At 69.8% G+C, this 57,362-nt stretch carries 45 protein-coding genes and 1 pseudogene (1 of these 46 running past the window's edge); 32 read left to right on the top strand and 14 right to left on the bottom strand.

The annotated features are described in order from the left end of the window. The 5 genes in view from HLB44_RS33965 to HLB44_RS33945 are tightly spaced (at most 2 nt apart) and all read left to right on the top strand, a layout consistent with a single transcriptional unit that may run on beyond the window. On the top strand, positions 1-1,070 hold the 3' portion of the coding sequence (locus tag HLB44_RS33965; RefSeq protein WP_173134407.1) for an acyl-CoA dehydrogenase family protein. The gene continues 112 nt to the left of window position 1, outside the view; only the last 1,070 of its 1,182 coding nucleotides appear in the window; the start codon falls outside the window, past its left edge; it ends in the stop codon at positions 1,068-1,070. Between the two features lie 2 nt (positions 1,071-1,072). Then, entirely contained in the window at positions 1,073-2,161 is a 1,089-nt protein-coding gene (locus HLB44_RS33960) for an acyl-CoA dehydrogenase family protein (protein WP_173134406.1), read from the top strand. After that, on the top strand, positions 2,158-3,327 hold the full coding sequence (locus tag HLB44_RS33955; RefSeq protein ID WP_173134405.1) for an acyl-CoA dehydrogenase family protein: 1,170 nt from the start codon (positions 2,158-2,160) through the stop codon (positions 3,325-3,327). Before HLB44_RS33960 ends, HLB44_RS33955 begins: the two co-directional genes overlap by 4 nt. Before the next feature lies 1 nt (position 3,328). Further along, positions 3,329-4,456, top strand: coding sequence for an acyl-CoA dehydrogenase family protein (locus HLB44_RS33950; protein ID WP_173134404.1), 1,128 nt, complete (start codon positions 3,329-3,331; stop codon positions 4,454-4,456). Beyond that, positions 4,456-5,253: a DUF2889 domain-containing protein gene (locus HLB44_RS33945; protein ID WP_173134403.1), complete on the top strand. Its 798-nt coding sequence runs from the start codon at positions 4,456-4,458 to the stop codon at positions 5,251-5,253. Before HLB44_RS33950 ends, HLB44_RS33945 begins: the two co-directional genes overlap by 1 nt. On the opposite strand, the gene HLB44_RS33940 is transcribed toward HLB44_RS33945, so the two are convergent. Genes HLB44_RS33940 through HLB44_RS33925 form a run of 4 tightly spaced genes read right to left on the bottom strand, consistent with a single transcriptional unit; the run spans position 5,235 to position 11,878 of the window. Next, positions 5,235-7,724, bottom strand: coding sequence for an efflux RND transporter permease subunit (locus HLB44_RS33940; RefSeq protein ID WP_173134400.1), 2,490 nt, complete (start codon positions 7,722-7,724; stop codon positions 5,235-5,237). The two genes, HLB44_RS33945 and HLB44_RS33940, sit on opposite strands and share 19 nt — an antisense overlap. 18 nt (positions 7,725-7,742) lie before the next feature. Next, a complete protein-coding gene (locus HLB44_RS33935) occupies positions 7,743-8,834 on the bottom strand; it encodes a WD40/YVTN/BNR-like repeat-containing protein (protein WP_173134396.1) in 1,092 nt (363 codons plus the stop codon). Positions 8,835-8,850: 16 nt separating this feature from the next. Beyond that, positions 8,851-10,206 (bottom strand): DUF1329 domain-containing protein, encoded by a 1,356-nt coding sequence (locus HLB44_RS33930; protein WP_173134393.1) that lies wholly within the window; start codon positions 10,204-10,206, stop codon positions 8,851-8,853. Between the two features lie 13 nt (positions 10,207-10,219). Then, positions 10,220-11,878 carry a DUF1302 family protein gene (locus HLB44_RS33925; RefSeq protein WP_173134390.1) on the bottom strand — a complete coding sequence of 553 codons (1,659 nt, stop codon included), beginning with the start codon at positions 11,876-11,878 and terminating at the stop codon, positions 10,220-10,222. Positions 11,879-12,181: 303 nt separating this feature from the next. On the opposite strand from HLB44_RS33925, the gene HLB44_RS33920 reads away from it, so the two are divergent. The 11 genes from HLB44_RS33920 to HLB44_RS33870 all read left to right on the top strand — a co-directional run bounded on the left by HLB44_RS33920 (position 12,182) and on the right by HLB44_RS33870 (position 22,493). After that, a complete protein-coding gene (locus tag HLB44_RS33920; RefSeq protein WP_173134387.1) occupies positions 12,182-12,901 on the top strand; it encodes an SDR family oxidoreductase in 720 nt (239 codons plus the stop codon). Between the two features lie 58 nt (positions 12,902-12,959). Continuing rightward, complete coding sequence (locus HLB44_RS33915) at positions 12,960-13,742, top strand: SDR family NAD(P)-dependent oxidoreductase (RefSeq protein WP_173134384.1); 783 nt, start codon at positions 12,960-12,962, stop codon at positions 13,740-13,742. Positions 13,743-13,983: 241 nt separating this feature from the next. Further along, positions 13,984-14,760, top strand: a complete 777-nt coding sequence (locus HLB44_RS33910) for a GntR family transcriptional regulator (protein WP_246312624.1) — start codon at positions 13,984-13,986, stop codon at positions 14,758-14,760. Between the two features lie 97 nt (positions 14,761-14,857). Continuing rightward, positions 14,858-16,603 carry a fumarate reductase/succinate dehydrogenase flavoprotein subunit gene (locus tag HLB44_RS33905; RefSeq protein ID WP_173134378.1) on the top strand — a complete coding sequence of 582 codons (1,746 nt, stop codon included), beginning with the start codon at positions 14,858-14,860 and terminating at the stop codon, positions 16,601-16,603. A gap of 27 nt (positions 16,604-16,630) precedes the next feature. Beyond that, complete coding sequence (locus HLB44_RS33900; protein ID WP_173134375.1) at positions 16,631-16,864, top strand: 4Fe-4S dicluster domain-containing protein; 234 nt, start codon at positions 16,631-16,633, stop codon at positions 16,862-16,864. Between the two features lie 2 nt (positions 16,865-16,866). After that, the gene (locus HLB44_RS33895) at positions 16,867-17,814 is read left to right on the top strand and encodes a HEAT repeat domain-containing protein (RefSeq protein WP_173134372.1); all 948 of its coding nucleotides are present in this window, start codon (positions 16,867-16,869) and stop codon (positions 17,812-17,814) included. After that, the gene (locus HLB44_RS33890) at positions 17,811-19,253 is read left to right on the top strand and encodes an ABC transporter substrate-binding protein (protein ID WP_173134369.1); all 1,443 of its coding nucleotides are present in this window, start codon (positions 17,811-17,813) and stop codon (positions 19,251-19,253) included. Before HLB44_RS33895 ends, HLB44_RS33890 begins: the two co-directional genes overlap by 4 nt. Positions 19,254-19,255: 2 nt before the next feature. After that, positions 19,256-20,197, top strand: coding sequence for an ABC transporter permease (locus HLB44_RS33885; RefSeq protein WP_246312623.1), 942 nt, complete (start codon positions 19,256-19,258; stop codon positions 20,195-20,197). Positions 20,198-20,267: 70 nt separating this feature from the next. Further along, complete coding sequence (locus HLB44_RS33880) at positions 20,268-21,155, top strand: ABC transporter ATP-binding protein (RefSeq protein WP_246312622.1); 888 nt, start codon at positions 20,268-20,270, stop codon at positions 21,153-21,155. Beyond that, entirely contained in the window at positions 21,152-21,487 is a 336-nt protein-coding gene (locus tag HLB44_RS33875) for a DUF971 domain-containing protein (protein ID WP_343051730.1), read from the top strand. Before HLB44_RS33880 ends, HLB44_RS33875 begins: the two co-directional genes overlap by 4 nt. Next, entirely contained in the window at positions 21,456-22,493 is a 1,038-nt protein-coding gene (locus HLB44_RS33870) for a YeiH family protein (RefSeq protein ID WP_173134362.1), read from the top strand. Before HLB44_RS33875 ends, HLB44_RS33870 begins: the two co-directional genes overlap by 32 nt. 40 nt (positions 22,494-22,533) lie before the next feature. On the opposite strand, the gene HLB44_RS33865 is transcribed toward HLB44_RS33870, so the two are convergent. Continuing rightward, positions 22,534-24,267, bottom strand: coding sequence for a tannase/feruloyl esterase family alpha/beta hydrolase (locus HLB44_RS33865; protein WP_173134359.1), 1,734 nt, complete (start codon positions 24,265-24,267; stop codon positions 22,534-22,536). A 161-nt stretch (positions 24,268-24,428) separates the two neighbouring features. Between HLB44_RS33865 and HLB44_RS33860 the strand changes: the two genes are divergently transcribed. The 3 genes from HLB44_RS33860 to HLB44_RS33850 all read left to right on the top strand — a co-directional run bounded on the left by HLB44_RS33860 (position 24,429) and on the right by HLB44_RS33850 (position 26,871). Further along, complete coding sequence (locus HLB44_RS33860) at positions 24,429-25,397, top strand: LysR family transcriptional regulator (RefSeq protein ID WP_173134356.1); 969 nt, start codon at positions 24,429-24,431, stop codon at positions 25,395-25,397. A gap of 89 nt (positions 25,398-25,486) precedes the next feature. Continuing rightward, on the top strand, positions 25,487-26,053 hold the full coding sequence (locus HLB44_RS33855; protein ID WP_173134354.1) for a carboxymuconolactone decarboxylase family protein: 567 nt from the start codon (positions 25,487-25,489) through the stop codon (positions 26,051-26,053). Next, the gene (locus HLB44_RS33850; RefSeq protein WP_173134351.1) at positions 26,053-26,871 is read left to right on the top strand and encodes an amidohydrolase family protein; all 819 of its coding nucleotides are present in this window, start codon (positions 26,053-26,055) and stop codon (positions 26,869-26,871) included. Before HLB44_RS33855 ends, HLB44_RS33850 begins: the two co-directional genes overlap by 1 nt. Before the next feature lie 79 nt (positions 26,872-26,950). On the opposite strand, the gene HLB44_RS33845 is transcribed toward HLB44_RS33850, so the two are convergent. After that, positions 26,951-27,556: a glutathione S-transferase family protein gene (locus HLB44_RS33845; RefSeq protein WP_173134348.1), complete on the bottom strand. Its 606-nt coding sequence runs from the start codon at positions 27,554-27,556 to the stop codon at positions 26,951-26,953. Next, positions 27,556-28,785, bottom strand: coding sequence for a CaiB/BaiF CoA transferase family protein (locus tag HLB44_RS33840; protein ID WP_173134345.1), 1,230 nt, complete (start codon positions 28,783-28,785; stop codon positions 27,556-27,558). Before HLB44_RS33840 ends, HLB44_RS33845 begins: the two co-directional genes overlap by 1 nt. A gap of 225 nt (positions 28,786-29,010) precedes the next feature. On the opposite strand from HLB44_RS33840, the gene HLB44_RS33835 reads away from it, so the two are divergent. Genes HLB44_RS33835 through pcaF form a run of 5 tightly spaced genes read left to right on the top strand, consistent with a single transcriptional unit; the run spans position 29,011 to position 34,096 of the window. Further along, positions 29,011-29,982 (top strand): Bug family tripartite tricarboxylate transporter substrate binding protein, encoded by a 972-nt coding sequence (locus HLB44_RS33835; RefSeq protein WP_173134342.1) that lies wholly within the window; start codon positions 29,011-29,013, stop codon positions 29,980-29,982. A gap of 5 nt (positions 29,983-29,987) precedes the next feature. Beyond that, the gene (locus HLB44_RS33830; protein ID WP_173134339.1) at positions 29,988-31,088 is read left to right on the top strand and encodes a mandelate racemase/muconate lactonizing enzyme family protein; all 1,101 of its coding nucleotides are present in this window, start codon (positions 29,988-29,990) and stop codon (positions 31,086-31,088) included. After that, positions 31,085-32,047: a Bug family tripartite tricarboxylate transporter substrate binding protein gene (locus HLB44_RS33825; RefSeq protein WP_173134336.1), complete on the top strand. Its 963-nt coding sequence runs from the start codon at positions 31,085-31,087 to the stop codon at positions 32,045-32,047. The genes HLB44_RS33830 and HLB44_RS33825 overlap by 4 nt, the downstream gene beginning before the upstream one ends. Before the next feature lie 18 nt (positions 32,048-32,065). Continuing rightward, positions 32,066-32,860 (top strand): alpha/beta fold hydrolase, encoded by a 795-nt coding sequence (locus HLB44_RS33820; RefSeq protein WP_173134333.1) that lies wholly within the window; start codon positions 32,066-32,068, stop codon positions 32,858-32,860. Between the two features lie 18 nt (positions 32,861-32,878). Next, the gene (pcaF, locus tag HLB44_RS33815; protein WP_173134330.1) at positions 32,879-34,096 is read left to right on the top strand and encodes a 3-oxoadipyl-CoA thiolase; all 1,218 of its coding nucleotides are present in this window, start codon (positions 32,879-32,881) and stop codon (positions 34,094-34,096) included. Positions 34,097-34,156: 60 nt separating this feature from the next. Here the strand turns inward: pcaF and HLB44_RS33810 are convergent, their stop codons facing one another. Next, positions 34,157-34,933: an enoyl-CoA hydratase/isomerase family protein gene (locus tag HLB44_RS33810; RefSeq protein WP_173134327.1), complete on the bottom strand. Its 777-nt coding sequence runs from the start codon at positions 34,931-34,933 to the stop codon at positions 34,157-34,159. A gap of 218 nt (positions 34,934-35,151) precedes the next feature. On the opposite strand from HLB44_RS33810, the gene HLB44_RS33805 reads away from it, so the two are divergent. From HLB44_RS33805 to HLB44_RS33790, 4 genes are all read left to right on the top strand, one after another. Next, entirely contained in the window at positions 35,152-36,783 is a 1,632-nt protein-coding gene (locus HLB44_RS33805) for a DUF6351 family protein (RefSeq protein WP_173134324.1), read from the top strand. A 26-nt stretch (positions 36,784-36,809) separates the two neighbouring features. Then, positions 36,810-37,904: a porin gene (locus HLB44_RS33800; protein WP_173134321.1), complete on the top strand. Its 1,095-nt coding sequence runs from the start codon at positions 36,810-36,812 to the stop codon at positions 37,902-37,904. Positions 37,905-37,914: 10 nt separating this feature from the next. After that, positions 37,915-38,892, top strand: a complete 978-nt coding sequence (locus tag HLB44_RS33795; RefSeq protein ID WP_173134290.1) for a Bug family tripartite tricarboxylate transporter substrate binding protein — start codon at positions 37,915-37,917, stop codon at positions 38,890-38,892. 79 nt (positions 38,893-38,971) lie between these two features. After that, positions 38,972-40,549 carry a phospholipase D-like domain-containing protein gene (locus HLB44_RS33790; RefSeq protein WP_173134287.1) on the top strand — a complete coding sequence of 526 codons (1,578 nt, stop codon included), beginning with the start codon at positions 38,972-38,974 and terminating at the stop codon, positions 40,547-40,549. A gap of 20 nt (positions 40,550-40,569) precedes the next feature. Here HLB44_RS33790 and HLB44_RS33785 read toward each other — a convergent pair whose 3' ends face one another. After that, complete coding sequence (locus tag HLB44_RS33785) at positions 40,570-42,054, bottom strand: cyclic nucleotide-binding domain-containing protein (protein WP_173134284.1); 1,485 nt, start codon at positions 42,052-42,054, stop codon at positions 40,570-40,572. Positions 42,055-42,154: 100 nt separating this feature from the next. On the opposite strand from HLB44_RS33785, the gene HLB44_RS33780 reads away from it, so the two are divergent. Both HLB44_RS33780 and HLB44_RS33775 read left to right on the top strand, forming a co-directional pair. Continuing rightward, positions 42,155-45,295, top strand: a complete 3,141-nt coding sequence (locus tag HLB44_RS33780) for an adenylate/guanylate cyclase domain-containing protein (protein WP_217283921.1) — start codon at positions 42,155-42,157, stop codon at positions 45,293-45,295. 29 nt (positions 45,296-45,324) lie between these two features. Next, positions 45,325-45,990, top strand: a complete 666-nt coding sequence (locus tag HLB44_RS33775) for a redoxin domain-containing protein (protein ID WP_173134280.1) — start codon at positions 45,325-45,327, stop codon at positions 45,988-45,990. Between the two features lie 118 nt (positions 45,991-46,108). On the opposite strand, the gene HLB44_RS33770 is transcribed toward HLB44_RS33775, so the two are convergent. The 5 genes from HLB44_RS33770 to HLB44_RS33750 all read right to left on the bottom strand — a co-directional run bounded on the left by HLB44_RS33770 (position 46,109) and on the right by HLB44_RS33750 (position 52,846). Continuing rightward, positions 46,109-48,139, bottom strand: a complete 2,031-nt coding sequence (locus HLB44_RS33770) for an alpha/beta hydrolase domain-containing protein (RefSeq protein ID WP_173134277.1) — start codon at positions 48,137-48,139, stop codon at positions 46,109-46,111. Between the two features lie 149 nt (positions 48,140-48,288). Next, entirely contained in the window at positions 48,289-50,241 is a 1,953-nt protein-coding gene (locus HLB44_RS33765) for an amidohydrolase (protein ID WP_173134274.1), read from the bottom strand. Between the two features lie 82 nt (positions 50,242-50,323). Continuing rightward, on the bottom strand, positions 50,324-51,313 hold the full coding sequence (locus HLB44_RS33760; RefSeq protein WP_173134271.1) for a helix-turn-helix transcriptional regulator: 990 nt from the start codon (positions 51,311-51,313) through the stop codon (positions 50,324-50,326). 136 nt (positions 51,314-51,449) lie between these two features. Then, positions 51,450-52,469 (bottom strand): FAD:protein FMN transferase, encoded by a 1,020-nt coding sequence (locus tag HLB44_RS33755; protein ID WP_343051727.1) that lies wholly within the window; start codon positions 52,467-52,469, stop codon positions 51,450-51,452. After that, on the bottom strand, positions 52,466-52,846 hold the full coding sequence (locus tag HLB44_RS33750; protein WP_173134268.1) for a c-type cytochrome: 381 nt from the start codon (positions 52,844-52,846) through the stop codon (positions 52,466-52,468). Before HLB44_RS33750 ends, HLB44_RS33755 begins: the two co-directional genes overlap by 4 nt. Before the next feature lie 151 nt (positions 52,847-52,997). Between HLB44_RS33750 and nosZ the strand changes: the two genes are divergently transcribed. After that, entirely contained in the window at positions 52,998-54,908 is a 1,911-nt protein-coding gene (nosZ, locus tag HLB44_RS33745; RefSeq protein ID WP_173134264.1) for a TAT-dependent nitrous-oxide reductase, read from the top strand. Positions 54,909-54,932: 24 nt separating this feature from the next. Next, positions 54,933-57,080, top strand: a pseudogene (locus HLB44_RS33740) (4Fe-4S binding protein); the annotation flags it as partial. Positions 57,081-57,362: the final 282 nt, after the last annotated feature.

The raw sequence follows: 57,362 nt of genomic DNA, 5'->3' as shown, positions 1-57,362 counted from the left end.
TGACGAAAGCCGAGATCGTCGACTGGCAACGCCGGTTGAATACGCGCGGCTGGGCCACGCCGAGCTGGCCGGTCGAGCATGGCGGACCGGGGTGGAGCGCGGTGCAGCGCTACATCTTCCTCGACGAGCTGCACCAGGCACCGGCACCGGAGCCGCTGTCGTTCAACGTCAACATGATCGGGCCGGTGCTGATCCGCTTCGGCACGCCTGAGCAGCAGCAGCGCTTCCTGCCGCGCATCGCCAACCTCGACGACTGGTGGGCCCAGGGCTTCTCCGAGCCGGGCGCCGGCTCGGACCTGGCGGCGCTGAAGACGCGCGCGGTGCTGTCCGACGATGGCCAGCACTACGTCGTCAGCGGCCAGAAGATCTGGCAGGGCATGGCGCAGCATGCCGACTGGATGTTCACGCTGGTGCGGACAGATCCGGCGAGCAAGCCGCAGGCCGGCATCACGATGCTGCTGATTCCCATGCGCTCACCCGGTGTCACCGTGCGGCCGATCGTCACGCTGGACGGCCGGCACGAGGTGAACGAGGTGTTCCTCGACGAGGTGCGCGTGCCGGTGGACCTGCGCGTTGGCGATGAAAATCGCGGTTGGGACATAACGAAATACCTGCTCGGCCATGAGCGCACCGGCATCGCGCGCATCGGCATGACCAAGCGGCTGATCGCACGCGCGAAGGCGCTGGCCGCGTCGGTGCCCGCCGAGCACGGCACGCTTGCTGATCAAGCGCGCTTTCGCGAGCAGGCGGCGGCCATCGAGATCGAGCTGAAGGCGCTGGAGATCACGCAGCTGCGCCTGCTCGACGCGATGCGCGAGAACGGGCAGGGGCCCGACGTGCGCGCGTCGATCGTCAAGGTCAAGGGCACGGAGCTGCGCCAGGCCGCCAGCGAGCTGCTGCTGCAGGCCGCCGGGCCGCGCGCCTGGCGCTGCGCCGACGAGTTCGACGACGCGGCCGATGCCGACACGACCATCGCCGCCACCTACTTCACGCTGCGCGCGGCCTCGATCTACGGCGGCAGCAACGAGGTGCAGAAGAACATCCTCGCGAAGCACCTGCTGCAAGGCTGACCATGGACTTTTCGCTCGACGACGATCAACGCCTGCTGCAGGACACGGTGCAGCGGCTGGTGGCGAAGGACTACCGCTTCGAGCAGCGCCGCGCGTATGCCGCGGAGCCGGAGGGATTCAGCCGTGCGCTGTGGGCGCAGGCGGCGGACATCGGCCTGCTCGGGCTCGCCTACCCCGAGGCCGACGGCGGCTCGGGCCGCGGCGCGGTCGACGTGATGCTGGTGATGCAGGCCCTCGGCCGCGCGCTGCCGCTCGACCCCTTCCTGCCGACGATGGTGCTGGGCGCGGCGGCGCTGCGGCATGCAGATGCTGCGCAGCGCACGCGCCGGATCGCTGCCGTCGCCGCCGGCGATTGCGTGCTGGCCTGGGCCGGGTACGGCTGCCGTGCGCGGCCGCAGGGCGGCGGCTGGCGCCTGGACGGCAGCGCCGACGCGGTGCTGCACGGCGACAGCGCCGATGCGCTGCTGGTCGCCGCGCGAGTCGAGGCCGGCAGCGATGCGCTGTTCATCGTCGACGCCCGCAGCGTCGGCATCACGCGCGCAGCCTGGCGCACGCACGACGGCCGGCGGGCCGCGGACATCGGATTCGACGGCGTCGTGGTGCCGGACGATGCGCGGCTCGGCGCGTCGGAAGTGGTCGACGCGGTGCGGCAAGCCGGCATCGCCGCGCTGGCGGCCGAAGCCGTCGGCGCGATGGAGCTGGCGCTGGAGCTGACCGTGGAACACCTGAAGACGCGCGTGCAGTTCGGCGCCCCGCTGGCACGCCAGCAGGCGCTGCAGCACCGCGTGGCAGAGATGCTGATCAACCTCGAGCAGACCCGCAGCATGGCGATGTACGCGGCGCTGATGCTGGATGAGCCCGACGCCGCCGGGCGCGCGACCGCCCTGTCGGCCGTGAAGGTGCAGGTCGGGCGCGCCGCGCGTTTCGTCGGCCAGCAGGCGGTGCAGCTGCACGGCGGCATCGGCGTCACCGACGAGTGCGCGGTCGGCCACGTGCTCAAGCGCCTGACGCTGCTGGAGGCCGAGTTCGGCGGTAGCGACCAGCACCTCGCAGCGGTGGCGCGCGCCGGTGGATTCGTGGAGGCCGCATGAACTTCGCACCCGACACCGCGGCCGAAGCCTTCCGCGCCGAGGTGCGCGCCTTCCTGCGCGAGCACCTGCCCCCGGAGATGGCCGCGCGCACACTGCGCGGCTACCACGCCAGCCGGGACGACATGCTCGGCTGGACGCGCATCCTGCATGCGCGCGGCTGGTCGGCGCCGCACTGGCCGCGCGAGCATGGCGGCCCGGGCTGGTCGCCGCTGCAGCGCCACCTGTTCGAGGAAGAGTGTGCGCTCGCCGGCGCGCCGCCGACCTGCGCGTCGGCCTTGATGCTGGTGGCGCCGGTGATCTACAGCTTCGGCACGGCCGCGCAGATCGAACGTTATCTGCCACCGATCCTGCGCGGCGACACCTGGTGGGGCCAGGGCTTCTCGGAGCCGAACGCCGGGTCGGACCTGGCGTCGCTGAAGACACGTGCGGTGAGGGACGGCGACCACTACATCGTCAACGGCCAGAAGACCTGGACCACCGAAGGCCACTACGCCGACTGGCTGTTCTGCCTCGTGCGCACCGATACCGAGTCAAAGCCGCAGCGCGGCATCAGCTTCCTGCTGATCGACGCCCGCTCGCCCGGCGTCACGCTGCGGCCGATCATCTCGATCGACGGCGCGCACAGCCTCAACGAGGTGTTCTTCGACGACGTGTGGGTACCGGTGGACCAGCGCGTCGGCGACGAAGGGCAGGGCTGGCAGTGCGCCAAGTTCCTGCTCGACAACGAGCGCGCGTTCAGCGCCGAGGTGCCGCGCAACAAGCGCATGCTGGCGCGGTTGAAGGCGCTGGCCGCGACGCTGGCGCCCGACGCCGCCTTCGCGCGCCGCATCGCCGAGGTCGAGGCCGAGCTCGCCGCGCTGGAGATGCTGACGCTGCGCGCGCTGGCCGAGCAGGGCAACGAACGCGCCACCGCGTGGCCGGCCGGCTCGATCCTGCACGTGCTGGGCTCCGAGCTGCAGCAGAAGATCGGCGCGCTGCAGGTGCAGGCGCTGGCCGAGCGGGGGATCGTCGACTACCCGGAGGACGCGCCCGCCGGCACGCTGCCCGGTCCCGAGCAGGCGCCGGGCATCACCGCCGACTTCCTCTACCGGCGCGCCGTGACGATCTACGGCGGCAGCAACGAGATCCAGCGCAACCTGATCGCGCGCCATTGGCTCGGGGCCTGACATGCAGTTCGAACTGACCGAAGACCAGGCGCTGCTGCGCGACAGCGTCGAGCGCTGCCTGGACGAGACCTACACCTTCGAGGCGCGGCGAGGCATCGTTGCAGCCGGCGGCTTCGATGCGGCGCAGTGGCGCCGCTTCGGCGCGATGGGATGGCTCGGCACCGCGCTGCCCGATGCGCTGGGCGGCATCGATGGTGGCGCCGAGGAGCTGGCGCTGCTGCACGAGCGCCTGGGTCGCGCGCTGGTCGTGGAGCCGGTGGCGTCCATCGCCACGCTGGCCGCTCAGATCGTGCGTCATGCCGATCCCGCGCGCGCCCGCGAGCTGCTGCCCGCGCTGAGCGCCGGCGATCGTCTGCTGGTGGCAGCGCACCATGAGGCGGGCGCGGCAGGGCGGCTGGCGCGGGTGGCGACGCGCGCCGAGCGGGTGCCGGGCGGCGTGCGGCTGTCGGGCCACAAGGTCTTGCTGCCGGGCGGCCCGCAGGCCGAGAGCTTCGTCGTGACGGCCCGCGAAGGCGGCGGCCACGACGACGAGCGCGGCCTGTCGCTCTTCCTGGTGCCGGCGCAAGCGGCCGGCCTGCATCGTCACGACTACCGGCTGATCGACGGCAGCACGGCCTGCGATCTGCAGCTCGATGGTCTGCTGCTCGACACCACCGCTCGCCTCGGCGCGCCGAACGAGGCCTTCGCGGCGCTGGACGATGCGCACGCGCTGGCCACCGTGGCCGCGATCGCCGAGGCGCTCGGCGTGATGGACCGCGCGTTGCACACCACGCGTGACTACCTGCTCGAGCGGCGCCAGTTCGGCGTCGCGATCGCCAGCTTCCAGGCGCTGCGGCATCGCCTGGCGGACATGGCGATCGCGGTCGAGCAGTCGCACGCGATGCTGCAGCAGGCGCTGCATGCGCTGCACGAGCCCGACCGTGCGCAGCGCCGGCGCGCGCTGGCGCTGGCGAAGGCGCTGGCCGGACGCAACGGGCGCTTCGTCGGCGCGCAGGCGATCCAGCTGCACGGCGGCATCGGCATGACCGACGAATACCAGATCGGCCACTGCTTCAAGCGGCTGATGGTGCTGGACCAGTGGCTCGGCGATGCCGAGACGCTGTGGGGCGCTGCGGCAGGGGTCGCGTGATGACGCATCGGGCGATCGCCTACTTTCCGCTGGACCACTATCAGCGCCCCGGCACCTACCGGCGCCGCCTGCGCATCCGCACCGGTGCGGACTGGGCGCGCGCCGACCTGGAGGACGACCCGCATCGCTACGGCCTGACGCTGCGCCATGACGGCACGCGCATCAGCGCGATCGAGGGCCGCGCGCTGCGCACGCCGTGGAGCGCCTGCGGCGAGGCGGTGGCAGTGCTCGATCGGCTGATCGGCATGGAGCTGTCGCCGGACCCGCAGCAGGTCTACCGCCAGGTCAACGGCCGCGCACAGTGCACCCACCTGCTCGACCTGGCCGGGCTGGCGGCATCGCATGCGGCGCGCGGCATCGCGCAGCGCGACTACGACGCCGAGGCGCCTTGCCTCGATCCGGACGCGCGCCGCGATGCGGTTCTGCACACCGACGGCCGCGAGACGCTGCGCTGGACGCTCGAGCGCAACGCCATCATCGCGCCCGCGCCTTTTGCGGGTCAGGATCTGGCGGCGCTGATGCCGTGGGCCAAGGCCTGCATCGTCGATCGCGACCTGTTCGAGGCGGTGTGGGTGCTGCGGCGCGCGCTGTTCGTCTCGGGCAACCGCTTCCACGACCTGGATGCCATGGCGCGCGCCACCGACACCGGGCATGTGCTGGGCACCTGCCACGTGTACGCCGATGGCGTCGCCGGACGTGCGCTGCGCGCCTTCGGCTCGACGCGCGACTTCAGTGATCCGGGGGTGCCGATGCTGGCCGACCTGGAAGCCACGCCGGGTCAGGCCGCCGCGCGCTGATCGGCCGCGCGCGGCGGCGGATCGTCGTTTGCCGGCGTCGCCGGCGCCGAGGGGCCGGCGAGCGCGCCGTCGGCCGTCTCGACGCGGTGCTGCCGCGGGTTCAGCAGGAAGTGCGACAGGGCCGGGATCAGCACCAGCGCGCCGACCATGTTCCACAGGAACATGAAGGCCAGCAGGATGCCCATGTCGGCCTGGAACTTGATGGGCGAGAAGGCCCAGGTGATGACGCCGGCGGCCATCGTCAGCCCGACGAAGGCGACCACCTTGCCGGTGAAGGCCAGCGACGCGGCATAGGCCTCGGCCAGGCTGCGGCCCTGGCGCTGGCAGTGCAGCTGGATCGACAGCAGGTACAGCGCGTAGTCGACGCCGACGCCCACGCCCAGCGCCACCACCGGCAAGGTGGCCACCTTGATGCCGATGCCCAGCAGCACCATGATCGCCTCGCACAGCAGCGAGGTGATCAAGAGCGGAATCACCGCGACGACCACCGCGCGCCACGAGCGGAAGGTGACGAAGCACAGCGCCACCACCGCCAGGTACAGCAGCAGGTGCATGCGGTACAGCGATTCGCGCACGACGACGTTGGTCACCGCCTCGATGCCGGCCGAGCCGGCGGCCGGCAGGAAGGCGACGCCCGGGCGGTCGTGCGCCAGCGCGAAGGTCTCGGCCACTGTCAGCACGCGCGCCAGCGTGTCGGCCTTGTGGTCGGCCAGGTAGGCCACCACCGGGAACACCGCGCAACTGGGATTCATCGTGTCCGGGTTGTCCTGCAGCACCCGGGCCGAGGTGTAGCCGCGCGAGCCGTCGTCGCGGGCGACCGTTTCCCACTTGAAATAACCTTCACGCGTAGCGGCCTGCACGCGCTTGATCTGCTCGGCGAACGAGGCCACGGCCTTGACGCCGGGCACATGCTCGAGCTCCCAGCCCAGGCGGTCGGCATCCACCAGCACCGCGTGGCCGTCGCACTGCGACGGCGGCGTCTTCACCATCACCGCGAACTGGTCGCTCGACAGCCCGTAGTGACGCGTGATGTACGCGTTGTCGAGGTTGTAGCGCGAGTCGGGCCGCAGCTCGGGCGCGCCGGCGTCGAGGTCGCCGAACTTCAGCTGCGCGCGCAGCGCGAAGGCGCCCGTCACCAGCAGCAGCGATGCGGCGATCGCGCCGAGCGCGGCGCGCCGGCCGGTCAGCGCGACCAACGCTTGCCAGATCCGCGCCGTCGGGCGGCCGTCCGCGTCCTGCTGCAGCGTGCGCGCCGCCGCGCGCGCGCTGACGCCGGTGTACGACAGCAGCACCGGGATCAGCACGAGCTTGGTGAAGATCAGCCCGGTGACGCCGAGGCTGGTCATCAGTGCCAGATCGCGGATCACCGGGATGTCGATCAGCATCAGTACCAGGAAGCCGACGACGTTGGTCAGCAGCGCGGTCAGGCCGGCGACGAAGAGGCGCCGGAACGTGTAGCGCGCGGCGACGTACTTGTGCGTGCCGCGCGCGACGTCTTGCATGATGCCGTTCATCTTCTGCGCGCCGTGCGACAGACCGATCGCGAACAGCAGGAAGGGCACCAGCACCGAGTAGGGGTCGAGCGCGCGGCCGAGCAGGCGCATGCAGCCGAGCAGCCACACGACGCCCAGCAGCGCCACCGCCACCAGCACCGTGGTGCTGCGCCAGCAGCGCGTGTACAGGCCCATCAGCAGCGCCGCGATGGTCACGGACAAGACGAAATAGCCGAGCACCGCACGCAGGCCCTCGATCAGGTCGCCCATCAGCTTGCCGAAGCCGACGATGTAGATGCGGACCTTCGGATGGCCGGCCTCGCGCACCTTGGATTCCAGCGTGCGCGACAGCGCCAGGTAGTCGATCGGCTGCCCGCTGTCGGCATAGCGGTCGAGCAGCGGCACGACGATCAGGCTGCTCTTGAAGTCGGTGGCCACGATGCGGCCGACCGCACCGGACAGCGCGAGGTTGCGGCGGAGCTCCTCGATCTTGGGCGGCGAGCCGTCGAAGCGCTCGGGCATCACCGGACCGCCGCGCATGCCGTCCTCGGTGACCTCGCTCCAGCGCAGCAACGGTGTCCACAGCGACTTGATCCACGGCCGGTCGACGCCCGGCGTCAGGTAGATCGCATCGTTGACGGCCGCCAGCGTCTTGAGGTACTGGGTGTCGAAGATGTCGCCGTCGGTGTTCTCGACCACCACGCGCAGCTGGTTGCCCAGGCCGCGCAGGCCATCGCGGTTGTCGAGGAAGTTGCGGATGTAGGGGTGAGACGCCGGCAGCATGCGCTCGAAGCTGGCGCTGACCTCGAGCTTCGTGGCCTGCCAGCCGAACAGTGCCGAGACCAGCGCGAACAGCAGCAGCAGCAGGCCGCGGTGGTTGAAGATCAGGCGCTCGAAGGCATTGCCCGACGTGTCGTCGAAGGCCTCGCGGGTGGGCACGACCGGGAAGCGGTCGGTGTCGTCGGATGCTGGGGCCATGGAGGTTTCGAGGAGAGGTCAGGGGGCCGGTGTGGCCAGTTCGAGCGCGCGCACGCCCTCGCGCGTGCCCAGCGCCAGGCGGCGCGGGCCCAGCGGCAGCAGTGCGTAGCCGGCGGCCGGCGCATCGGCGCCGCGCGGCTGCCGCGCCAGCGCGCCGTCGCGGCTTCCTAACAGCAGAAGACCGCGGCCAGTGAGCAGCGCCACGCCACCGTCCGGACGCAGCAGGCCGCCGTTGATCGCCTGGTCGGTGCCGGTGTCGAGGCGGCGCCAGTGTGCGCCGCCGTCGTCGCTGCGCCAGGCGTTGCCGCGCAGGCCGTAGAGGAGCACGCTGGACTGGGAAACGTCCAGCCCGAACCACGAGCCCTTGTACGGCGACGCGATGCGCTCGAAGCGGTCGGCGGCGCCGGCGCCGCCGCGCACCAGCCGCAGCACCAGGCCAAGCTCGCCGGCGATCCACACTTGGCTGGCGTCGCCGGCGATGGCGTGCAGCGAATAGGTGTCTGGGTTGTCGGTGCGCTCGAGCCAGGGCTGCCAGCTCGCGCCACCGTCGCTGGTGTGCAGCAGCAGGTTGAACTGGCCGGCGGCGAAGCCTTCGCGTTCATCGCGGAACCACACTGTCAGCAGCGACAGCGCGGCCCCACCGCCGGCGGCCTTGCGCGCTTCGTCGAGCGCGCGCTGCACGGCTTCGCCGGGTTGCGCGGCGGCGAGCTTTTCGTAGTGCGCGACCATCAGCTTGCCGAGGCCGTGGCCGTCGAGGCGCTTGTGCCAGCTCGCGCCGGCGTCGGTGCTGTGCAGCATCACGCCATCGTGGCCCACCGCCCAGGCCGCGCGCGGCCCGGCGAAGGCCACCGCGACCAGGTCCGACGACACGGGGCTCGGCACCTGCTGCCAGCTGCGGCCGGTGTCGGTGCTGCGCAGGATGTGGCCGCGCGGCCCGACGCCCAGCGTGACGCCCGCGCTTTCGGCCAGCGCGAACACCGGCGCGCCCAGTGCGCGCTCGGTCAGCCGCGCCGGCGTGGCGATCGGGTCGGCGAAGTCGGCGGCGAAGGCCGCGAACGTCGCCGCGCAGATCGTCGCCGCCGTGAGCTGCGCGACGTGTCTGCCCGTCAAGCGTGGGACCACCATGTCAACGTTGCGTACGCCGGGCCAGACCCTCGGCCGAGTAGAAGCGGTCGATCTCGACCTGGTCGGTCTCGATCAGGATGCCCTTGCTGCCACCGTAGATCGACGGGTAGTAGTTGACGTTGGTCGCGAAGTCGATCTGCCAGCTCGAGGTGCCGAACGGGATCTGCTTGTCGTACAGCTGCATCATGAACTGCCAGTAGCCGCGCGAGATCTTGCCGGCGTTGTCGAAGCCGTCGTACATGCCGGCGCTGAACGAATCCTCGTCGAGGTAGAAGCGCTTCTTGGCCACCACGTGGCGCGCGCCGTTCTTGAGCGTTCCCTCGACCACCCACAGGCGGTGCAGCTCCCAGCGCAGCACGTCCGGGTTGATGTGCTGCTTGGCCAGCACCTCGCTCGGCTTGCTGTTGTAGAAGCGGTAGGTGTTGTAGGGCACCAGCATCTCGCGCTGGCCCAGCAGCTTCCAGTCGTAGCGGTCGAGGCGGCCCGAGAACATGAAGATCTCGTCGTAGTTGGCCACGCCGCCGGAGCTGGCGATCGGGAAGTCGTAGGCCGCGTCGGGCGACAGGCGCACGCGGCGCTGGCCGGGCGAGTAGTTCCAGGTCTTGTCGGGGTTCGCGATCGGGTTGGCCCACTTGCGCAGCAGGTTGCCTTCGCCGGCGATGCGCGCCGGCGCGGAGTAGATATTGCTGTTGTTGAAGTAGGGGCCGCCGGCCTTGTAGAAGGCCTCGGGCGTCAGGTCCTTGTCGTAGTACGGGCTGTCGCCGCGGTTCGAGATGGCATTGACCAGCACCTGGTTGCCGGTGGCGTCGCTGTACCAGCCTTCGGCGGAATACCAGGCCGACTTGCCCTTGTAGTTCAGCATCAGGTTCCACATCAGCTCGTTGCCGTTCTTCGGCACCGGGAACGGCGTGCCGCCGAAGCAGCCTTCGATCGCCTCGCCGTTCTCGATCAGCTTGCAGCGGCCGGCGGCGTTCTTCTTCATGTTCTCCACCACCCAGTCCGGGAAGGCGGCGCTGCGGCGCGTCGGATAGACGTCGAGCTTGAAGCTCGGGAAGCGCTTGAGCATCTCCTTCGTGCCGTCGCTCAGCTTGTCGGCGTACTGGTCGGCGTTCTTGCCGGTCACCGTGTACAGCGGCTTGTCGCTGGCGAAAGGGTCGGCCCAGAAGCCCGAGTCCTTCTTGAAGCCCGGCGGGTTGGTGTTGGTGGGCAGCCCGCCGGCATAGGCCGGAATGCTGCCTTCCTTGTTGCCCGCCTTCAGCGCGCCCCAGGGCAGGCGTTCGCCTTCTTGTGCGTGGACGCCGGAGACAGCCCCGATGAGGGCCGCCGCAGCGGCCGCGATGATCGCCTTGTTCAGCATGGTGGCAGCCTCTTCAGAATGCGGTTTGGTAGGTGAAGGAAACGTAGTTGCGGTCGCGGAAGTTCGCGAGGCCGGTGTGCGTGAGCGCAGTCTGCCCCGGCAGCACGCCGGTCGGGCCGCCGCGCGTGGTGTAGGCCAGGTCGAACTGGTGCTTCATCCGGCCGATCACCCATTCGAGCCGCGCGCCGCCCTTGAAGAGGTAGGACTTCTCCGGAACCATCGAGGTGTTCTGCGCCGCGGCCACACCCTTCAGCCCGTAAAGTGCCACGAGCGGCATCGAGATGTCCATGCTCGGGAATACCTGCTGCCAGGTCGGGGTGAAGACCGCGCCGATGCTGAGCGCGTCCTTCGTCGAGCAGCCGCGCAGCACTTCGTTGTCGACGCAGCGGTTGGCCACGCCGCTGGCGGCGCCATTGAACATCGCGGCGTTCTTCGTGATCTTCTCGAGGCGCGTGTAGTCGAGCTGCAGCACGATCACGCCCGAGTCGAAGAGCGGGTTCTTGTTCAGCGTGCGCACGCCGCTCACCAGCGCGTGCCAGGTGTCGCCGCGCGCGCCTTCGAGCGTCGGGTCGTTGACGGTCGCGCGCGGAATGCTGCCGTAGAGGCCCGTGGTGTTCAACGGCATGTTGCGGCGGCGGTTCAGCTCGAAGCCGGTGGACCACGAGGCGAGCACGCCGTTGTAGGCCACGCCGATCAGCTCGATGTCCTTCGCGTAGACCGCGCGCGCCGTGCCCTGCGGCAGCGTGACGCCCGGCGCCGGGCTGATGAAGGCGGTGGCGTAGATCTGGTTCGGCCAGCTCGGGTTCTTGTCGTCGAACTTCCGGTACCAGGCGCTGAAGGCGCCATCGGACCAGGGCGGCGTCCACTTCAGGCCGACACCGATGTCGCCCTTCTCGCCCTCGAACGCGTCGATGCGCCGCACCGTGCCGGGCACGACGAAGCCCGGGCCGCGCAGCACCGTGTCGCCCTGCGCATTGAAGAAGGTGCCGCCTTCGGAGATGCGCGAGGAGCGGAACTCGAGCGTGGTCTGGCCGAGCAGCGTCAGCTCGGGGCTCAACTGCCAGGTGGCGGCCAGCTGCGCGATCGGCAGCGCGGTTTCCTTGGCCGACGCGCCGGGGCTCAAGTCACCCTTCTGGCCATCGGCCGGCGCCATCGAATACGACAGGCCGTTGCCGTTGGACATCAGGAACTCGCCCGGCAACCAGGCCAGGCGGCCGGCCTTCAGGTTCAGCTCGGTGCTGCCGAGCTTGAAGTTGCCCCAGGCGAAGGCATCGAGGAACTCGGCGCTCGGGCCCTGGTAGTAGCGCTTGACGTAGCCGTTGAACTCATTGCCCGGGTAGCTCGAGCTGGTGACCACGTTCGGATTGCGGTCGGGGAAGTTGTGGTCGTACCAGGCCGAGGCGCTGATGCGCAGCCCGAGGTTGCCCTTGTACGCGAGGTCGAACTCCGAATAGAGGTCGAGCCGCGACAGCGCGAGCTCGTTCTTGTCGAACAGCGAATCGCCGCCGCCGATGCCGAACTTGCGCATCAGCGCCGGCTCCTGGTCCTTGGTGCGCATCGCCGCGTTGTAGCGCACGGTGGTGTCCAGCGACAGGGCCAGGTCGGTCGATCCGGCGTCGATCTTGAAGGCCAGCGCCGGCAGGCACAGTCCGGCGAGCGACAAGGTGCCCACGGCGCGCCGCCAGGGGCGCGGCGTCGGGGTGCCTGTCAGGGGGGGGCGGTGTCTGCTCACGCGTTGTCTCCAGTGGTTTGAATCATGCAGCCACTCGGGTGCGCCGCTTGCGCAGCACTGCAGCAAGGCCTCCGAGATAGTTAGCTAAGTTATCGTAGTGATATAAGGTGCTCAATGGGGTTTGTACTGAATCGCAGCAACATAGATAACTACGTAGACTAGGTAATGATGCCCCCAAGCTCACTTCGTTCGCTGCCCCCCCCCGGGGGCGCTCAGGACCTTCGGAACGGCCGGGCGGTCCTGATGGATCGGCGCACGGTGTTCGTGGTCAATGGCGGCGTGAACGTCGGCTCGGCGCTGGCGCGTGGGCTGGCAGCGCGCGGCCACCGCGTGGCGCTGCTCGACGATGGTGGCGCCGAGGCGCCGGCCGGCGTCGAGCGCGTGCCTTGCAGCTTCGGTACGCGCGCGGTGCTGGAAGCGGCCTTCGTCGAGGCCGTGGCGCGCTGCGGGCCGCCGGACCAGGTGGCGGTGAGCGTGCTGCCGATGGCGGCGCTGCAGGCCCGAGAGATTCAATCGCTGGACCTGAAGCAATGGCATGCGACCTGTCGCGAGGCGATCAAGGCGCTGATGCACGTGCTGCAGGCGGCCTTCACGCAGCTGGGCGAACGCGGCGGCTCGGTGGTCGCGCTGGGGCCGGCGCTGTCGCTGCCCGGTGCCGGGCAGCTGGTCGCGCTGTCGGCGGCGGTCGAGGGCCAGCGCGGGCTGGTGAAGTCCGCGGCGCGCCAGTGGGGCCGGCGCGGCCTCACGGTGAACTGGGTCGCGGCGGCGCCGCGTGCGCTGTCGCCGCTGTTCGAGACCTTGCCGCTGCCGGTCAAGCCCGACGCGGTGATGGTCGCGCTCGGCCGCGGGCCGGCGCTCGATGAAGGTCTCGCTGGCGTGGTCGACTACCTCGGCAGCCCGGACGGGCGCGCGCTGACCGGCGCCACGCTGATGGCCGATGGCGGCGAATGGATGGTGCCGTGAGCCGCCGGGCCGTTCCCAAGGCGAACACACCGGAGGCCGCCAGGCCGGAGGTTGCCCTATGAGCAAGACGATGTTTTCGCTGCTGCAGGGCCGCACGGCGCTGGTCACCGGCGCCGGCGGCGGCATCGGGCGCGGCCTGGCACTGGCGCTGGCCGGCGCGGGCGCGAACGTGGTGATCGCCGCGCGGCGCGCCGAGACCGGGGACGAGACACGTGCGCTGATCGAGGCCGAGGGTGGCCGCGCGATCTGCTGCGCCGGCGACGTGGCCGAGCGCGCGGCGGTGCAGCGCGCGGTCGATGCGGCGCTGCAGCACTTCGGCGGGCTCGACATCGTCGTGCACAACGCATCGAGCGGCCTGTCCGGCCAGCCCATGCCGTGCGAGGACATCACCGACGCCGGGTTCGACGAGCAATGCGGCGTGGCGCTCGACGCGGCGTTCCACCTGGCGCAGGCCGCGTTCGAGCCGCTCCACGCAAGCGGCCGCGGCCGCTTCATCATCCTGAGCTCGGCGCAGGCGCTGCACGGCGGCGCAATGAACCCGGTGTATGCCGCGGTGAAGAACGCGCAGCGCGGCATGGCCAAGGCGCTGGCGCGCGAATGGGGGCCGCACGGCATCACCGTCAACGCCATCGCGCCGGCGGCCGGCACCGATGCGACCGAGGCCTACTTCGAGCGCAACCCGCAGGTCCGCGACCAGCTGCTCGGCAGCATCGCGCTGCGCCGCATGGGCGACATGCGCGAGGACATCGGCGGCGCGGTGGTCGCGCTGTGCAGCGACCTGATGCGCTTCGTCACCGGGCAGATCATTCCGGTGGACGGCGGGGCGTACACGGCGCTGTAGCCTCTACGACCATGCTGCGACGGCGCAGCGGGCCAGCGCCGCACCAACGCAAGTTGCGCGCCCTGACGCGAGATCGACCTGAGTTGCACCAGCGGCGCGCACACGCGCCCTGCAATGGCTCCCTGAACCACGATTGAGCGGTGATTCCGCCTGGCACGGCGCATGCTTGTCATGACTCGTCATAACGAGTTGCACCGCGATGGCCACGTCACCCAAGCCCGCCGGCGCGAGGATCCTTCCCTTGCATCCCGCATCCGCGCCTGACCTCGCCGCCGACCTGGCCGCGCAATCGCCGGGCCCGTTGTATGCGCAGATCAAGCAGCTGCTGCGCGAACGCATCCTCGACGGCAGCTACCAGCCGCACCAGCAGATGCCCTCCGAGGCCGAGATGATGACCCGCTTCGGGGTCAGCCGCATCACGGTTCGCCTGGCGCTGGCCGATCTGCAGAACGAAGGCCTGATCTTCAAGCTGCACGGCAAGGGCAGCTTCGTCTCGAAGCCGAAGGCCTTCCAGGACCTGGGCCGGCTGCAAGGTTTCGGCGAGGCGATGCGCGAGCGCGGCTACGAAAGCTTCAACCGCGTGCTGTCGATCGAGCGGATCACCCCGCCTCAGGCCGTGGCCGAGCGCCTGCAGATCCCGAAGCGCGGCAAGGCCACCGAGCTGAAGCGGCTGCGCTTCCTGAACCGCGAGCCGATCTCGCTCGACGTGAGCTACCTGCCGCTGCACATCGGCCAGCGCCTGGCGAAGGAAGACCTGGCGACGCGCGACGTCTTCGTGATCCTCGAGAACGACTACGGCCTCGCGCTCGGCCATGCCGACCTGCAGATCGGCTCGACGCTGGCCGACGAGGCGCTCGCCGCGCAGCTGCGCGTCGAGGAGGGCGCGCCGGTACTGCAGATCGAGCGCACCACCCACCTGGCCGACGGCACGCCGATCGACCACGAGCACCTCTTCTACCGCGGCGATGCCTTCCAGTACAAGGTGCGCGTCGATCGCAGCGCGCTGCCTCGCAAATGACGCGGCCAATCGTCGCCCACATGCGGTGGCCGCAGAAGCATCGGCGTTTCGCTTCGTTGGCGAAGCTGCCCAGCCCTCACACACTGCCGGAGGAATGATGAACACGATCGAACTGGAGTACGACCTCGTCGTCGTAGGGGGTGGCACGGGTGGCCCGATGGCCGCGGTCAAGGCGAAGGAGGCGAATCCGAAGCTGCGCGTGCTGTTGCTCGACAAGGCCCATGTCAAGCGCAGCGGCGCGATCTCGATGGGCATGGACGGGCTCAACAATGCCGTGATCCCCGGCCACGCGACGCCCGAGCAATACACCAAGGAAATCACCGTCGCCAACGACGGCATCGTCGACCAGCAGGGCGTCTACGCCTACGCGTCGAACAGCTTCGCAATGATCCAGGAGCTCGACCGCTGGGGCGTCAAGTTCGAGAAGGACGAGACCGGCGACTACGCGGTGCGCAAGGTGCACCACCTCGGCAGCTACGTGCTGCCGATGCCCGAAGGCCACCACATGAAGCGGGTGCTCTATCGGCAATTGAAGCGCGCCCGCGTCGAGATCACCAACCGCGTCGTCGCGACGCGGCTGATCACCGGCGTCGACGGCGAGATCGCCGGGGTGATGGGCTTCGACTGCCGCACGGCCGACTTCTACGTCATCCGCGCGCGCGCCGTCGTGTTGTGCACCGGCGCGGCGGGCCGGCTCGGATTGCCGGCGTCGGGCTACCTGTTCGGCACCTACGAAAACCCGACCAACTGCGGCGAAGGCCATGTGATGGCCTACCACGCCGGCGCCGAGCTGACGAACCTGGAGTGCTTCCAGATCAACCCGCTGATCAAGGACTACAACGGCCCGGCCTGCGCCTACGTGACCGGTCCGTTCGGCGGCTACACCGCCAATGCGCGCGGCGAGCGCTTCATCGAATGCGACTACTGGAGCGGCCAGATGATGCTCGAGTTCTTCAACGAGCTCGAAGGCGGCCGCGGCCCGGTGTTCCTGAAGCTCGACCACCTGGCCGAAGAGACCATCGGCGAGATCGAGCACATCCTGCACACGAACGAGCGGCCCAGCCGCGGCCGTTTCCACGAGCAGCGCGGCACTGACTACCGCAAGCGCATGGTCGAGATGCACATCTCGGAGATCGGCTTCTGCTCGGGGCACAGCGCGTCGGGCATCTGGACCAACCACCGCGGCGAATGCTCGATCCCCGGGCTGTATGCGGCCGGCGACTGCGCCAGCATTCCGCACAACTACATGCTCGGCGCCTTCGTCTACGGCAAGTTCTGCGGCGAGAACGCGGCGCAGTACCTGGCCGATGCCGCGGCGCCGCAGGTCGACAGCGCGCGCATCGACGCCGAGCGCGCGCGCATCGAGGCGCCATTGAAGCGCAGCGAAGGCCTGACGCCGTTCCAGGTCGAATACAAGACGCGCCGCATCGTCAACGACTACCTGCAGCCGCCGAAGGTCACGCGCAAGATGCAGATCGCGCTCGAGCGCTTCGACGAGATCCGCGGCGACCTCGATCAATTGAGCGCCGCCGACCCGCACGAACTGATGCGCGCGATGGAAGCGCATGCGATCCGCGATTGCGCCGAGCTCGCAGCGCGCGCCTCGCTGTTCCGCACCGAGAGCCGCTGGGGCCTCTATCACCTCTGCGTCGACCACCCGGAGAAGAACGATGCCGAGTGGTTCTGCCACACCAATGTGCGGGGGAATGACGAAGGCCGGCCCGTTTTTCGCAAGCGTGCGGTCGAGCCCTATGTCGTCGAGCTCAACGACGAGGAGCGCACCGCCTACCAGCGCCTGCGCGTCGCCGGCGCCGCGCTGAACCGCCCGGCGCAGGCCGCCTGATCCATAGCCCCGCGAGAGAGGACCGCCATGACCATCGCCCTCACCCGTACCCAGGCGCCGGTTGTCGTCGACGAGGACAAATGCATCGCCGACAAGGGCTGCACCGTCTGCGTCGACGTCTGCCCGCTCGACGTGCTGGCCATCGACCTGGTGAAGAACAAGGCCTTCATGAAGTTCGACGAATGCTGGTACTGCATGCCCTGCGAGAAGGACTGCCCCACCGGCGCGGTGCACGTGAACATCCCCTACCTGGTGCGTTGACCATGATTCATCAGCGATTGAACAGCCCCGACCCGGCGGTGCGCCGCGTCGCGGTGCTCGACCTGCCGTACAGCGACGAGGAAGACGACATCGCACCGCTGCTGGTCGCGGCACTCGCCGATGCCGATGCCGGCGTGCGGCTCGAAGCGGCCAAGGCGCTCGAAGGCTTCGAGGAGCCCGAGGTGCTGCGCGCGCTGGTGCCGAAGCTTGCCGATGCCGATGCGGCCGTGCGCGACGCCACTGCGGCGACCTTGGCCGAATTGAAGCAACCGGCATCGGCAGCCTTCGTGTTGCCGTGGATTGCACAGCCGACGCCCACGGTGAAAGCCGCCGCGCTGCGCGCCGTCAAGGCGCTGCGCGTGCCGGACGCCTTCCTGCCGGCATTGGCTGCGCTGGCCGATGCCGACGCGCTGGTGCGGCGCGAAGCAGTCGGCGTGCTCGGCTATCTGAAGGACACGCGGGCGATCGGCGCCTTGACCGAGCTGGCCGCGCACGACCCGGAAGCCGACGTGCGGCGGGCGGCAGTCGGCGCACTGGGCTTCGCGCACGAATCGGCCGGCCTGAGCGTGCAGCCGGCGCTGACGCGGGCCTTGTCCGATGGCGCCTGGCAGGTGCGCGAGGAAGCCGCGACGACGCTGGGCAAGCTGCGCGGTGCGGTCGCCGTCGGCGAGCTGATCCATGCGCTGGCCGACGCGTACTGGCAGGTGCGGCTGAAGGCCGCGCGCAGCCTCGGCAAGCAGAAGGCGCGCGCCGCGCTGCCGGCGCTGGTCGAGGCGCTGCAGCACCCGATCAGCAACCTGCGCAAGGAAGCGGTGATCGCGCTCGGCGAGTTGGGCGACGCACGGGCCATCACGCCATTGGAGCGGGCACTGGCCGACAGCGATCCCGACGTGCGCAAGCTCGCCAAGCTGGCGCTGGCTTCCCTGCAGTTGAACGGAGTACCGCGATGAACATTCCCCGTCTTCCATCGAGCCTGGTCGCGCTGCTGGCGCTGCTTCCCGCGCTGGCCTGGTCGCAGGGCAAGCAGGTCATCACGATCGGCATCGGCACGCAGAACACCACCACCAACACCGTCACCGGCGGCATCGTGCTGAAGGAGCTGAAGCTGCTGGAGAAGCACTTGCCGAAGACCGGCAAGTACAAGGACGTCGAGTGGAAGCTCGACTGGCAGAACTTCACCTCCGGCCCGCCGGTCACCAACGGCATGGTCGCCGGCAAGTTGCAGATCGGCATGATGGGCGACTACCCGCTGCTGGTGAATGGCGCGACCGGCCAGCAGAACAAGGGCAACGAGACGCAGCTGGTCGCGGTGATCGCCTACAACGCCTTCGGCGCGGGCAATGGCGTGGTCGTGCACAAGGACAGCCCGTACTACGAGCTGGCGGACCTGAAGGGCAAGACCGTCTCGGTGCCCTTCGGCTCGGCGGCGCACGGGATGATGCTGCAGGCGATGCAGGAGCGCGGCTGGCCTGACGGCTTCTGGAACCTGGTCAGCCAGAGTCCCGAGGTCGGCACCACCAACCTGCAGGAAAGGAAGATCGACGGCCACGGCGATTTCGTGCCCTTCGCCGAGCTGCTGCCCTACCGCGGCTTCGCGCGCAAGATCTTCGATGGCGCGCAGACCAAGATCCCGACCTTTCACGGCGTCGTCGTGCGCAAGGACTTCGCGGACAAGTATCCGGAGGCCGTGGTCGCCTACGTCAAGGCGCTGATGGAGGCCAACGACTGGGTGCGCAAGAACCCGAAGGAGGCGGCGCAGAAGATCGAGCAGTGGACCAAGATCGAGAAGGAAGTGGCCTACATCTTCCTGGGCCCCGGCGGCATCCACACGCTGGACCCGACGATCAAGCCGCGCTGGCTGGAAACGATCAGGACCGCCTTCGGCGTGTTGAACAGATTAGGCCGCGTCAAGGAATTCAACATCGACGCCTGGGTCAACGAAAGCTACGTGCGCCAGGCCTTCAAGGAACGCGGGCTCGACTACGACGCGCAGAAGCAGACGCTGGCCAACTACGACATCGAGGGCAAGGACCCGGTGTGCAGGACCGCGGTGACGCGGCCGAAGGAGGCCGGCGAGATCTGGCTGGCCGATGGCGAGATCGTGTCCACCAGCTCGCCCACCTGCACGCTGGCCGGCATCCGGCAGTACGAGTCGGCCGGCCGCAAGGTGGCCGTGGCCTACGTCTTCGACAAGGCGCTCGGCATCAAGGTCTTCGCCGACAAGGCCTTCTACGCCGTCGACACCAAGGACCCGAAGAATCCGCAGACCGTGCCCTTCCTGCTGAAGAAGGATGCCGAAGCACTGGCCGCGCAGTCCGGCGGCAGGCTGGCCACCTACGCCGAAGCGCTGGGCCTCGCCGCGCCCAAGCTCACGGTTGCCGGGAAATGAGCATGCAGGCCGCCCAACCCCTGAATGACGCGGCCTTCGAGCGCGTACCGCTCGCTGCGCCGGTGCGCAGCGCCAGCGTTGCGACGCTGCCGCTGAGCGCGCCGGCCGCGCGCCCCGCGTCGGCACCGCGCCGGCGCCGCACGGCACCGGCCTGGGTGCACGGCAGCGCGATGGCCTGGCTGTGCGGCCTGCTGTCGATCGGCGCCGTGCTGCTGGCCTGGCACCTGGCGACGCACTACAAGCTCGACGCCTATGTCCGCTTCAACAACATCCCGGCGCCGGCGGCGGTGTTCGACAAGGTGCTCGAGGTCAACCAGTCGCCGAAGTTCGTCGCCAACATCGGCATCAGCCTGCGCCGCATCCTGCTCGGCTTCGCCGTCGCGACGCTGCTCGGCGTGGCGCTGGGCGTGCTGATCGGGCGTTATCGCTGGGTGCGGCGCTTGAGCTTTCCGGCGCTGGAGGTGTTCCGCCCGATCCCGGCGATCGCCTGGGTGCCGATGTCGATCATGCTGTGGCCGGACAACGAGGTCAGCATCGTCTTCATCACCTTCCTCGGCGCCTTCTTCCCGATCCTGCTGAACACGATCCACGGCGTCGAGGCGATCGACCCGGTGCTGCTGCGCGCGGCACGCTCGCTCGGCGCGGGCGAGCGCAGCGTGCTCGCGCAGGTGGTGCTGCCGGGTGCGCTGCCGCACATCTTCACCGGGCTGGCCGTCGGCATGGGCGTGGCGTGGGTCTCGCTGATCGCCGCCGAGATGATCTCGGGCCAGTTCGGCATCGGCTACTTCACCTGGGAAGCGTATTCGCTGATCGCCTATGCGGAGATCGCGCTGGGCATGATCACGATCGGCGTGCTGGGCCTGGCCTGCAGCGGCGGCATCCGGCTGCTGGCGAAGCTGGTGATGCCGTGGCAGGCGCATTCGGCGACCGGGGGCCGGACATGAGCGCCGCGCGGCCGTTCCGAAGGCGCTCGCGCCCCCTCGGGGGGCCGGCCCGAAGGGCCTGGGGGGCCACATGACTGACGTCGTCATGCCCTTGCACCGCGGTGCCGCGCAGGGCGGCCACGTCGAGCTGCGCCACCTGGGCATCCGCTTCGCGCTGAAGGGCCGCTCGGTCGACGCCGTCGACGACGTCAGCCTGCAGGTGCAGCCGGGTGAATTCGTCTCGCTGATCGGCCCGTCGGGCTGCGGCAAGTCGACGCTGCTGAACGTCGCCGCCGGCTTCCTCGCGCCCAGCGATGGCGAAGCGCTGCTCGACGGCGAATTCATCGACGGCCCGGGCTCGGACCGCGGCGTCGTGTTCCAGCAGTACTCGCTGTTCCCGTGGATGACGGTGCGGCGCAACGTCGAGTTCGGGCTGAAGATGCAGGGCGTGCCGCGCGCCGAGCGCGAGACGCGCGCGCGCACGCTGCTCGGCCTGGCGGGCTTGCTGAGCTTCGAGCACCACTACCCCGACCAGCTCTCCGGCGGCATGAAGCAGCGCGTGGGCATCGTGCGCGCACTGGCCACCGGCCCGCGCGTGCTGCTGATGGACGAACCGTTCGGGGCGCTCGATGCGCAGACGCGCATCGTGATGCAGGAAATCCTGACCAACATGTGGCAGCGGCTGCGCATCTCGGTGCTCTTCGTCACGCACGACATCGACGAGGCGGTGTTCCTGTCGGACCGCATCCTCGTGATGACCGCGCGCCCGGGGCGCATCAAGGCTGAACTGACGGTGCCGCTGCCGCGGCCGCGCACGCCGGAGATGACCAGTTCGGCGGCGTTCCTGGCCATGGTGCAGCAGCTGAAGTCGCTGATTCGCGAAGAGAGCCTGGCGGCGATGGGTGGTGAGTTGAAGGACGGCGGCCTGGCGGGGCTGGCGACCGATGTCGGGCCGCAAGGCGTGGGAGCCATGTTGTGAGCACGCGAGAGCTGTGGCCGCAGCAGGTCATGCTGCATGCGCGCTCCGGCGCATTGGCGCTCGGCTGGGCCGATCTCGGCGAGCAGCTGCTGAGCGGCCCGCGCCTGCGCGCCGCCTGCCGCTGCGCCGGCTGTGAGCAAGGCCGGCGCCACGGCCAGCCGCCGCAGCCGGATGCGGCAGTGCGCCTGGAGCGCATCGACCCGGTCGGCGAGTTCGGCCTGCAGCTGCACTTCAGCGACGGACACGAGCGTGGGCTCTTTCCCTGGGCCTATCTGCGCGAGCTGGCGCTGGAGACCGGGAATGGCATCGAACGCACCTTCGTCGACAAGTGATGCGGGACTCGTCGCTTGGCTGCTGAGCCTTCAGCGCCACTGGCCCGGCATCGCCCTCTGCGCCGCGCTGGCCGCTGCCGCTACTTTCGTCGCCGGGCTGCATCGGGGGCCGGTCATGCTGTATGCGCTGCTGTTCGGCACCGCCTTCCACTACCAGAGCGAAGAGCCGCGCAGCGCGCCCGGCATCGCCTGGTCGGCGGGCACGTTGCTGCGGCTGGGCGTCGGCCTGCTCGGCGCGCGCATCACCGTCGAGCAACTCGCCGGGCTCGGCACGGCGACGGCGGCGCTGATCGCCGGCGGCGTGGCGACGACGCTGCTGGTCGGCCTGCTCGGCGCGCGGCTGCTTGCGCTGCCGCGCAGCCTCGGCGTGCTGGCCGGTGGCGCCAGCGCGATCTGCGGCGCCTCGGCCGCGCTGGCACTCGCCGCAGTGCTGCCGCGGCATCAGCGCAGCGAGCGCGAGGTGCTGACGGTGGTCGTGCTCGCGACGCTGCTGTCGACGATCGCGATGCTGCTGTACCCGCTGCTCGCCCGCGCTCTGGCGCTGCCGCCGCAGGCTGCGGGGCTCTTCGTCGGTGGCAGCATTCACGACGTTGCGCAGGTGGTGGTCGCCGGTTATGCGCTGGGCCAACCGACCGGCGACACCGCGATGCTGGTCAAGCTGATGCGCGTCGCGCTGCTGACGCTGGTCGTCGCGGCGGTGGCACTGGCCGTCGCACGGGGTGGCCGCATCGAAGCGCCCGGCAAGCGCCCACCGCCGCTGCTGTGGTTCCTCGGCCTCTTCGCCAGCCTGGTCACGCTGCGTTCGCTCGGCCTGCTGCCGACCGCGGCAGTCACGCTGCTGGACAACGCCGCGCGCGGCTGCCTGCTGATCGGCGTCTGCGCGCTCGGCGCCAAGACCTCGCTGCCGGCCCTGGCCCGCTGCGGCTGGCGGCCGGTGGTGCTGATGGTCGGCTGCGCGCTGTGGATCGCCGGCTGGATGCTGGCCGCAGCGCTGGGCCGGGGCTGAGGCTTGGCGTTCGCGGCTTCAGAGCCGATTCGGCAGCTGTTCAATCCACGCTGCAGCGGAAGCTTCCCGCCAGTTTCACGTCGCCGCCCGCGTAGCGCGGGAACAGGGGGTAGCGGCACAGCGGCCGAGTGGCGAGCGTGGTGTACGGCGGCAGGCGAAGCTTCGCGCTCAATTCAGGCGCGTCAGGCGGCGTCGCACCGTTCTCGACCCAGTCCGTCGACATCGTCACGAGGTCGACGAACTGCGGAAGTGCCTCGCCGGTTGTCGTGCTTTGGCCTGAGCCGCCGTGGTCGCCGTTGGCCAACACATACAGCCGTACGTGCCGATCGACCTTGGCTTGCCCGAACTTCGAAACCAGCGCGTCGTAGTACTTCATCACCGTGTGCGGATTCGATGAGTAGTCCGAGCTTTGGGTCTTGATGATGAGTCGCCCGCCGTGGGCGAAGAACGCACTCAGGTCGGGATTGGTCGAGTCGATGACGGCCGAGGCGGCCTGGACCTGGTTGGCGAATGTCGCGACGTCGAAGTGCACGAGGTTGAACGACGGGTCCTTCAGGATGCCGTAGTTCAGCGTGGCGCCCGGCTGGCCGAGCGCGGGCTGCGTCGCCGGGCTCGGCTGGGGAGCAATCGTCAGCCAGCCGGAGAAGGCTTCGCGGCCGACGCCATAACCCGGAAACGTTGTCCAGCCATTGGCAAGCGGGTATCCGAAGCTGGTTGGCGCGTGCATCTGGTTCAGCGTCGCGATCTGCGCGTCGGAGACGCAGGTGTTGCCGGTATCGGCGCCGCCCGCGCAACGAATGGCCGCGAAGGGCTGCGCCACCTTCAGCGGATCGAAACGCGCTGCGCAACCGGGGTAGTTGCTGATGACGCCGTCGCTGAGTCCGTCCAGTGCATCGCATTGACGCATCACCTCGGCTGCGACAGCACCGTATTTCGCGGGCGCGATCCAACCGGCGCCGGTCTGCACGGTGGCAAGCAGCGTCTTGTGCACCACGTGGGCCGTGTAGCCGATCAGGGGTGCGGTCGCGACCACGCCGTCGTAGTCCTTGGGGTAGCGCTGCGCCACCTCCATCGCCTCGCGGCCACCCTGCGACTGGCCCATGAAGTAGCTGAGCTTCGGCTTCTTGCCGTACAGCGTGCGAATCACCGCGAAGGCCGCGTCGTGGGTCTTCTTCAATGCGGCATGGCCGAAGTTCTGCCAGGCCTCGGCGTTCAGGGCCCAGGTCGCGTTGTTGCTGGGGTCCTGGTGGCCCGAGTCGCCACCGAACATCGCGTAGCCGCGCGAGATCGGGTACTCGGCATCCGGCGGGAACGCGGCGCTGATCGGCGAGCCCGACGACGCGACGACGGCCAGGTTGCGCGGAATCGATCCGTTCAGTCCACCGCCGCCGACCTGGATCGTCTTCTGGTTCCACTGCGTCGGCACGTTGACCTGGAAGTTGATGGGCGGCGCAGCCGGGTCGACCGGATGGATGCTGCCGAGGATGCTGCAGTGCTCGGGCACCGCATGCGTGACAGCGCTCGTGCCGACGATCTCGGGCGTCGCCGCGACCAACGTCGCGGAGGTGATCGTCGCGCCCGAGGTCGGCAGGTCGATGGCCGAAACGGGGAGGACGAGGCCGGTCAGCGTTGCACAGGGCGTGATCGGCGTCAGCACCGGCCGCGCGGCGTTGTCGCGCCCGGGCGGGTTGGCCGAGGCACAGGCGCTCACCAACAACAAGCTGGCGGCCAGCGTGGCCGCGGTGGCATCGGGCGTGGTCGAACGAGTAGGCATCATGTCTCCTGGGGTGTGCTGTGCACGGTGGCTGGCGTCCCGAGGAATCTAGGTTTGCGTGCAGCGCCGAGCAATCGGCAGCGGGATATACCTGCTATGCGGGACGGCCCGGCGACGCGCCCGCGAGCGCAGAATCACCTGCATCGATCGATGACCTGGCCATGACTTCCCCCAAAGCATCCGACTTCAAGATCGAGCTCACCGCCGACCTTCACAAGTGGCGGGCCTTCGTCGCCATCGGCGAGCTGGGCAGCCTGACGCGCGCGGCGCTCTTCCTCGACAGCAACCAGTCGCTGTTGAGCCGGCAGCTCAATGCGCTGGAACGCGAGTGCGGGGCGCGGCTGTTCAATCGCACGGGGCGCGGCGTCGAGCTGTCGGAGGTCGGGGCGCGGCTCTTTCCGCGGGTGCAGTCGCTGCTGGCCGATGCCGAGCGGCTGGAGAGCGACATCCGCGGCGAATCGCATGAACCCGGCGGGCGCGTCACCTTGGGCCTGCTGCCGTCGATCGGGCAGCCGCTGGTCGCGCGGCTGTTCGCGGCGCTGCGGCAGCGCTTCGCCGCGGTGAGCCTGAAGGTGCTCGAGGGCTCGAGCGGTCAGGTCGAGGAGTGGCTTGCCGATGCCCGCGTCGACATCGCGATCCTGTACCGCTACGGACCCACGCTGCCTGAGATGGAGCAGTCGCTCGCCGTCGTCGACAGCTACCTGATCGGACCGCCGGGCGATCGGGTCACGGATGCGAAGGAGGTGCGCTTCGAGGAACTGCACGACCTGCCGTTCATCCTTCCCAGCGCGCCGAACGGGTTGCGCACGGCACTCGACGCGATGGCGCGGCACCAGCGCATCACGCTGGCGCCGGTGATCGAAGCCGACTCGCTGCCGCTGCAGCGGGGTCTGGTCGCGAGCGAGCGGCTGTACACGGTGCTGCCGCTGCATGCGGTGTGGAGCGAAGTGGCCGAACGTCGGCTGCAGGCCGCACGCATCGTCGAGCCGCCGTTCCAGCGCACGATCTCGATGGCCATGTCGAAGTCCAAGGGCCCGGCACGCGCCGTCACCGCGGTCGCGGCGCTGATCGTCGAGCTGGTCGAGGAGATGGCGCGCGCCGGCATGTGGCGCCCCAGCGAATCGTCGTGACGGCGGCGGCATAACAGCGATGCGCCTGCGGGTGTAGGTCAGCGGGGGTGCGCCGCTTAAGCTCGCGGCGTTCACAGGAGACGACTTCCATGCCCCGCGTCACGCTTCCTTCGCCCGACACGATGAGCCCCGAGCAGCGCCGGGTCCACGACAAGATCGTCTCCGGCCCCCGCGGCAAGATCCAGGGGCCCCTGCGTGCCGTGCTGCACAACGCGGAGCTGGCCGATCGCTGGCAGGCGCTGGGTGCGCTGCTGCGCTACGACACCACGCTGACGCCGCGACAGTCGGAGCTGGCGATCCTCATCACCGGGCGCGCCTGCCGCTCGCCGTTCGAGTGGTACGCGCATCGGCTGGAGGCCGAGAAACTCGGCATCGAGGCAGGGATCATCGAGGCCATCCTCACCGACGCCGAGCCGCCTGCGCTGTCCGCCGACGACGCCGCGGTGGTGCGCTTCGCCGACGAGCTCAACCGCACGAAGTCGGTGTCCGACGCCACCTATGCCGATGCGCTGGCTCGCTTCGGCGAGCGCACCGTGGTCGAGCTGACGGCGCTGGTCGGCTACTACACGATGGTCGCGTTGACGCTCAACGCACACGAGATCCCGCTGCCCGAGGGCGTCGCGCCGGCGTTCCCGCTGCCGCACCGGAGCGCCTGATGGCGCTGCCGACGCCCGCCGGCTGGGACTGCCACGCCCACGTCTTCGGACCTTATGAACGCTACCCGCTGGCCGCGCAGCGCAGCTACACCCCGCCGGAGGCCACCGTCGCGCAGTACCTCGCGCTGCTGGACCGCCTGGGCCTGTCGCACGGCGTGCTGGTGCATCCCAGTGCCTACGGCGACGACGCCTCGCTGCTGCTCGACGTCCTGGCCTCGCATGAGCGCCTGCGCGGCGTGATGGTGCTGCGAGCCGAACAGCAGCCGGCGCTGGCCGGACTGCGCGACCGTGGCGTGCGCGCCGCGCGCTTCAGCCACCGCAGCGGGGCGGCCGGGAACTTCGCCGGCAGCGCGTCGTTCGACGACCTGCTGGCCCTGGCCCCCGCGCTCGCCGACGCGGGACTGCATGCCGAGCTGTGGACCGACTGCCGGGCGCTGCCCGAGCTGGCGCCGCGGCTGCGCGCGCTGCCGGTGCCGGTGGTCATCGACCACATGGGCGGCTTCGATGCCTCGGCGGGTGTCGACGAGCCGGGTTTCCGCACGCTGCTGAAGCTGGTGGAGAGCGGTCACGCGTGGGTGAAGCTGTGCGCCTACCGCAACCTGCTCGGTCGGCCGGACTTCGAAGCGGGACGTGTCTTTCACGAGGCGCTGCTGGCCGCGAACCCGCTGCGCCTGCTGTGGGGCAGCGACTGGCCGCACCTGCGCGTCGAGCCTGCGCCGGACGCGGCCGAACTGCTGGCGACGTTCCGCCGCTGGACCGGCGACGAGGCGCTGGCCACGCAAATCCTGGTCGCCAACCCGGCGGCCCTTTACGCCTGACGCGTCGTCGGTGGCCGCTCAGGTTACGAGATAGCTGAGCGGCTGCTTCTGCGCGTCCGCGGCGGGCGATTGCATGCGCTCAGCCATCGATCGGCTCCGTCAGCTTGAAGGACGGGCGCTGCCGCAGCTCGGCCTCCCACTCGGCCACGCGAGGTGCGATCCGGCGCCAGCCGAAGGCGTCGAAGCGGTAGTCGAGGTAGCCCAGCGCGCAGCCGATCGCCACGTGGCCGATGCCAAACGGCGTTTCCGCCAACGCCTGCACTTCGTCGTCGAGCTGTTTCAGCGCGGCCCGCATCTTCAGCTCGAAGGCCTCCATCAGCGCGGGCAGCGCTGCCGCACGCTCGCGTTCATTGCGCCACAGGATTGCTGCGTCGAGCATGCCGTCGCCCAGCGCGTGCCAGCGCAGGGCCTGCCACTTGTCCTGGCCTTGGCGGGGAAAGAGCGTGCCCTGGCCCAGCTCGTCCAGGTACTCGCAGATGACGACCGAGTCGAACAGCGTGAAGCCGTCGTCGAGCACCAGCGTCGGGATCTTCGACAAGGGGTTGTCCTGCATCAGCCGCGCGTTCGGCTTCAGCATCGCGGCGACCGAGCGCACGAGCTCCAGGCGGTCGGCAACGCCGACCTCGTGCGCGCAGATCATCACCTTGCGCACGTAGGGCGACTTCGGGGACCAGTGCAGCCGCATCACACCACTCCCGAGCTGCGCAGTGCAGCGATGTCCGCGGCCGCGTAGCCGAGCTCGGCCAGGATGTCGTCGCTGTGCTGACCGAGCAGCGGCGGCGGCGGACGCAGCTCCATCGAGGCCTCGGCAAAGCGGATCGGGCTGATCACCTGCGGCACGTCGACGCCGCTCGGATGCGGCACCTGCCGCAGCAGGCCACGCGCCTTCACCTGCGGGTCCTTGAAGACATCGGCCACGGTGTTGATCGGGCCGCAGGGCACGCCGGCCACATCCAGCGCGGCGATCAGCCGCTCGCGCTCCCACTCGCCGAAGAGGTCGCGCAGCTGCGCCGACAGCTCGCCGATGTTGCGCACACGCTGCGCATTGCTCGCAAAGCGCTCGTCCGCGATCCAGTCGGGTCGGCCCAGCACCTCGGCGAGCTTGGCGAACTGGCCGTCGTTGCCGCACACCAGGATCACGTCGCCGTCGGCGCAGGCGTAGACGTCCTGCGGCTGGATGTTCGGATGCGCGTTGCCGTTGCGCTTGGGCACCTTGCCCGACACCAGGTAGTTCATCGCCTGGTTCGACAGCGTCGCCACCTGGACGTCGAGCATCGCGATGTCGACATGGTCGCCGCGGCCGGTCTCGTTGCGGCGCGCCAGCGCGGCCAGCACGGCGACCGCGGTGTACATGCCGGTCATCAGGTCGACGATCGGAACGCCGACCTTCTGCGGGCCGCCGCCGGGGCGGCCGTCCTTCTCGCCGGTCACGCTCATCAGGCCGCCCATGGCCTGGATCAGGAAGTCGTAGGCCGGCTGGTCGCGCCGCGGGCCGGTCTGGCCGAAGCCGGTCACCGAGCAGTAGATGAGCTTCGGGTTGATCTTGCGCAGCGAGGCCTCGTCGAGGCCGTAGCGCTCGAGCGTGCCGGCCTTGTAGTTCTCCAGCACGATGTCGGCCTGCAGAGCGAGCTCCCGCACGATGCGCTGGCCTTCCGGCTTGTCCAGGCTGACCGTGATCGAGCGCTTGCCGCGGTTCACCGCGAGGTAGTAGCCGGCCTCCTGGGTGTCCTTGCCGTCGGCGCCTTTCAGGAAGGGCGGCCCCCACGAGCGCGTGTCGTCACCGGCGCCCGGGCGCTCGACCTTGGTCACCTCGGCGCCGAGGTCGGCGAGGATCTGGCCCGCCCAGGGGGCCGCGAGGATGCGGCTCAGGTCGAGCACCTTGACGTGGGACAGGGGGCCGTTGGAAGCGTTCATCTGCTGGGCTCTCGGGTTCGATGCGTTGACGAAGACTCTAGGCGCCGGCGCACGCCTTGCCTACGGCCCGAAGGCGCAAGGCTGGCATGCACCTCGGCGCATACCGCACGGCCGACTTGCATGCGCTGCATAGCTGCGTTGCCGCTGCGGTGCCTTGCTGCCGGCCCCCCCGGCGACGAGACTGTGTTCACACCGCCGAACACCGCCTTTCACTGGAGACTTCCCATGCTGACGCGACGCCCCCTGCTGGGCCTTGGACTGGCCGCAGCCCTGACCTGCACCGCTGCCTCCGTGCAGGCCCAGGCCTGGCCCACCAAGCCCGTGCGCCTGATCGTTCCCTATGCCGCCGGCGGGCCGACCGATGTCGTCGCGCGGCTCGTCGCGAAGAAGGTCGAGACGGCGATCGGCCAGCCGGTGATCGTCGACAACAAGGCCGGCGCGGGCGGCACCATCGGCGTCGATGCCGCGCTGAAGGCGCCCGCCGACGGCTACACCTTCGCCCTGGCGGCGCCCGGCCCGCTGGCCGGCATGCCCAACCTGATGAAGGTGCCGTATGCGTTGGCCGACGTGCAGTACCTGACCCTGGTCGCGCGCATCCCGGCGGTCATCGTCGTGCGCGCCGACGCCGGCATCGCCAGCCTGCCCGACCTGGTGAAGAAGGCCAAGGCCGCGCCGGGCACGCTGAACTACGGCTCGGCCGGTCCCGGCACGTCGCCGCACATCGGCGCCGAACTGCTGCGGCAGGAGGCCGGCATCGAGCTCACGCACGTGCCGTACAAGGGCGCCGCGCCGGCGGTCACCGCGCTGCTGGGCGGCGAGATCCAGATGGTGATGGTCGACCTGCTGCCGGTGATGCAGCACGTGGCCGCCGGCAAGCTGAAGATCCTGGCGGTGGCAAGTGCCAGCCGCGCACCGCAGGCGCCCGACGTGCCGACCACGAAGGAGGCCGGTTATCCGGGCGTGCTGATGGACACGACCTACGGCGTCATCGGCGCGCCCGGCGTGCCGGCCGAGGTGCAGAAGCGCTTCCGCGACGCGGTCGTCGCGGCGGTGAGCGCGCCCGACATGAAGGAGCAGCTGCTGAAGCAGGGCGCCGTGCCGGTGACCTCGACGCCGCAGGAATACAAGGGCCTGATGCAGGCCGAGTTCGAGAAGTGGAAGGCGGTCGTGACCAAGGGAAAGATCACGCTGGAGTGAGCCGCATGCAGATCGTCGACGTTCGAATCCTGTCCTGCACGCAGCGGCTGCGTGACCCGAGCTGGAAGTTCGCCCGCGCCACCGTGCCGCAGCTCGAGGGCCACGTGCTCGCGCTGACCGACGAGCTGGGCCACCGCGGCCTGGGTTACGTGCATGCGATTCCGGCGATCTCCACGCATGGCGCCGGCGCGCAGGCTGCGCTGCAGATGCTGACGCCGCGGCTGGTCGGCCGGCGCGTCGACGACCTGGCCGGCATCGTCGAGGAGATCGATGCCTCGCTGGCCTTCCAGCCCAGCGTCAAGGCCGGCATCGACATGGCGCTGCACGACCTGCTGTCGCGCCGCTTGAGCGTGCCGGTGCATGTGCTGCTGGGCGGCCGGTTGCACGAGGGCATCGCGCAGTCGCGCATCCTGCCGATCAAGACGCCGTCCGAGATGGCCGCCAAGGCGGCGGAGCTGGTCGAGGAGGGCTACGGCCAGCTCAAGCTGAAGCTGTCGGGCGACACCACGCTCGATGTCGAGCGCATCGCCGCGGTGCGCGCCGCCGCCGGGCCCGAGGTGAAGCTGACGCTCGATCCGAACCAGTCCTACGACGCCAAGCAGATGATGCGGGCCTTCGCGCGCATGGAGCGCCACGACATCGCGCTCATCGAGCAGCCGGTGCCGGCGGCGGACTGGGCCGGCCTGGCGCTGCTGACGCGCAGCCTGCCGGTCGCGATCGAGGCCGACGAGAGCGCGCAGACGGTGCACGACGTGTTCCGGCTGGTGTCGGAGCGGGTGGTCGACGTCATCAACCTGAAGGTCACCAAGCTCGGCGGACTGCGGCGCTTCCTGCAGGCGGTGCGCATCTGCGAAGCCGGCGGCGTCGGCTGCCGCGTCGGTGCGGCCTTCGGGCCGGCGCTGATGCAGGCGATGAGCCTGCAGGCCGCCAGCGTGATCAAGGCGCTGCCCTTCGCCTGCGAGCTCTCCGAGCACCAGCATCTGCTGGACGATCCCTTCACGCCGCTCGCGGTCGAGCGGGGGCGCATCGCGCTGCCGACGGGTCCCGGCTGCGGCGTGACGCTGGCCGACGAATCGGCATTGCACAGTTCCAAGGAAGCGACATGAAACTCTTGAGCAAGGCCATCGCCGCCGGTCTGCTGGCCGTCTCGGGCCTGGCCTCGGCTGCCTTTCCCGACAAGCCGCTGCGGCTGATCGTGCCGTTCCCGGCCGGCGGCGCGGCCGACACGATGGCGCGCGGCCTGGCGCAGCGCCTGGGCACCGAACTCGGCCAGCAGGTCATCGTCGACAACCGCGGCGGCGCCGGCGGCGCGCCGGCGGCCGAGGCCGTGTCCAAGTCGGCGCCCGACGGCTACACGCTGTTCTTCGGCACCATGGGCACGCAGGCGATCAACCCCGCGCTGTACCCGAAACTGCGCTACGACCCGCTGAAGGACTTCGCGCCGATCAGCCTGACCCACATCACGCCGCGCGTGCTGGTGGTGGGGCCCTCGGTCGCAGCGAAGAACCTCGGCGAGCTGATCGCGTTGGCGAAGGCCAAGCCGGGTGCGCTCACCTACGGCTCGGCCGGCAACGGCAGCTCCAGCCACCTCTCGGGCGCGCTGTTCGAGGCGCTGGCCGGCGTCGACATGGTGCACGTGCCGTACAAGGGCAGCTCGCCGCTGCTGGTCGACGTGCTCGCAGGCCGCATCGACATGACCTTCGATTCCTACACCGTGTACGAGGAGCACATCCGCAACGGCAAGGTGCGCGCACTGGGCGTGACCTCGAAGGCGCGCATGGGTTTGCTGCCGCAGGTGCCGACGATCGCCGAGGCGGGGCTGAAGGGCTACGACGTGTCGAACTGGCTCGGCGTGCTCGCGCCGGCCGGCACGCCGAAGGACGTGATCGCGACCTTGCATGCGGCGCTGGGCCGCGTGATGGCGTCGCCGGCGCTGCGGCAGCCGCTGGTCGCGCTGGGCATCGAGCCGACTTTCGGCACGCCGGAGGAATTCACTGCCCTGATGCGCAGCGAGCTGCCGAAGTGGGCCGAGATCGTGAAGCGGTCCGGCGCGACCGCCGAGTGACAGCGGCAAGCGCTGCTCATGGCCTCCCACCTGCTGGACACGGCGGACGGTGCGCAGCTCGAGGTGCTGGTCGACGGCCGGGCCGGCGATCCGGGCCTCGTGCTGTTGCCCTCGTCGCAGCGCGATTCGCTGGACTTCGACGAGCTGGTGCAGCGGCTCGTCGGCCACGGCTTTCGAGTGTTACGACCGCAACCGCGCGGCATGGGCCGCAGCAGCCCGCCGCCGCCCGATTTCACGCTGCACACGTTGGCCGCTGACGTCGCGCAGGCGATCGAGGCTGTCGTCGCGGGGCCGGCCCTCGTTGCAGGACACGCCTTCGGCCACTTCATTGCGCGTGTCACCGATCTCGACCATCCAGCGCGGGTGCGCGGCGTGATCGTGCTTGCGGGCGCGGCCCGCAGCTTTCCGCCCGGGTTGAGCCAGGCACTCGACATTGCCGCGGATCCGACGCAAGCGCGTGAGCGGCGGCTGCAAAGCCTGCGCAAGGCCTTCTTCGCCCCCGGCAACGATGCCTCGGTCTGGCTCGAAGGCTGGCATCCACAGCTGCGCGAGCTTTATCGACGCGCGGCAGCGGTTCCGGCCAAGGATCGCTGGTGGCCGGTGACGCACGCGCCGATCCTGGACCTGCAGGGCGCGCAGGATCCGTGGCGTCCGCCGGCCACGCGCGACGAGCTGAAGGACTGCCTCGGCGAGGAACGCGTCACCGTCCGCACGATCGCCGGTGCCAGCCACGCGCTGATACCCGAACAACCCGCGGCGGTCGCCGATGCCATCGCCGCCTGGGCCGGCACGCTGCGGCCGCTGTCCCCTTGATTCACTCGGAGCCTCTTCATGTCCCACCCCGCCTTCGTCTGCGACGCCATCCGCACGCCCTTTGGGCGTTATGGCGGCGCGCTGTCTTCCGTGCGTGCCGATGATCTCGGCGCGGTGCCGCTGCGCGCGCTGCTGGCGCGCAACCGGGGGGTCGACTGGGAGGCGGTGGCCGACGTGATCTTCGGCTGCGCCAACCAGGCCGGCGAGGACAACCGCAACGTCGCCCGCATGTCCGCACTGCTGGCCGGGCTGCCGGTGGGCGTGCCCGGCTCCACCGTCAACCGCTTGTGCGGCTCGGGCCTCGATGCCGTCGGCACCGCCGCGCGCGCGATCAAGGCCGGCGAGGCGCAGCTGATGATCGCCGGCGGCGTCGAGAGCATGAGCCGCGCGCCGTTCGTGATGCCGAAGGCCGACAGTGCGTTCAGCCGCAACAACGCGGTCCACGACACCACCATCGGCTGGCGCTTCGTCAACAAGCGGATGTTGGAGCAGTACGGCGTCGATTCGATGCCGGAGACCGCCGAGAACGTCGCCACCGACTTCGGCATCGCGCGCGACGCGCAGGACCGCATGGCGCTCGCCTCGCAGCTGAAGGCCGTGGCCGCGCAGAAGTCGGGCTTCTTCGATGCGGAGATCGTGCCGGTCACCATCCCGCAGAAGAAGGGCGACGCACTCGTCGTCAAGCAGGACGAGCATCCACGCGAGACTTCGCTGGAGGCGCTGGCGAAGCTGAAGGGCGTCGTGCGGCCGGACGGCAGCGTCACCGCGGGCAATGCCTCCGGCGTCAACGACGGTGCCTGCGCGCTGCTGATCGCCAGCGAATCCGCCGCCGCGCGAAACGGCCTGACGCCGCGGGCCCGCATCGTCGGCATGGCCACCGCCGGCGTGCCACCGCGCATCATGGGCATCGGCCCCGCGCCCGCCACGCGCAAGGTGCTGGCGCTGACCGGCCTGACGCTGGAGCAGATGGACGTGATCGAGCTCAACGAGGCCTTCGCCGCGCAGGGCCTCGCGGTCATGCGGGACCTGGGACTGCGGGATGACGACCCGCGCGTCAATCCGAACGGCGGCGCCATCGCGCTGGGGCATCCGCTGGGCGCGAGCGGCGCGCGGCTCGTGACCACCGCGGTGAACCAGTTGCACCGCATGAACGGTGGCCGAGGGGGCCGCTACGCGCTGTGCACCATGTGCATCGGCGTCGGCCAGGGCATCGCGGTCGTGCTGGAACGGGTTTGAACAGCAAAACGCCGAGGGGGCCGCGCTGCGCGGCCCCCTCGGCGTTTCGACTGATGGCGTTCAGCGGCCCTTGAAGTCCGGCGAGCGCTTCTCCTTGAAGGCCAGCTGCGCTTCCTTGGCGTCCTCGGTCTTGCCGATGATGGCGGTCATGTCCTGCTCGTAGCGGTAGCCGTCGCGCAGGCTCATGTCCTCGATGACGTTCAGCGTGTGCTTGCCCATGCGCGTCGAGACGGGGCTCTTGGAGGCGATCGTCCTCGCGATCTCAATGGCAGTGGGCATCAGGTCTTCCGGTGCAACGCAGGCTTCGGCAACCCCCAGGCGATACAGCTCGGCGCCGTCGACGCGCAGGCCGGTCAGTGCCATGCGGCGCAGGCGCGAATGGCTGAACAGGCGCATCGCGTGGCGGCAGCCGCCGAGCAGCCCGACGTCCACTTCCGGCAATCCGAGCGAGGCCTTCTGCGACGCGACGATGATGTCTGCCGAGGCCACCATCGCCAGCCCCGAACCGAGCGCCGCGCCGTTGATCGCCACGACCACCGGCTTCGCGCACTCGCGGATCGCGTGGAAGCACTCGCGCGTGCGGCGCGAATGCGCCGGCAGGTCGCCGGGGCCCTTGATGACCTCGGCACGACCCTTCAGGTCGGCGCCGGCGCAGAACACCTTGCCCTCGCCGGTCAGCACCACCGCGCGCACGTCGTCGAGTTCCGAGATGCGATCGAGCGCGAGCGTGAGCTCGTCGTTCAGCACGCGCGTGAGCGCATTGACCGGCGGTGCGTTCAGCGTGAGCGTCGCCACGTGGTTGGCAATGGCCACCTTCAGTTGCGTCAGATCGTCCAAGGGTTCTCCTGCGGATGGATGGGGAATCGGATCAGTCTAGGACGAGACCAGGCGCCGCACCAGTCCGCCAGCGCCAAGGCTGCTATGCAAGCGCCGCAATGCCCGGAACGTGCCGCGGTATGCGAATACTGCCATGGCAGCTTTGCGTCACGTTCTCTGGCTCCAGCCTGATGTAGTTCCTAGACTGCCTCATCCCAATCAGCGAAATGGTGGATGAGATGCGCAACACGAAACTGAATGCCGTGGCAATGGCGTGCGCCGCGTTCCTCGCCTTGTCGGCCTGCGGCGGCAGCGACGATGTCAGCGAGCCTTCACCGGCAGCCCCGACCTCTGCCGCACTGGCGCCGGATTGCACGGCTATTCAGAAGCTTGCCCATCCCAACACGGTGATCCAGAGCGCCATATTCGTCGATCAGGGCGCGGCAGGCACGACGAGCGTTCGCATGCCGGCCCATTGCCTCGTGACGGGCGAGATCGCCCCGCGCATCGGCGTCAATGGCGTGCGCTACGGCATTGGATTTGAACTGCGCATGCCCATGGCCTGGAACGGCCGCTTCCAGTTCCAGGGCGGTGGTGGTGTCGACGGCACCATCCCGCTGGCCTTCGGCACCCTTCGCGACGGCGTCGTGCCGGCCCTGTCGCAAGGTGCCGCGGTTGTCACCAGCAACATGGGACACACGGGCACGAGCACCCGCGACGCCTCATTCGGCGTCGACCCGCAAGCCCGCATCGACTGGGGCTACAACGCGATGGACAAGGTCACGGTAATGGCCAAGGACGTTGTGACGCGTTTCTACGGGAAGGCACCGTCCTATTCGTACTACGTCGGCTGCTCGGGCGGGGGACGCCAGGGAATGATGATGTCACAGCGCTTCCCGACCTACTTCGACGGCGTGGTGTCTGGCGCGCCCATCCTCGAGCAGCACGCGGCTCAGGTGGCATCGATGCAGATCCTGCAAGAGTTCCAGGCGATCGCGCCTGCCGACGAGAGCGGCGCGAAGATCCTGAGCCGCGCGTTCTCGGATTCCGACCTCAAGCTCGTCGCTGATGGCGTGCTGGCGAAGTGCGACGCACTGGACGGCGCGCGTGACGGGCTGATCGAGAACTACGGTGCCTGCAGCTACGACGTGAAGGCGCTGCAGTGCACTGGTGCCAAGCAGGACAGCTGTCTGTCGGAAGCCCAGGTCGGCGCCTTCACCCGAGTGATGCAGGGCCCTCGCAACTCGAAAGGCGAACAGCTCTATCCGCCCTATCCATGGGATACAGGTATCGCGGGGTGGCGCGGCAATCAGCTTGGCACGTCCACCACGGCCGTACCCAATTCCGCAAAGTATACGAACCAGTCCATTCGGTTGGTCTTCATGACGCCACCCGCGCCTGATTTCGACTACATGAAGTTCGACTTCGATCGGGACCCCCCATCGATGCAGGCGTCAGCGGCGTTCACGACGACCAGCGGCACCAACTACGAAGGCTTCAAGGCGCGCGGTGGCAAGACCATCGTCTATACCGGCATCAGCGATTCGCTGGTCAATCCGGCAGGTGTCAACCGCTGGTATCGGAACCTGGTCGCGGCCAATGGCGGACTCGAAGCCACGCAGCGCTTCGCTCGCTTCTTCAACGTGCCGGGCATGGAGCACTGCAGCGGGGGCCGGGCGTTGGACCGATTCGATCCGGTGACAGCGCTCTACGACTGGGTGGAGAAGGGGGTGGCGCCGACGACGCTGCTCGCCACCGGCAGCAGTTTCCCTGGTCGGGCACGTCCCGTCTGCGCCTATCCACTGATCGCCCGCTATACCGGTTCGGGCAGCGTTGACGATGCCGCGAATTTCCGCTGCGAAGCACCCTGATTCCTCACATGATCGAAAGCGACAACATGAGCAGACAACGAACCGCCACTGCCTTCGCGCACGCCGCACTCGCGCTCGGCATGTGCGCGGCGAGCGGAGCGTGGGCACAGGCAGTGCCTGGCAGCAGCGTAACGATCTACGGCCTGATGGATGCCTGCGTGACGAGCGCCGATCTCGGCACCGACCGCATCAACGGCCTGAACAGCGGTTGCCTCTACGGCTCGCGCCTGGGCTTCCGCGGGACGGAGGATCTCGGCGGGGGCCTGCGCGCATCGTTCACGCTGGAAAGCGGCCTGACGATCGACAACGGCATGCTGGGGCAGGGCGGTCGGATGTTCGGCCGCAAGTCGCTGGTGTCGTTGAGCGGCGGTTGGGGCGCCGTCGAGCTGGGACGGGACTATGCGCCCGCCTTCTACGTGGTGCAGCCGATCGACCCGATGGCGCTGGGCATCGGCACGGCCAGCAGCACGATCTGGACCGGTGCCGCGAGCACCACGGCGGCGCGCAATGACAACGCGATGAACCTGCTGTCGCCGACCTGGGGCGGCCTGACCATTCGACTGCAGGTCGCGGCCGGCGAGCGCGGCAACAACGGCAGCCGCAATGCGCAGGGTGTCAATATGCTGTACCGCAGCGGCAAGACGATCGCCGGGCTTTCGCACACGCGCGTCGCCAATGCCACCAACAGCGACCACGACCGCGCGACCACCGTCGGTGCGAGCCACGACTTCGGCGCGTTCTCATTGGCGGCGATCGTGCAGTCGGGCGCCTGGGAAGGATCGCGCACCGCAGCCGCCCCTTCCAGCGCAACCAGCATCTTCAGTCGCTCGTACCGCAGCTACCTCATCGGCGGCTCCGTGCGTGCCGGCGACGTGGGCAAGGTGAATGCCTCGCTCAAGCGCTACGACGATCGCACGGCCCGCGATTTCGACGCCACGCAGTTCAGCGTCAATTACGTCTATTCGCTCTCGCGGCGCACGGACCTGTACGCAGGCTATTCGCGACTCAGGAACGAACGGGCATCCAGCTACTCGGTGTCCGATGCCACGACCGCCTATTCCGGCGTGACCCCTGGCGCGTCGACCTCGCTGATCGCCACCGGCATCAAGCATGTCTTCTAAGGACCTTTCCATGAACCGACAACGTCGTTCCCTGCTCGCCGGCGCCGCTGCGCTCGCCGCCTGCCCGGCCGCCAGCTGGGCCAGCAATGCCTTCCCGAACAAGCCGGTGCGGATCATCGTGCCGCTGGCGCCGGGTGGCTCGGCCGACGCGATGTGCCGCCTGATCGGCAACGGACTCGCCAGAGTGCTGGGCCAACCGGTGATTGTCGAGAACCGCGCGGGCGCCGGTGGCCTCACCGGGCTGGCGGAAGTCGTGAAGGCCAAGCCGGACGGCTACACCCTCGGTTATTCGCTGGCGGGCGCCCTGACAGTCGCACCGCACATCGCCAAAGCCATGCCCTTCAATCCCCTGAAGGACCTGGCGCCGCTGACGCAGGTGGTCTCGGTCCCCGAGATCCTGGTCGTTCACCCGAGCGTCGCGACGCCGACGCTGCAGGCGCTCATCGCCAAGGCCAAGGCGCAGCCCGGCCGGCTGAATTTCGCCTCGGCAGGCAACGCAACGGTCCCGCATCTCGCGGGCGAGCTGCTCAAGCGAGAGGCAGGCATCGACATCGTGCACGTGCCCTACAAGGGCTCGGGGCCGGCGCTGAACGACCTGCTGGCCGGGCAGGTGGAGATCATGGTGTCCGACATCACGCTCGTGCGGACGCACATCGCGACCGGTCGCCTCGTCGCGCTGGCCGTCGCGGGTCCGGCGCGGGTGAGCGAACTGCCCGCCGTGCCGACGGCAGCGCAGGCCGGCCTCCCCGGGTTCACGATCGCAAACTGGCACGGCATGGTCGCGCCGGCGGGCACACCGGCCGCGCTGCTCGCGCAACTCAGAGACGCCATTGCCCAGGCGGTACGCCTGCCGGAAGTCGCCGGCAAGATCGACCAGGAAGGCGCGGAAGCGGTCGTCAGCACGCCGGCGGCATTCGGCAGCTTCCTGCAGCAGGAAAGTACCCGGGCGGCGACCCTGGTCCGGACGCTGGGCATCCGTTGGGAGTGATGCCCGGCGCAGGCCTCTTCAAAAAATGCAGAATGCGTGGCGTGCTCGGTCCCAGCCGAGGTTGTTCGGAACCGGAGCCATGAGACGCTGGTTCACCGCTCTCTTCGTGCTACAGCTGCTGCTGCTGCTCGCCGGCTGCACAACGCTGCCGCCGCGCATCGCGCAACCTGTCAGCAGTGCGATCGCCGATACCGGCGGCACGCCCCTCGGGCGCATTGCCGCGGCGAGCCTGGCTGATGCACCTGGCGGCGACTCGGGCTTCAGGCTGCTGCCGAGCGGCGAGATGGCCTTCGATGCGCGCCTCGCGCTGGCCGAGGCGGCCACACGCTCGATCGACGCGCAGTACTACCACGTGCATGCCGACACCGCCGGCGCAGCCTTCCTGGCGGCGCTGCGGGATGCCGCGGTGCGCGGCGTGCGCGTGCGGCTGCTGGTGGACGACTACTACGCCGGCGAGCTGTACCTCTTGCTGCGTGGCCTGGCCGCGTTTCCGAACGTCGAAGTGCGCCTGTTCAACCCGCTGCCGGTTCGCTACGGCACGCCGATCCGTCGCCTGCTGCTGTCGCTGCACGAATTCACGCGTGTCAACCGGCGCATGCACAACAAGCTCTTCGTCGCCGACAACCAGTTCGCCGTTTATGGCGGGCGCAATCTCGCCGACGAATATTTCACGCGCCACGGCGAGGCCAACTTCATCGACCTCGACGTGCTCTCCGCTGGCGCCGTCGTGCGCGAGCTGTCGGCGAGCTTCGACCGCTACTGGAACAGCGAACAGGTGTGGGCGCTGGAGCAGCGGCTGCACGCTTTGGAACGCGCCATGAATCCCGCCGAGCGGCGCGCCGACTTCGACCTGCGCCTGAAAGAACTCGCCGGCCCGCCGCCGAACGTGCCGCCGAAGGACTACCTGGGCCAGAGCACGGTGCGCGAGCAGATCGCGGAGGGCCGGTTGCAGCTGCTGGCCGGCAGTGCCCGCGTGCACGACGACCCGCCCGACAAGGTGCTGCAACCCGCGGACCCGAACAAGGCCAGCCCGGCGATGCGTGCCAAGCTCGACGTGATCGCCGCCGCGCGCGAGGAAGTGGTCATCGTCAACCCTTACTTCCTGCCCGGTCCGGTCGGCCTGCGCATGATGGGTGAAGCCCAAAAGCGCGGCACGCGTGTGCTGATCGTCACCAACTCGCTCGGGTCCACCGACGAGCCGCTGGTGTACCGCGCCTACTCGCGCTACCGCGTCGACATGCTGCGGCTGGGCGTGCAGGTGTACGAGTTCGGTCCCGACCTGGTGCGGCGGTCGAGCACCTTCGGCTTCTTCGGCAAATCCACGCCGCGCCTGCACGCCAAGGTGGCGGGCGTGGATCGGCGGTGGATGGTGGTGGGTTCGGTCAACCTCGATCTTCGCTCGGCGACACTGAATACCGAACTGGGCGTCACGATCGACTGCGCGGCACTCACGCAGCAGGCGCTCGGGCTGCTGCGCGCCGATGCCTTCGGCGGCATGTACCGGCTGCAGCTTGGCCAAGACGGCCAATCGATCGAATGGCATCTGCGCGGCGAAAACGGCGAGGCCCAGGTGCGGCGCGAAGAGCCGCACGCGAGCCTGTGGCTCGATTTCGTGCTGTGGCTGCAATCGTTGCTGGTGTCGGAGGAGGCCTTGTAGCGCGACGCAGGCCGGGCCCATCAGCGCGCGATGCGCACGATGCGCGCCGCGCCGCTGGCGGTCACTGCCATCGCCTGCTTCGTATCGAAGAAGGCGGGCGCACGCACGACGGTCGATGTGCCCGCCTGCTCGACCTGCACGCTGCCCAGCAGCACGAGCAGGATCTCCCCGGCGCGAAGGTCGGCGCGCTCGCCCGCGCCCAGCGTCCGGTGCTGCCCCGCGTCGACGACCGCCAGCCGCGCCGCGCGTTGCATCGTCTTCCACGCCGGCAGGCCGCGCACGCAGTCGTCGAAGCGCCGCGCCGCGAAGTTCTTCCAGACAATCTCGCTCAAGCCGGGGTGCGCTTCGAGGATGGAGAACAGCGCCGGGCGCGAGATCTGGATCAGCAGCGTGGCGGTGGCGGTGCGCACCGAGGCACTGCGCCGTTCGCCGCTGAGCATGGCGATCTCGCCGAACGAGTCGCCGGTGGCCAGCTCGTCGATGATGTGGTCTTCGTCTTCGTCTTCGCCCCCGCCTTCGGACAGCACGTAGGCGGCGCCGCGCGCGATCACGTAGAGCTCGTCGCCCGGGTCGCCGGCCCGGAAGACCGTTTTTCCCGCGGGAAGCACGACGATCTGCGCGCTGCGTGCCAGCGTGGCCAGGCTGGGTGCGTCGAATGAGCCGAACAGGGCGGTCGCCTCGAGACGCCGGATGACCTCGGCGGGCTGTAGCAGCTGGCCGCCGATGGGCAGGTGGTACAGCATCACCATCAAACCCTCCTTGCGCCGCGCATAGCGCTCGGCGAAGAAGGTCGAGATCAGGTGCCAGAGGTTGTGCGCGTCGACCCTGACCAGGGTGACCAGACCGTCGCCTTCGCCGTAGCCGGGGTTGGCCTCGATGAAGAAGCGTGCCGCGGGCTTGTCGCATTGGCGCCAGTAGTGGCGCTCGACCTCGGAGTCGCGCGTGATCCAGTGCACGTGGCGAGTGAGCGGGTTGTCGGCGCTCACGCGCTCGAGGCCGAACGAGTTCGCCAGCTCGTCCATGAAGTTGAGCACGGCCGGCGGCGGCGGATGCCGGATGCTCGGCCAGATCACATCGAAGAGCTTGGCAAACAGGCAATAGCTCGAAGGGTGCACCAGCGAGCCGAGGTAGTAGACGCGCCGCCCGGGGTAGCGCAGCAGGTAAGGCAGGGCGAGCCTGAGGCCGAAGCGGGTGTTGGTATTGCCACCCCGGTAAGTGCGCATCGTGCCGGCCTCCGCACGAAAGATGGCGCTCGCCTTGCCGTCCAGTTCGCGCTCGAAGATGTGCAGCGCGAAGTAGCCGACGATCTCGCCGGCGTGGTTGCGGTGCACGTTGATCCAGGTCTGCTCGGCCCGGGACTCGACCACGTATTTCGCGAACGAGTCGCGGGTGACGCCGTCGAAGACCTCACAGTGGACCTTGTAGAGCGCGTCGATGAACCCTTGCCGCGCGGCGGCGTCGAGCTTGTTCGGGATGACGACGTCGGACCTGACGATCTTCGGCATTGTGTGGCGGGATGGCGCGAATGATTGTGCTCCCAGGCAACCCGAGCTGATCACCGAGGCTGCGTCGGTGGAATCGCCAATTTGGGGTGATGATCACGCGATGGTCATGCGCTGCAGCGGCTGTGGTTTCGAGCCCTCACCGGCCTTCGCGTTCTGCCCGCAGTGCGGGCAACGGCTGGCCGGAGCGGCGCCCACATCCGCCACCGTCGACGTCGCTGTCGAGGCGCCACTACCACCGCCCGCCGCGGTTGCAGACGCTGCCGACCGTCGCCCCGTCACCGTGCTGTTCGCCGACCTCACCGGCTTCACGTCGCTGTCCGAGGCGCTGGATCCGGAGGACGTGCGCGCCTTCCAGAACGCGCTGTTCACGATGTTGGCCGAGGCGATCGAGCGCCATGACGGCTTCGTCGAGAAGTTCGTCGGCGACGCGGTGATGGCGGTCTTCGGCGCACCGGTCGCGCACGAGGACGACCCGGTCCGCGCGCTGGCTGCGGCGCTGGCGATGCAGCAGGGCATGGCCGAGCTGGCCGCGCGCTGGGCCGCGCGCCTGGGCCGCAGCGTGCAGCTGCACATCGGCGTGCACACCGGTCCCGTCGTCGCCGGCCACCTCGGTGCGGGGGCCGGCAGTGCCTACGCGGTGACGGGGGACACGGTGAATACGACCGCGCGGCTGCTGTCGGCCGCCGAGCCGGGCACGGTGCTGGTGTCCGAGGCGACGCAGCGCCTCGCGCGTCATCGCTTCGCCTTCGCGCCGGCGATCGAGCTCGAGCTGCGCGGCAAGGCGCGCACGGTGCGCGCACACACCTTGCTGCGGCCGCTGGACGAGCCGGCCAGCGCGCGTGGGCTCGCGGCGCTCGGGCTGGTCGCGCCGCTGGTGGGCCGGGGCCATGAGCTCGGGCAGCTGCGCGAGGCCTTCGAGCGCATGCTCACCGGGCGCGCGCAGCTGGTCGTGGTGGCGGGCGAGGCCGGCAGCGGCAAGTCCCGCCTGCTCGCCGAGTGGCTCGCCGGCCTCGACGCCGAGCGCCGGGCCGCCGTCACGCTGCGCCGCGTGGCGTGCTCGTCGCTCGGCGAGCCGACCTACGGCGTGTTCGCGGCGCTGTTCCGCGAGGCCTACCGGGTCGAGCAGGCCGACTCGCTGGCCACGGCGCATCACAAGCTCGATGCCGGACTGCGTGCGCAGGGCGCGCAGGCCGACGAGGCGGCATCGATCGCCGGCGTGCTGAAGCACCTGCTCGGGCTGGCGCCGGTCGACGCGGCCGACATCGATCCCGAACAGCTGCAGCGCCAGATCGTGCTGGCCGCCGGCGCGCTGGTCGAGCGCCGGCTGCAGCTGCAGCCGCTGCTGGTGGTGGTGGAGGACCTGCACTGGGCCGATGCGGCGTCGGTCGACCTGCTCGGCGCGGTGCTGGACCAGCTGGCGGGGCGACCGCTGATGCTGCTGGTGACGCAGCGGCCCGAGGCGCGAGCCTTGCGCGCGCCGGCCGCGGGCGAGACCCGCCTGCTGCTGGAGGCGCTGCCGCTCACGCAGGCGCGCGCGCTGGTGGGTGCCTTGCTCGGCGACGCTGCCGACGAGCGCCTGCAGGCTTTCGTGGCGGGCCGCTCCGGCGGCAACCCGCTGTTCGTCGAGGAAATCCTGCGCAGCCTGATCGCCGACGGCCGGCTGGCACGCGATCCGGCTGGCGGCTGGCGTGGCGCGCCGGCGTTCGAGCAAGCCGATGTGCCGGCCACGCTGCACGGCCTGCTGCTGTCGCGCATCGACCGGCTCGACGCACCGGCGCGGCAGCTGCTGCAGGTGGCGGCGGCGCTCGGTGCCGAGTTCGATGCGGCGCTGTTGCGGCGCGTGGAAGCGGCGGTCGAGCGCCCGCTCGAGGCCCTGGTGCAGTCCGACCTGCTGCAGCCGGCGGGCGGCGCCCGCTGGCGCTTCACCCACGCGCTGCTGCACGAGGTGGTCTACCAGAACCTGCTGCTGGCGCGGCGCTCGGAGCTGCACCGGCGCATCGGCTGCGCGCTCGAGGTGCTCGCCGGTGGAGAGCCGCAGCGACTGGCCGAGCTGGAGGCGCTGGGCCACCACTGGAGCCTGTCGGACGATCCGCGCAAGGGCGCAGGCTATCTGCTGGCGGCCGGGGAACGGGCGCGCGCGCTGTACGCGAACGATGACGCGATGCGGCACTTCGAGCGCGTGCTGCGCACGCTGGCCACCGTGGGCGATGCGGCGTCGGCCCTGCCCGAGGCGCTGTCTGCCCGCGAAGCACTGGCCGACCTGTGCGGCCTCGTCGGGCGCCGCGACGACGCGCTGCAGCATTACGGCGGGCTGCTGGCGCGGGCAGACGGTGATGGGAATCGCATTCGCGCGGCGCGGCTGCAGCGCAAGATCGGCGGCCTGCAGTGGGAAGCCGGCGATCGCTACCAGGCGCTGGCCTGCTTCGATGCGGGCCTGGCCGCCCTCGGCGACGAAGGCTCGGTCGCCGCCGCCGTCGAGCGCGCGGGGCTGCTGCAGGAGCGCGGCCGGCTGGCCTTCCGCGCCGGCGAGAACGCCGTGGCCATCGCGCTGGCCGAGCGCGCACTGCAAGCCGTCGCCGGGGTCGCCGGTCGCGAAGCCGCGATCGTGGAGGTGCAGGCCCGCAATACGCTGGGCATCGCGCTCGCGCGGACCGGCCGGCCGGCCGACGCGGTGGCCGAGATCGAGCGCAGCATCGCGCTGGCCGAACGCCACCAGCTGCTGCAGGCCGCGTGCCGCGGCCATGCCAACCTCGGCGTGCTGTGCGCGTCGCTCGATCCGCAGCGCAGCATCGAGACCTGCCAGCGCGGGCTCGCGCTCGCCCGCCAGGTCGGCGATCTCGGTTTCCAGGCGAACCTGTACGCGAACCTCGCGGTCGCCTACTGCGCCTTGACGAACCGCTGCGAGGCCGAAGGCATCGAGGCGGCGCAGTCCGCGGTGCAGCTCGATCGACGGCTCGGCCTGCTCGATCACCTGGCGGTGCCGCTGATCGTGCTGGGCCAGATCCAGCAGTGCCATGGCGACCGCGAGCACGCCTTCGCCTGCTACCGCGAAGCACTGGCGCTGGCCGAGCGCATCGGCGAGCCACAACTGCTGTTCCCTTGCTACGATGGCCTCGCGACCCTGCATCTCGATGCGGGCGACGCGGCCAGCGCCGAGGTCTACCTGTCGCAGGCACAGGCGGTCTGCGAGCGCGCCGGCCTCGATCCCGACGCGCTGACCTTGCTGCCGTTCCTGTGTTGAGTGCCACTCGCCCGCCCAAGGAGCCCCTCATGTCGACCACTGCTCAGCGATCGCCCGTCGGTCCCGGCGAAGCGGCGCCATCGTTTGCACTGCCGGCCGTGGCCCGGCCGGATCGTCTCGTCACGCTGGACGACTACCGCGACCGCAGCCCGCTGTTCCTGGCGCTGATGCTCGGGCTGTGGTGCCCGTTCTGCCGCCGCCAGCTGGTGCAGCTGGCCAGCGTCGACGACAAGCTCAAGGCGATGGGCGTGCAGAGCCTCGCGGTCGTGGCGACGCCGCCGGACAACGCGCAGCTCTACTTCCGCTTCAGGCCGACGACGCTGACGCTCGCGTCCGACCCGATGCTGGCGACGCACCGCGCCTACGGCGTGCCCAAGCCCGAGGTCACGCCGGCGCTGCTGTCGGCGATGGAGACGGTGCGGGTCAATCCGTTCGGCGATTTTCCCGAGCCGCTGCCGCCGGCCCAACTGGGCGCGCTGATGCAGAAGCGCGACGGCTACCAGTACACGCCGACCGACCAGGCCGACGTCGAGCGCCAGTGGCCCCAGCTGAAGGGCCAGTTCCTGATCGATCGCCGCGGCATCGTGCGCTGGGCGTACATCGAATGCGGCACCGAGGGCCTGGCCGGCCTGGGCAAGATGCCCTCGGACGACGTGATCCTGGCCGCCGCGCGCGACTTGGGCGACACGCACTGACGTCAGGCGGCCCGGCCGGCGGATGGCTCGTTCGCCGGCCATTCGGGTTGGCAAACGACACGGCCGCTTCTATTTCGTGCTAGCGACAGGTTGCCAAAGAGTCGCCGCAGTCTCCTGCCTACGGCAACGCGGTGACGCGGGCATCCGACGCGGCGTCCTGCATCCAGCGCTCGGCATCCTCGGCGAGCATCAAGCCGTCTGCCTGCAAGCCCTGCACCGCGCTTCGCACCTGCCGCAGGTATTCCGCACGGCTGGGATAACGCTCGGCAATCGAGCGCCGCGGGTCACGCCTGGCGGTGCGCTCGCCGGCATCCGCCGGCAGGGGCAGATAGCTGCCATTGAGGCCGCACAACTGTCCTGGCGCGTAACCCGCCTTGCGCCGGTTCCAGCCGGTGTAGGTCGCCAACGGCACCGCCACATCGGGCAGGCGGACGCCGGCCTCGTCATTGCCGTCGGGGTCGGTCCTGGGCACAAGCACCGTGTACTGGCGGGCGGGATCGGCCTTGGCGGGCACGGTGCTGTGGTCGTTCAGGGCGAGACGGTTCGCGGAAGCGGGAAACGTCATGCCGAGCGCAGAGAGGTCGGGGAACCGACGGGCAGCGGCAGCCGCATCCACCAAGGTGCCATCGCGCACGGTCGGGTAGCGGCTCGCGGGCGGCGCCTTGCCGTCGCGCACCCACTCGATCATGCGCGCCACCAGTGCCCGATAGACGGGTTGTTGCTGCGCCGGATTGTTCAGCGCACTGCAGATGCCGGCGGTCGGCTTGAGTGCCCCGACGTGTTGCGTCGACGACATCAGGTACACCCGCACATCGTCGGGAAGCGCGATATCGCGGCCTGCGCCGTCGGTCACGACCAGTCCTGCGCGGGCCTGCCAGTACTCGAGGCTGCTGTCGAGATGGAAGGTTTTCGGACACGTGCGGTCAAGGTCGCAACGCGCGAACAGGCCGTCGCGCCTGCCGCTCACCGGGTCGGTGGTCGTCGCATACGTGAACGGGAACTGATCGCCTTGGAAGAGGTGGTCCTCGTGCTGGCGCGAGTAGCGGCCGGGCTGGGCCCAGCGCACATTGGTGTACGTCTTGCGGGAGCCCGCGATGGTTGCGACCATGCCGTCGAACACACGCTGGCCGCCCGGGCCTGCGTTGAAGCCCTGCCACACCCAGTCGCGCAGGAAGCGTCCTGATTGCGAGACACCGATGGCCACCGTCGCCTTGGGGCTGAGGTCTGCCAGCGGACTGCCTTGTCCGGCGGCATCGGGCAGGCCCGTCTTGAGGTGCGAGACGATGTCTCGCAGCGACGCCATGCCCAGGCCCATCGGGCGCGGGTCGCGGGCGGTGTACCTGAACTGGTAGATCGCGCCTGCGTCGAAGCCGGCCGGCCGCTCGAATTCGATCGTGCTCGCGTCCTTGTAGCGCCACTGCTGCGCACCGATCACGGCGGGCGGTGCGTCGGGCCGCGCGCGCACGGTCAGCTCGCCGGCGGAGGCGTCGAGCGTCGCCGCCGGGTAGCTCAGCGCCAGGGTGCCGCGGCTGCCAGGCGCGTCGAACACGATTTCCTCGAGCGCCGTGCCGGTGATCACTTGCCCGCCTTGCCTGGCCGTCGGCAGCGCCAGGCCGACGGTGCGGCCCGTCGGGTCGACCGGGACGTCGCCCTGCCAGCCTACCCACAGCAGCACATGGCCCTGGCGCATCAGCCAGCCGGTGCCGGCGTCGTTGGCGCGCTCGGTTTGAAGGCTGCCCCCGTTGACGCGTTCGAGCATCAGCTTGCGGCCGCGATTCGCGACGTCCAGCACCCAGGTTCCCGAGGCCTTGCCGGCATCGCGCGGCCGCAGGATGACGACGTCGGCGCGATAACGCACCAGGCCGTCGGCCGACGCGGCAGCCGCTGCGTCGACGATGTCTCGATTGGCAGGATGCGCCGGGTCGAGGGCCACCTCGGCCTGTGCCACCACGCGCTCGTACGGCCCGGCATCGCCGAAGGAACTGCCCGCGAAGGCCGGCTGGCGCTCGCGGATCAGCAGCCGTTCGACCACTGCGGGCGTGCGGCCCGAGTTGGGCGCCTGTGCGCATCCAAGAAGCACGGCAACCAGCGGCGCGATGATCGCGATCCGACAGCGCACATTCCACCCTGGGTCAGCGTGTCTTTCCAATGCTCGTCTCCGGAGTTGTTGTCTCGCCGTTGCATCGTCGGCCATCGCGATACGCCGTGCCATTCGCATTTGGTTGAGGCCACCTTCGGCGTTCATTGAGGAGACGTGCCGCGATCAACTGAACCGTTTCGACGTCGTGTGGCCCGGGCTCAGTGCCGGTGACCGTCCCCGCGCGGTGTGCCGCTTGCGTGGGCGCTTGTTGCATGCCCGGTGGAGCCGCGCGGGCTCAATACCCGCGCCCGGGCGTTCAGCGCTTGCTGCGGCGTGGCCAGCAGCGTGCCGAACGGATCCAGCGCGGCCACGATCCTGCCGCCCACCATGGTCAACAGCACGCGGTTGCGTCCGAGTTCCTCCTCGGGAACGGTCAGGAAATCTCGCTCCAGCACGATCAGGTCGGCGAGCTTGCCGGGCTCGATGCTGCCCAGGTGCCGCTCCAGGCGCAGCTGGTGCGCGGCGTTGATGGTGATGGCGGCGAGCGCGTCGTCGCGGCTCAAGCCGGGCTCGGCATTGAGCCGGCCCTGAAAGATCGGCGCGAGGCTGGCCGCGCTGTGCGGATTGGCCGGGTCGCCCGAACGAGTGACGCCCACTTTGAGTGCCAGGAACGTGTCGAACGGATCGATCGGCCAGTCGCTGCCGTGCGCGATGCGCGCGCCGGCGCGGCGCAGGCTGCCGGAGGGCTCCATGCGGGCGAAACGCTCGGGGCCGAGGTGGTTCTCCGTCTCGCCGATGGAGTAGGGCGCACGCTGCGCCCACTGGAACGACATCGTGGCCGTCACGTCCAGCGCGGCGAAGCGCGCGAGGTCGGCGACCGCGGCCGTCTCGACGTGGGCCAGCGCCGGGCGGAAGTCTCCCTGCGGCCGCGCCTGGCGCGCGGCCGCCACCGCATCGAGCGCGCTGCGCACGGCGCGGTCGCCGGTGGCGTGCAGGTGCATGTCGAAGCCGGCGTCCACCGCCGCCAGCATCAGGGCCTTCAGCGCATCGGCGCCGTAGTAGAGCTGGCCGAGGTTGGTGCCCGGCAGCCACTGCGGCGCGGCCTCCGTGCCGGCGTTCTCGAAGTAGGGCGTGAGCAGCGCGCCGTTGTCCGCGGGCGCGTTCACGACGCCGTCCAGGAACACCTTGATGACGCGCGCGAACACGCCCGGCGCGGGCGAGGGCGCTCCCGCGTCGGCGCCGGCGGCCACTGCCTTGGCATCGGCGATGCTGCGCGCGGGATCCGCATTCGCCACTGCGGGGTCGGCATTGAGGGCGAGTTGAACGCGCGCGGTCAACTCGCCCTTGTCGCGCAGCGCCTTGAAGACGCGCAGGTGCGTGGCGTCTGCCGCCGCGTCCATGAAGCTCGTGATGCCCTGCGCGCGCAGCGCCGCCAGCGCGGCACGGCCCTGCGTCAGCTGGTCGGCCTCGGAGTCCGGCGGGATGGCGGCCTTCACCTGGAAGCCCGCGGCATCGACGCAGATGCCGGTGGGTTGGCCGCTCGCATCGCGCAGGAAGCTGCCGCCGGCGGGGTCCGGCGTCGAGGCCTGGATGCCGGCCAGCGCAAAGGCGCGCGAATTGGCGAGCACGGCGTGGAAGTCGCTCGAGGTCACCACGATCGGACGGCGTGTCTTCAGGCCGTCGAGCACGGCGCGCGTCGGGTCGGCGTCGAGCGAGGCCGTGGACTGGCGGTCCCAGTTGACAGCCTCCAGCCAGCGGTCGGGCTCGGCATCGGCGGTCGCGTCCAGGCAGGCCTGCAGCTTCGCGGCCAATTGCGCGCGGCTCAGCGGCGCGTACGCCAGGTCGCACAGCAGCAGGGCGCGCCCACCGGCCATCGCGTGCAGGTGGGCGTCGATGAAGCCCGGCATCAGCATGCGCCCGCCGAGCTCGACGACGCGGGTCGACGCTCCGATGCGCCGCGACGCTTCGGCATCCGATCCGACGAAGCTGATGCGGCCGTCGCGCACCGCCACGGCTTGCGCGGTGCCGCGCTGTGCATCCATCGTCACCACCTTGCCGCCGCGCAGCACCACGTCGGCCGGCTCCGGTGCCGAATCGCCCCCGCATCCGACCACCACGCTCGCCGCCACCGCGGCCGCTGCCAGGGTTGCCTTCCAGTTCCACGCCCGCATGTGTCTCCTCGCATCGCCCGTCATGGGCTGGTGCGAAGTTAGCGGCGCGCGCCTTCGCCGCCCCTCTGCAGATGCGGAAGGCTCAGCCGGTGCGCCGGCGGGCGCGCGGACCGTTCAGCACCCGGCCCAGCGCCACCTTGTCCGAGACGCCCAGCCGCAGGTACGCATCGCGTACATAGGTGCGCACGGTAGCCGGGCTCAGCCCGGTGTCGCGCGCGATCTGCTTGTACGAATGACCCTCGGCGTACTGCCGGGCCACCTTGAGCTCGCGCGGCGGCAGGATGGCCGCACGCCGCTGCGGCTGCAGGCTCAGCAGCAGCAGGTCGCCGCAAGGCTGGACCAGGAGGCGACGGCGCCCGACGGTGAGCTGGTTCGGCCGGCGTTCCGCCGCCTCGGCCAACTCATCGGGCAGGCTGGTGCCGTTCCATTGCGGGAAGCGCTCGCGCAGCAGCAGCGCCAGGCGCGCGCCCAGGTAAGCAAACTCGCCACGAGCGTCCACCAGGCCCTGCGCATCGCTGCCGGGCAGGTCGCTCCCGGCAAGGAGTTCGGCAATGCGCGCGCTCCAGCGCTGCATCAGGTGGGCGCTGAAGTGCTTGAACACCACGCGATGCGCCGCCTCGAACGGCGGCGAGGCCGCGCCGCGATACAGCGAGATGAATTGCAGCAGCCCGCTGCCGGGAAGCACGCGGGTGATCGCCATCGCGCTGAAGAGGTCGTGCCGGCGCGCGAACGCCTCGACGGCGGGCACCGGGTCCTCGAAGCCGTGGCTGCACACGACGGTGTCGAGCCGGCCGATCGAATCGAGCGCGAAGCGGTCCGAGGCGCCGATGCGGTTCCACTCGCGCGCGAAGTCGGGGCCGAGCTTCACGCGGCCGCTGAGCCAGTTGCGCGGTGCGAGCCCGTCGATGCCGCCGGAACATTCACCCCACCACGCCGCGTCGTGCGGCACCAGCGCAGCCAGCGCGGCCAGGCCCTGGCTCATCAGGCGTGAAGGGGAGGTGGAAGGCGGCAGCGTGGCCAGGTCCATCAGGGCGCCACTGAAGACCTCCAGGGTCTGGCGGCCGATCTGCATGCCGGGCAGTGTAGAGCGCTGACCTGCGGTCGGTGGGTCGTCCAGCCGGGGCGGCTGGATCCGGGCCGCTCAGGCGGCGGGCGGTCCCGGCCCGAGCCGGGCGGCCCACGCCGCGCTGGCGTCGGCCATCATGGATCTATGCGGCGATCAACCGGCGCTGCAGCGCGGGCGTCACCTGCAGCCGGCCGTTGCGGCCACCGACCAGCGCGTTGTCGACGCCGCTCGCGCGCAGCAGCGCTGCGCCCGCGCCCGGCGCCAGCACCATCAGCGCGGTCCCGATGCCGTTGACCGCCTCGAGCGAGTCGGCCACCAGCGTCACGCCGTGCGGACCGGTGGTCGGATAGCCGGTGCGCGGGTCCAGCACGTGGTGATACTTGCGGCCGTCGCGGACGAAGCAACGTTCATAGTCGCCCGACGAGGCGACGAAGCCATGCGTGATCTGCAGTGCACCTGCCAGCCGCGACGGCATGCGCGGATCGCGGATGCCGACGCGCCAGGGCTGCGCACAGGGCGCGGTCGCGGCAACGACGTCGCCGCCGCCATCGATCAGCGCGGTCGCCACGCCGTGCGAGCGCAACGTGTGCAGGCCGGCCTGCAGGATCGGCAGCTTGGCGATGCCGCCGCTGTCGATGCGCATGCCGCGCCGCGCCAGCATCGCAGTGCCGGCACTTCGGTCGAGCCACAGCTCGCGCCAGTCGATGTTCGCCAGCCCGGCGCGGATCTCGTCCGGCGCGGGCATCGCCGGTGCCGCCGGGTCGAAGTGCCAGCGGCCGAGCGAGCCGACGGTGAGGTCGAACGCGCCTTCGCTGCGGCGCGATACCTCGCCCGCCATCGCCAGCACATCGAGCAGTTCGGCAGCCACCGGCACCGGTTGCAGCCCGGCCGCGAGGTTGATCGCCGCGACCTGGCTGGTGGCTGAGTAGTGGCTGAAAAGAGCGGCCAGGCGTGCCATCTCGCACCAGGCCGCGTCGATCGCCGGCGCCACGATGTCCGGCTCGCCGAGCGCCGCGATGCGGACCTGTGTGCCCATCAGTGCGCGCACGTCGCGCCGGCGCTGCTGCGCGGCGCGTGCCGGCTCGGCCCAGCCGGCCAGCAGGGCGGCGCCGCCGAGCAGCAGGCGGCGCCGAGCCAAGCGATCGGGCAGGGCGGTGTTCACTTCGACAGCGACATCATGTAGTCGACGGCGGCCTTGACGTCGGCGTCGGGCAGCGCCGAACCGCCCTTCGGCGGCATCGCGCCCTTGGCGCCGTTGTAGCCCTCGATCGCGTGCTTGTAGAGCAGGTCGGCCCCTTGCGCGATGCGCGGACCCCAGTCGGCCTTGTCGCCGGGCTTCGGCGCGCCGCCGACGCCGGCGGCGTGGCACAGCGCACAGGCCTTGCCGAATGCCGACTTGCCGACTTCGTTGACGGCGACCGTGGTGGGTGCAGGTGCCGGTGCAGCGGCGGGTGTGGGGGCCGGGGCCGGGGCGTCCTGCTTGCCGCAGGCGGCGAGCAGCAGGGCAGTGGTGAGGGTCGTGACAGTCAGCAGTCTCATGGTTTGTCCTCGTTGCGGTTGCAGCGGATTTTTCGGCAAGCGCGATGTCGAGCATTTGATGGATCGCAAATACACCTTCGGCTTCTGTCGCGATCATTTCGGCACACGGCAAAGAGGTCACGTGACCGGCCGTGCCAACCCTGAGGACACCATGAATTCGAACGAGCACCAGGCGCCCGCGCGCCGCCGTTTCCTGAACACCGCCGCCGCGGCCGGCCTGGCCGGTGCGGGCCTGGTGGCGTGCTCCGACAAGCCCGCCACCGCGACCGCCGCCGCCAAGGCCTCGGCGCCGGCACTGGCCAATCCCGGCGAGCACGCTTCCGTGCACCTGAAGCCGGGCGAGCTCGACACCTACTACGGCTTGTGGAGCGGTGGCCACACCGGCGACATGCGCGTGCTGGGCCTGCCGTCAGGCCGCGAGATCACGCGCATTCCGTGTTTCGTGCCCGATGCGCTGGTCGGCTGGGGCATCACCAACGAGTCCAAGAAGATCATGGGCCAGAAGGCCGACGGCAGCCTGAAGTACACCGTCGCCGACAGCCACCATGTGCATGCCTCCTACAAGGACGGCAACTACGACGGCCGCTACGCCTGGATCAACGACAAGATCAATTCGCGCATCGCGCGCATCCGGCTCGACTACTTCGTCTGCGACAAGATCACCGAGCTGCCCAACGTGCAGGGCTTCCACGGCATCTTCCCGGACAAGCGCGATCCGGTCGACCCGGCGATCAACCACACCACGCGCGTCTTCTGCGGCGCCGAGTTCCAGGTGCCGCTGACGGCGGGCGACCTCGACAAGCACGACAAGTACCGCTCGCTCTTCACCTGCGTCGACGCCGAGAGCATGCAGGTGCGCTGGCAGGTGCTGATCGACGGCAACTGCGACCTCACCGCGACGTCGTACGACGGCAAGCTGGCGGCGACCAACCAGTACAACGTCGAAGGCGGCGTGAAGTACGAGGACATGATGTCCGCCGAGCGCGACGCGTGCCTGTTCTTCAACGTGGCGCGCATCGAAGCCGCCGTGAAGGCCGGCCAGTTCAAGACCATCGGCGACTCGAAGGTGCCGGTGGTCGACGGCACGCGCGACGCCAACAAGGACCCGAAGACGGCGCTGACGGCCTATGTGAGCGTCCCCAAGAATCCGCACGGCGTCAACGCCAGTCCCGACGGCAAGTACTTCATCTGCGCCGGCAAGCTGTCGCCGACCGCGACGGTGATCGACCTCGCGAAGGTGCTGGCCTGGTTCGACGGCAAGCTCGAGAAGATCGACCAGTCGATCGCCGCCGAGGTGGAGCTGGGGCTCGGTCCGCTGCACACCGCGTTCGACGGCCGCGGCAACGCCTACACCACGCTGTTCCTCGACAGCCAGGTCGTCAAGTGGAATGTCGATGCGGCGATCAAGTTCGCCGCCGGCGACAAGAACGCGAAATACGTGGTCGACCGCCTCGACGTGCAGTACCAGCCGGGCCACCTGAACGCCTCGCAATCGGAGACCAAGGCCGCCGACGGCAAGTGGCTGGCGGTGGGATGCAAGTTCGCGAAGGACCGCTTCCTGCCGGCCGGCCCGCTGCACCCCGAGAACGAGCAGATGATCGACATCTCGGGCGACAAGATGGTGCTGATGGCCGACCACCCGGTGCGTGGCGAGCCGCACGACTTCATCATCTTCAAGCGCGAGCTGCTGAAGCCGAAGCCGGTCTATGCGCTCGACGAGTTCCCGAATGCGATCAAGGACCCGAAGGAAACCGGCGTCTTCCGCCAGGGCCGCAAGGTCACGGTGAAGATGACGTCGCAGGCGCCGGCGTTCAGCCTGCGCGAGTTCAGGGTCAAGAAGGGCGACGAGGTCACGCTGATCCTGACCAACCTGGACAAGGTGCAGGACCTGACGCACGGCTTCGCGATCCCGAAATACAACGTCAACTTCATCGTCAATCCGCAGGAGACGGCGTCGGTGACCTTCATCGCCGACAAGCCCGGCGTCTACTGGGCCTACTGCACGCACTTCTGCCATGCGCTGCACCTCGAGATGCGCAGCCGCATGGTCGTCGAGGCCTGATTTCTCCGATGTCCTGACGCCACCATGTTCGACCGATTGCCCCGCGGCGCTTGCGGGCCCGCGGGGCTTTTTCATTGGCTCCTGGCGCTCGCGCTGCTGATCGCCACCCTGGCCGCGCGCGCCGGCGCCTACGAAGCCGAGCTGCCCGACGCGATCCACAGTGCGAAGCGCCTGTGCGACATCGCGCCGTGCAAGGAGGTCTTCCCGGGCGCCACGTCGTTCTCCGAGCGCAAGGGCCAGCCGCCCTATGTCGAAGCCCATGTTGGCGACAAGCTCGCCGGCTACGTGATGTTGTCGACCGACATCACCGACACGCCGGCGTATTCCGGCAAGCCGGTGGTGACGCTGATCGGCATGGACACCGCTGGCCGCTTCGTCGGCGTGAAGGTGCTGAAGCATTCCGAGCCGATCCTGCTGCTCGGCATTCCCGAGAGCGCGCTGACGAAGTTCAACGACCAGTACCTCGGCCGCTTCGTCGGCGACAAGATCGAGATCGGCCGCTCGCGGCCCGATGAAGGCGTGATCGGGCTCGACGCGATCTCCGGCGCCACCGTGACGGTGATCGCGCAGAACCAGGTGATGATGACTTCGGGCGCCGCGGTCGCGCGGCAGACCGGCATCCTCGCGCCGACAGTGCGTGCGCCGGCCAAACATGCCGTTCGCGGCGACCGGCCGAGCTGGCGCCAACTCGTCGACGAAGGCAGCGTGCGCCGCCTGGCGGTGATGCCGGCGCAGGTCGGGCTCGAAGGCAGCACGCCGTTCATCGAGCTGTGGTTCGGCGGCCTCGACCATCCCGACGTCGGCCGCGCGCTGCTCGGCGACACCGCGTGGGAAGGCCTGCGCGAGCGTTTGGCGCCGGGCGAGCACGCGATCTTCGTCGTGCGCACGGCGGGCAGCGAATCGTTCAAGGGTTCGGGCTTCGTGCGCGGCGGCCTCTACGACCGCGTGCACGTGCGCCAGGGCATGGACACGTTCACATTCCGCGACCTCGACTACGTGAACCTCTATGGCCTGGCTGCCGCCGGCGCACCGGCGGCCACCGAGTCGGCGATCTTCATCGTGCGCTCGAAGGCCTTCTCGGCCGCCTACCCGTGGAAGCTGGCCTTCCTGGGCAACCGCGTCGACCGCGCGACCGGCGCGCGCAGCTTCACCAACTTCGACGCCGAGGTCTGGCTGCCGGCCGAGCGGCTCGAAGGCGGCCGCCCGGTGATCGAGGAACCCGAGGCCGCCTGGCAGAAGGTGTGGAGGGCGCGCGCGCCGCAGATCGCGGCCTTCGCCGCGCTGCTGATCGCGGTGGCCGTGGTCTATGCGCTGCGCGATCCGCTGACGCGACGCGCCACACGCAAGAACAAGTGGCCGGTCAACGTCTTCAAGTACAGCGCCTGGCTGGCGAGCATCGTCTTCGCCGGTTTCGGGCTGATGGCGCAGCCGTCGATCACGCAGGTGCTGACCTGGTTCCATGCGCTGCTGTTCCACTGGACCTGGGCGCTGTTCCTGAGCGACCCGTTCGTCTTCCTGTTCTGGGTCTTCATCGGCATCACCGTCTTCGTCTGGGGCCGGGGCCTCTTCTGCGGCTGGCTGTGCCCGTTCGGCTCGCTGTCGGAGCTGCTCTACAAGGCGGGCGGGGCGCTCGGCCTGCGCCGCTTCCAGCGCGCGCTGCCGCGTTGGCTGCATGACCGGCTGAAGTGGGTCAAGTACGGCATCTTCTTCGGCCTGCTCGCGGTGTCGATGTTCTCGATGCCGCTGGCCGAAGTGCTGGCCGAGGTGGAGCCGTTCAAGACGACCTTCCTGGTCGGCTGGTTCCAGCGCCCGTGGCCGTACACGCTCTTTGCTGCCGCGGTGCTGGGCGTGTCGATCTTCGTCGAGCGGCCGTTCTGCAAGTACCTGTGCCCGCTCGGCGCGTCGCTGGCGATGCCGTCGACCTTCCGCTGGTTCGGCCTGCGCCGCAAGCAGGAGTGCAGCACGTGCAAGGCCTGCGCCGTCGGCTGCGGCGCGCAGGCGATCGACGAGCATGGCCGCATCGACCAGCGCGAATGCCTGCACTGCCTGGACTGCATGGTGCTCTACACCGACACCCATGCCTGCCCGCCGCTGGCCAAGGAACGCAAACGCCGCGAACGCGCGGGCCTTCCCTTGACGCGCATCAATCGCGACGGCTACTTCATCCCGATCATTGCGGTCAAGGACTGAAGGATGAAACGACCCACACGCTCATACCGTTCTCGTCTGGCTGTTTGCGGCCCGCTGCGGACATTTGCTTCGCGTGCGACGGTCGGAGCGACAAAGCCGGCGGCGGGCACGCTGGCCGGGCGGAGACCGCGATCGGCCCTGGGGGGCCGATTGCCCTGCGCTGCTCGCGGACGCGGGATGGGCGGACAACTCGGCCCCGAGTACAGGGCCTCAGACACGTCCGCCCAGCTCCCTTCGGTCGCCGACCCGCGCCCGCTGCGCTGC

The sequence above is a fragment of the Pseudaquabacterium terrae genome (genome assembly GCF_013266755.1).
GTDB classification, from domain to species: domain Bacteria; phylum Pseudomonadota; class Gammaproteobacteria; order Burkholderiales; family Burkholderiaceae_C; genus Pseudaquabacterium; species Pseudaquabacterium terrae.
The sequence above is the reverse complement of the archived record's forward strand: the minus strand, read 5'-3'. Positions and strand labels throughout refer to the sequence as shown.

Excerpts from the sequence above, each read along its gene's own strand:
- HLB44_RS33760 (WP_173134271.1), bottom strand. The coding sequence starts at position 51,313 with ATGCAGATCGGCCGCCAGACCCTGGAGGTCTTCAGTGGCGCCCTGATG.
- HLB44_RS33750 (WP_173134268.1), bottom strand. The coding sequence starts at position 52,846 with ATGAGACTGCTGACTGTCACGACCCTCACCACTGCCCTGCTGCTCGCC.
- HLB44_RS33820 (WP_173134333.1), top strand. The coding sequence starts at position 32,066 with ATGGCCTCCCACCTGCTGGACACGGCGGACGGTGCGCAGCTCGAGGTG.
- HLB44_RS33880 (WP_246312622.1), top strand. The coding sequence starts at position 20,268 with ATGACTGACGTCGTCATGCCCTTGCACCGCGGTGCCGCGCAGGGCGGC.
- HLB44_RS33865 (WP_173134359.1), bottom strand. The coding sequence starts at position 24,267 with ATGCCTACTCGTTCGACCACGCCCGATGCCACCGCGGCCACGCTGGCC.
- HLB44_RS33840 (WP_173134345.1), bottom strand. The coding sequence starts at position 28,785 with ATGAACGCTTCCAACGGCCCCCTGTCCCACGTCAAGGTGCTCGACCTG.
- HLB44_RS33830 (WP_173134339.1), top strand. The coding sequence starts at position 29,988 with ATGCAGATCGTCGACGTTCGAATCCTGTCCTGCACGCAGCGGCTGCGT.
- HLB44_RS33855 (WP_173134354.1), top strand. The coding sequence starts at position 25,487 with ATGCCCCGCGTCACGCTTCCTTCGCCCGACACGATGAGCCCCGAGCAG.
- HLB44_RS33805 (WP_173134324.1), top strand. The coding sequence starts at position 35,152 with ATGCGCAACACGAAACTGAATGCCGTGGCAATGGCGTGCGCCGCGTTC.
- HLB44_RS33890 (WP_173134369.1), top strand. The coding sequence starts at position 17,811 with ATGAACATTCCCCGTCTTCCATCGAGCCTGGTCGCGCTGCTGGCGCTG.
- pcaF (WP_173134330.1), top strand. The coding sequence starts at position 32,879 with ATGTCCCACCCCGCCTTCGTCTGCGACGCCATCCGCACGCCCTTTGGG.
- HLB44_RS33785 (WP_173134284.1), bottom strand. The coding sequence starts at position 42,054 with ATGCCGAAGATCGTCAGGTCCGACGTCGTCATCCCGAACAAGCTCGAC.
- HLB44_RS33920 (WP_173134387.1), top strand. The coding sequence starts at position 12,182 with ATGGATCGGCGCACGGTGTTCGTGGTCAATGGCGGCGTGAACGTCGGC.
- HLB44_RS33945 (WP_173134403.1), top strand. The coding sequence starts at position 4,456 with ATGACGCATCGGGCGATCGCCTACTTTCCGCTGGACCACTATCAGCGC.
- HLB44_RS33895 (WP_173134372.1), top strand. The coding sequence starts at position 16,867 with ATGATTCATCAGCGATTGAACAGCCCCGACCCGGCGGTGCGCCGCGTC.
- HLB44_RS33950 (WP_173134404.1), top strand. The coding sequence starts at position 3,329 with ATGCAGTTCGAACTGACCGAAGACCAGGCGCTGCTGCGCGACAGCGTC.
- HLB44_RS33885 (WP_246312623.1), top strand. The coding sequence starts at position 19,256 with ATGCAGGCCGCCCAACCCCTGAATGACGCGGCCTTCGAGCGCGTACCG.
- HLB44_RS33860 (WP_173134356.1), top strand. The coding sequence starts at position 24,429 with ATGACTTCCCCCAAAGCATCCGACTTCAAGATCGAGCTCACCGCCGAC.
- HLB44_RS33765 (WP_173134274.1), bottom strand. The coding sequence starts at position 50,241 with ATGCGGGCGTGGAACTGGAAGGCAACCCTGGCAGCGGCCGCGGTGGCG.
- nosZ (WP_173134264.1), top strand. The coding sequence starts at position 52,998 with ATGAATTCGAACGAGCACCAGGCGCCCGCGCGCCGCCGTTTCCTGAAC.
- HLB44_RS33825 (WP_173134336.1), top strand. The coding sequence starts at position 31,085 with ATGAAACTCTTGAGCAAGGCCATCGCCGCCGGTCTGCTGGCCGTCTCG.
- HLB44_RS33835 (WP_173134342.1), top strand. The coding sequence starts at position 29,011 with ATGCTGACGCGACGCCCCCTGCTGGGCCTTGGACTGGCCGCAGCCCTG.
- HLB44_RS33780 (WP_217283921.1), top strand. The coding sequence starts at position 42,155 with ATGGTCATGCGCTGCAGCGGCTGTGGTTTCGAGCCCTCACCGGCCTTC.
- HLB44_RS33905 (WP_173134378.1), top strand. The coding sequence starts at position 14,858 with ATGAACACGATCGAACTGGAGTACGACCTCGTCGTCGTAGGGGGTGGC.
- HLB44_RS33930 (WP_173134393.1), bottom strand. The coding sequence starts at position 10,206 with ATGCTGAACAAGGCGATCATCGCGGCCGCTGCGGCGGCCCTCATCGGG.
- HLB44_RS33915 (WP_173134384.1), top strand. The coding sequence starts at position 12,960 with ATGAGCAAGACGATGTTTTCGCTGCTGCAGGGCCGCACGGCGCTGGTC.
- HLB44_RS33775 (WP_173134280.1), top strand. The coding sequence starts at position 45,325 with ATGTCGACCACTGCTCAGCGATCGCCCGTCGGTCCCGGCGAAGCGGCG.
- HLB44_RS33960 (WP_173134406.1), top strand. The coding sequence starts at position 1,073 with ATGGACTTTTCGCTCGACGACGATCAACGCCTGCTGCAGGACACGGTG.
- HLB44_RS33850 (WP_173134351.1), top strand. The coding sequence starts at position 26,053 with ATGGCGCTGCCGACGCCCGCCGGCTGGGACTGCCACGCCCACGTCTTC.
- HLB44_RS33870 (WP_173134362.1), top strand. The coding sequence starts at position 21,456 with ATGGCATCGAACGCACCTTCGTCGACAAGTGATGCGGGACTCGTCGCT.
- HLB44_RS33790 (WP_173134287.1), top strand. The coding sequence starts at position 38,972 with ATGAGACGCTGGTTCACCGCTCTCTTCGTGCTACAGCTGCTGCTGCTG.
- HLB44_RS33940 (WP_173134400.1), bottom strand. The coding sequence starts at position 7,724 with ATGGCCCCAGCATCCGACGACACCGACCGCTTCCCGGTCGTGCCCACC.
- HLB44_RS33800 (WP_173134321.1), top strand. The coding sequence starts at position 36,810 with ATGAGCAGACAACGAACCGCCACTGCCTTCGCGCACGCCGCACTCGCG.
- HLB44_RS33900 (WP_173134375.1), top strand. The coding sequence starts at position 16,631 with ATGACCATCGCCCTCACCCGTACCCAGGCGCCGGTTGTCGTCGACGAG.
- HLB44_RS33955 (WP_173134405.1), top strand. The coding sequence starts at position 2,158 with ATGAACTTCGCACCCGACACCGCGGCCGAAGCCTTCCGCGCCGAGGTG.
- HLB44_RS33845 (WP_173134348.1), bottom strand. The coding sequence starts at position 27,556 with ATGCGGCTGCACTGGTCCCCGAAGTCGCCCTACGTGCGCAAGGTGATG.
- HLB44_RS33795 (WP_173134290.1), top strand. The coding sequence starts at position 37,915 with ATGAACCGACAACGTCGTTCCCTGCTCGCCGGCGCCGCTGCGCTCGCC.